Below are 57,671 nucleotides of genomic sequence, written 5' to 3' on the forward strand. Positions count from 1 at the left end.
GCTTCAGAGTCAAGCATTTATTTTCGCTTATCTCTGCTGACCCGGCGGCGTGTGTGCCGTTGTTCCGTGTCAGTGGAGGCGCATTATAGGGAGTTATTCTGAAGTGACAAGAGGAAATTCAAAAAAAGTTTCTGTCCGTGTTTTTTTTCACCAACAGGGGTGAAATCAAGCTACAAATTGTTCTATTTGATGTATCTGCAACCACAATAACACCCGAGGTGGCATAATTATCAGCATGAATCTTTAAGGAATAAACGCGATGCCATTAAGCGCACAACAACTGGCTGCCCAAAAAAACCTGTCGTATGTGCTGGCAGAAAAACTGGCTCAGCTGATTTTAGCGGGTAAATATGCCCCGGGGAGCATCCTGCCGGGTGAAATGGAGTTGGGTGAGCAGTTTGGGGTGAGCCGTACCGCCGTTCGCGAAGCGGTGAAAACCTTAACGGCAAAAGGCATGGTGCTTCCGCGTCCTCGCATTGGTACGCGTGTGATGCCACAGAGCAACTGGAACTTCCTCGATCAGGAACTGCTCTCATGGTGGATGACGGAAGATAACTTTCATCAGGTTGTCGATCACTTCCTGGTGATGCGCAGCAGTCTTGAACCTCAGGCCTGCCTCCTTGCCGCCACGCTCGGGACGGCAGAACAGAAAGCGCAGCTCAATGCCCTGATGGAAGAGATGGTGTTCCTGAAAAAACACTTCAACCGCGAACGCTGGATTGAGGTCGATATGGCCTGGCATGAACACATCTATATGATGAGCGCCAATCCGTTCCTGACATCCTTTGCCTCTTTATTCCATTCGGTATACCACACCTACTTTACCTCTATTACACAAGACGAAGTGGTAAAGCTGGATTTGCACCAGGCGATTGTTGATGCCATTCAGGAGAGCGACGGGCAGCGAGCCCAGGATGCATGCCAGGCATTGCTGGCCGCGCCAACCCACCAGCAGGTACATAAATGAGAGAGAAAAAAGCGCGCAGCATGGCCGGATTGCCGTGGATTGCAGCCATGGCGTTCTTTATGCAGGCACTGGATGCCACCATCCTCAACACAGCGCTACCCGCGATTGCACAAAGCCTTAACCGATCCCCGCTGGCGATGCAGTCCGCCATCATCAGTTATACCCTGACTGTCGCGATGCTCATTCCGGTGAGCGGCTGGCTGGCTGACCGCTTCGGCACCCGCAAAATATTCATGCTGGCCGTGACGCTCTTTACGCTCGGCTCTTTGGCCTGTGCGCTGTCAACGTCTCTTACAGAGCTGGTCATCTTCCGTGTGCTTCAGGGCGTTGGCGGGGCGATGATGATGCCCGTGGCGCGTCTGGCGTTACTGCGCGCCTATCCGCGCAGCGAACTGCTTCCTGTGCTCAACTTCGTCACGATGCCCGGCCTGGTCGGCCCCATACTGGGTCCGGTTCTCGGCGGGGTATTCGTCACCTGGGCAAGCTGGCACTGGATCTTCCTGATTAATATTCCCATTGGCGTCGCGGGGCTGCTTTATGCCCGCAAATATATGCCGAACTTCACCACCCCAAGACGCCGTTTCGATATGCGTGGTTTTTTCCTGTTTGGCCTGAGCCTGGTACTCTTCTCCAGCGGGATGGAGCTGTTTGGTGAGAAGATCGTGGCGACATGGATTGCACTCTCCGTCATCCTCGGCGGTATTTTGCTGTTCCTTCTTTATATACGTCATGCACGCCATCACCCGACGCCGTTAATTTCTCTGTCGCTGTTTAACACCCGAACGTTTTCCGTGGGGATTGCGGGCAACATTGCCTCACGCCTGGGGACGGGCTGCGTGCCGTTCCTGATGCCACTGATGCTGCAGGTGGGTTTCGGCTACCCGGCTCTGATTGCCGGTTGCATGATGGCACCCACGGCGATGGGCTCTATTCTGGCCAAATCAACCGTCACGCAGGTGTTGCGCTGGTTTGGCTATCGTAAGACGCTGGTAGGTGTAACGGTCTTTATCGGGCTGATGATCGCGCAGTTCTCCCTGCAATCCGCCTCTTTACCAGTCTGGATGCTGATTCTGCCCCTGTTTGTGCTGGGAATGGCAATGTCGACACAGTTCACGTCGATGAACACCATCACCCTCGCCGACCTGACCGACGATAACGCCAGTAGCGGCAACAGCGTGCTGGCAGTAACTCAGCAGTTGTCGATCAGTCTGGGGGTAGCCGTCAGTGCGGCGGTGCTGCGGTTTTATGAAGGTTTTGACAGCGCGAACACCGTCGAACAGTTCCACTATACCTTTATTACCATGGGCGCACTCACCGTCGTGTCGGCGCTGGTCTTTATGCTGTTAAAACCCAAAGATGGCCGCAACCTGATCAAAGAGCGCCACAAAGCAAAAGCTAAACCGAACCCCGTTCCATCAGAACAGGAGTAAGCTGCAGACGTTGCTGCTGCAGGCCGGGCTCGGCCATTCGGTGAATAAGCACATCGATGGCCAGCTCGCCCAGTTCATCTTTTGGCTGATGAATCGTGGTAAGCGGCGGCGTCATGTAGCGGGCCAGTTCAATGTCATCGTAACCAATCACCGCCATATCGTGTGGAACACGCAGTCCCGCCTGATATAACGCCTGATACGCGCCAAACGCCATCGCATCGTTGCCGATAAACACAGCCTGCGGACGCTGCGCTTGCGACAGCAGTTTCTGCATAGCTTCAAAGCCGCCGTTAAATTCGAAATCACCGGTAATACGGTAGCCATCCGGAACAGTAAGCCCCGCCCGCGCCATCGCAGAAAGATACCCCTCAAGACGCAAGCGCGCCGGGGTTTTATCCAGGGGGCCAGTAATGCAGGCGATGCGGGTATAGCCTTTATCGATCAGATACTGGGTGGCCATGTCACCTCCCAGCAGCGAGTTATCCTGAATGAGATCGCTGGTACCGTCGAACGGCGCCCAGTCCATCATCACCGTGGGAATAGAAGGGTAGCGCTGAATAATCTCTTTCGAGGGCTGATGTGTTTCGGTACACAGCAGCAGTAACCCGTCGACGCGTTTTTGCATCAGCGTCTCCAGGTTGCGGTTCATTCGCTGCTCATCCCCTTCGGTATTGCACAGCACCAGGCTGTAACCACGCTCGAAGCAGCTGCGTTCGACACCGCGAACAAGTTCAGAATAAAAGGGATTGGTACTGGCGGTGATCAGCATGCCGATGGTGCGCGTCTGGTTGAGCTTGAGGCTGCGCGCCAGCGCGGACGGCGCATAATTGAGATCTTTAACCGCAGCTTCGACTTTCTCCCGAATCGCCTCGCTAACGAAGCGATCGTTATTAATGACGTGGGAGACTGTCGACGTAGAAACGCCCGCCTGGCGGGCGACATCTTTCATTGTGGCCAAGCGTTACCCCTGCTGACTTAAGAATTCATCAATCTCTTTACGCCACGGAACGGAAGGCTGGGCACCTTTGCGCGTTACGGCAATCGCCGCGGCGGCATGGGCAAAGCGAATAGCATCATCCATTCTCTTGCCTTCCAGCAGCGCAGTCATCAATGCACCGTTAAAGGTATCTCCCGCCGCGATGGTATCAATAGCCTTAACCTTAAAGCCCGGCACGCGACGGCCTTCCCCGTTTACGCTGGCCCACACTCCTCGGCTGCCAAGGGTAATGATAACGGTGCCGATGCCTTTATCGTGCAGCACTTTCGCCGCCCGCGCGGCGTCGTCATCATTTTCAACGCGAACGCCTGTCAGTTTCTCCGCTTCAGTTTCGTTCGGGGTAATGATATCCACCAGCGCCAGCAGCTCGTCTGATAATACCCGCGCAGGCGCAGGATTGAGTACGACAGTGGTATGATTTTGATGCGCTATCGCTGCGGCCGCCAGGACGCTTTCAACAGGTGATTCCAGCTGCATCAGAAGCGCTTCGGCATTCGCGATGATCTCGCGCTGCGCGTTCACCCGCTCAGTGGTCAGCGCGGCGTTAGCCCCCGCATGAATACCGATGACATTCTCACCTTCCGCGTTGACGAAAATCAGCGCCACGCCGGTTGATTCCCCTTCGACAACGCTGACAGGCGCAATATCAATGTTATCGCTGGCCAGCTGTTTGCGTACGCGCTCACCGGTATCGTCATCACCCGTGCAGGCAATAAAGGCGATCTTCGCCCCACTGCGTCCTGCGGCGACGGCCTGGTTGGCGCCCTTACCGCCGAACGCTACCTGATACTGATTACCGGTGACGGTTTCGCCCGGTGTCGGGAACGATTCAAGGTTAAGAATGTGATCGGCATTGATACTGCCAAGGACGACAAGATTGCCTGCGATTTTCATGGTTGAGGTGTCCATCTGAGAGCGCCACCGGTGTGACCCGGTGGCGTATGCCACACTTTTCTTTATAGGGTGTCCCTCAGGCAGCCAGCGACTGCCTGATTCGCCTTTTACTGCTTGATGACCAGTTTCAGGTCAACAGGATATTTGGCCTGAACTTTTTCGCCCTTCAGCACTTTATCAGCAGTCTGCACGCCCGTTGCGCCGATCTGCTCAGGCAGCTGAGCGATGGTCGCCGCCAGTTTGCCATCTTTTACTGCTTTTTCACCATCCGGCGTGCCGTCAAATCCGACAACCATCACATCAGATTTACCTGCGGTCTGCAGAGCACGCAGCGCGCCCAGCGCCATTTCATCGTTCTGTGCAAACACAGCCTGCACGTCAGGGTGCGCGGTCAGCAGGTTCTGCATCACGTTCAGACCTTTCGTGCGGTCGAAGTCAGCAGGCTGGCTGGCCAGTACGTTAAATTTGTGCGCTGCAACAGCCTGCTGGAAGCCTTCACCACGCTCACGCGCCGCTGACGTACCGGCAATACCCTGCAATTCGATAACTTTCGCGCCTTCACCCGCTTTCTTCGCGATGTAGTCACCCGCGATTTTGCCACCCAGTACGTTATCAGAAGCGATGTGGCTGACTACGTCGCCTTTCGTCGCCTGACGGTCAAGGGTGATGACCGGGATCTTCGCCTGATTTGCCATCTTCACGGCGTTACCCACAGCGTCAGAATCCGTTGGGTTGATCAGCAGGATTTTGGTGCCACGTACGGTTAAGTCCTGAACGTTTGCCAGCTCTTTCGCCGGGTTGTTCTGAGAGTCCAGCACCACCAGGTTGTAGCCCAGTTTGTCAGCTTCTTTCTGTGCACCGTCCTTCAGAGAGACGAAGAACGGGTTGTTCAGCGTGGAGATAACCAGCGCGATGGTGTCTTTCGCCATTGCGTTAGCACTTACGGTTGCGCTCAGCGCGACAGCAGAAACCAGGGTAGCCAGTTTTTTCATGTTCATATCTAAGATGTCCTGTAGTGTCGTCAGTTACTGTTTTTTGTTGTCTACCAGGACCGCCAGCAAAATCACCACTGCTTTAACGATCATCTGGTAATAGGAGGAAACACCTAATAAATTCAAACCATTATTCAGGAAACCAAGGATCAGTGCGCCGATCAATGTCCCAACAATGCGACCTTTACCGCCCGCAAGACTCGTACCGCCCAGAACGACTGCCGCAATGGCATCCAGCTCATACCCCGTCCCCGCCGTTGGCTGCGCAGAAGAGAGGCGCGCCACTTCGATGATGCCTGCCAGAGAGGCCAGCAGACCACACAGCGAATAGACGATGATTTTGACTTTATTGACGCTGATCCCGGACAGACGCGTTGCCGCTTCGTTACCGCCCAGCGCATAGATATAACGACCCAGACGGGTGTGATGCAGCATGTACCACGCCGCGAGGAAAACGATAGCCATGATCCAGACCGGCGTCGGGATACCCAGCGGACGACCAATACCGAACCAGCCAAACAGATCGGCGTTATCCGTAAAGCCGGTATTTACCGGACTGCCGTTGGTGTAAACCATGGTGACACCGCGCAGCAGGAGCATCATGACCAGCGTCGCAATGAACGCCTGAACGCGACCTTTCGCCACAATCACACCGGTCACGGCACCAATTGCCGCCCCAAGTGCCAGCGCAGCTGCAACGGCCACCAGCGCGTTGACTTCAATCCCTACAATTGAAGCCGCAACCGCACCGGTGAGCGCCAGCAGGGAACCGACGGACAGATCGATACCCGACGTCAAAATCACCAGCGTCATCCCTACCGCCATAATGGCGTTAACCGACGTCTGCTGAAGAATATTGAACAGGTTATTAACGGTAAAAAAGTTTGGACTCATGGTCGAAACAATCGCGATCAACACCAGCAGGGCAATCAGCGATTTTTGTTCCAGCAGCCATGCCTTTGTGAAATAACGGCGACCAGAAACAGCCTGGGTAGTCATCTTCTTACTCCTGATTCACGCGATTAAGCTTGCCCACAGCGGCAGCCATCAGAACTTCCTGGGTGGCCTGCTCGCGAGTGAATTCACCACCGAGATGCCCTTCATGCATGACGATAATGCGATCGCTCATGCCTAATACTTCTGGCATCTCGGAAGAGACCAGAATGATGCTCAGGCCGTCGGCCTTGAACTGGTTAATCAGCTGATAGATCTCTTTCTTGGCCCCAACGTCCACGCCGCGGGTTGGCTCATCAAGGATCAGCACTTTCGGGCGCGTCATCAGACCGCGCGCAATGGCCACTTTTTGCTGATTACCACCGGACAACAGGCCAATCGCCTGCTCCATCGACGGCGTTTTAACGTTGAAGAGACGGATAAAATCGCTGACCGCCTGCTGTTCATCTTTGTGCTTCAGGCTGCCACCGCTGCGGCTGAAATAGCGCAGGGCAGTAAGCGACATGTTCTCTTTTACCGACATCCCCAGCACTAAGCCGTCACGCTTGCGGTCTTCGGAGATATAGACGATGCCGTTTGCCAGGCCATCCTGTGGAGAGCGAGTCACCACCTCATGACCGTCGAGCGTGACATAACCGCTGGTACGCGGCAGTGCGCCATAGAGCACTTTCATCAGCTCGGTACGGCCTGCCCCCATTAACCCCGCCACGCCAAGGATCTCCCCCTGGCGCAGGGTAAAGGTGACATCGTTCACGCCCGGGCCACAGAGGTTATCCACCTTAAGGCGGATCTCACCCGGTGCTTTGTCCAGATGCGGATACTGGTCTTCGAGCTTACGTCCCACCATCATTTCGATAAGGGTATCTTCGGTCAGCGTGGCGACTTCGCGCTCGGCAATGAATTGCCCGTCGCGGAAGACCGTTACGTCGTCGCAGATCTCGAAAATCTCTTTCATACGGTGAGAGATATAGACAATCCCGCGTCCCTGCGATTTCAGCTCGCGGATAACGCGGAATAAAGATTCGGTTTCGGTGTCGGTCAGCGCGTCCGTCGGTTCATCCATAATGATGACCTTCGACTCAAAGCTCAGCACCTTCGCGATTTCAACCATTTGCTGATCGCCAATGGAAAGGTCGCCCACCAGACGGTCGCTCTTGAAGCGCAGGTTTAGCTTCGCCAGCAGTTTGTCCGCTTCGGCATACATCGTTTTCCAGTCGATTTTGCCAAACCGGTTAACGAACTCGCGTCCGAGGAAGATGTTTTCCGCAATGCTGAGCTGCGGGATCAGGTTCAGCTCCTGGTGGATAATACCGATACCCGCATCCTGGGAAGATTTCGGGCCGTTGAACGTGGTCTCTTTACCCAGCCACAGCAGCGAGCCGGCATCGCGTTGATAGATACCGGTCAGCACTTTCATCATGGTGGATTTGCCGGCCCCGTTTTCGCCCACCAGCGCCATTACGCGTCCGGGATAAACGTTCAGTGCCGCGCCAGAGAGGGCTTTTACGCCCGGGAACGCTTTATCGATCCCTTTCAGTTGCAGTAATGCGTCCATGATGGCCTCAGAAGGTGACGCCAGCACAGAGAATGATATTCGCATACGGGGAACACTCCCCGCTGCGAATCACCGCCTGACTGTCTGCGGTTTGTTGTTTGAATTGCTCGTGCGTTGTGTAACGAATTTCTATGGTGTTTCCCTGGTGTTGTTGCAGTTGCTCAATGTGGCTGAGCAACGTTTCGTGGAGTTGCGGATTATGGTGTTTAATTTCCGTCGCGAGAATGGCCGCCTCAACCTGCATCTCCGCCGTCACCACGTCCAGTACCTGCATAAACGAGGGCACGCCCTGCGTTAACGCCATATCAATACGGGTTGTGCTGCGCGGAACCGGTAAGCCTGCATCGCAAACCACCAGCGTATCGGTATGCCCAAGACGGGAAATAACCGATGAGATTTCTGCGTTAAGAACGGTGCCTTTCTTCATTTTCTTGCTCCACTAGCGAAACGTTTCGCTGAAATCAGTTTAGTCTTAACGGTGTTCAGAAAACCACCATGACATAACAGATTTGTGATCGGCGTCGAAACGTTTCGCTACGTGAAATGAGAAGGCGATAAATGCAAAAACGGTAACCCTTTGGTTACCGCTTTTTTAGGGTTGCACCCTCTCCATCCAGGAGAGGGCACCAGGCCACATGAGGATCTAGATTTCGACCTGCGTTCCCAGCTCAATCACACGGTTAGGCGGGATCTCAAACTGGTCAGGCGCGCGAAGGGCGTTACGCTGCAGGATAAGGTACAACTTGCCGCGCAGACGCAAATACCAGGGGCGCTTGCCGATAATCAGCGACTCGTGGGACATAAAGAACGAGGTCTCCATCATGCGACAGCTCAGACCTTCCAGACCGCAGCGATGGAACACCTCTTCGACGTTTGGTGTCTCACGCCAGCCGTAGCTTGCCACTACGCGCCAGAAGGTCGGCGACAGTTGCTCGATTTGCACGCGGCGGACATTGTGGACATACGGGGCATCTTCGGTGCGCAGGGTCAGCAGAATCACGCGCTCGTGCAGCACTTTGTTGTGCTTGAGGTTATGCATCAGCGCAAACGGGATAACGTTCAGCGCACGCGACATATACACCGCGGTGCCCGGCACGCGGACCGGCGGCGATTTCTCCAGCGAGGCAATCATAGCCTCCAGGGAGTTACCGTGCTCATGCATACGGCGCAGAAGGCGGAAACGTTCGCTTTTCCACGTGGTCATGACAATGAACATCACCAGACCGAGCGTCAGCGGCAGCCAGCCACCAGAGACAATCTTGTCGAGGTTGGCGGAGAACAGCGGCACGTCAATGCACAGGAAGCCGACCAGAATCATCATCACGAGGAATTTGTTCCAGTGCCAGTTTCGGTACGCTACCGTGGTGGAGAGCAGCGAGGTCAGTACCATCGTACCGGTTACCGCAATACCGTACGCCGCCGCCAGGTTGCTGGAGTGCTCGAAGCTGACGATGACAATCACCACGGCGAAATAGAGCAGCCAGTTGATGAACGGAATGTAAATCTGGCCCGACTCCATCTCGGAGGTATGGATAATGCGCATAGGCGAGAGATACCCCAGACGCACGGCCTGACGCGTCAGAGAGAACACGCCTGAAATTACCGCCTGCGAGGCAATAACGGTCGCCAGCGTCGCCAGAATCAGCATGGGCACCAGCGCCCAGTCCGGAGCCAGCAGGAAGAATGGGTTCTTAATCGCCTCCGGGTTTTGCAGCAGCAGCGCACCCTGACCGAAATAGTTCAGCACCAGCGACGGCAGGACCACTAAAAACCACGCCACGCGGATAGGCAGTTTCCCGAAGTGCCCCATATCGGCATACAGCGCCTCAACACCGGTGATAGAGAGCACGACGGCACCGAGCGCGACGAAGGAAACCACTTTGTATTCAAGGAAGAAATGCACGGCCCAGTATGGGTTCAGCGCATGCAGCACGTCCGGGTTAGCAATAATGCTGCGTAAACCGAGTGCCGCCAGGACCAGGAACCAGGCCAGCATAATCGGAGCGAACAGCTTGCCCACCAACCCGGTGCCATGCTTCTGGATGATGAACAGCAGCGTCAGGACAAGGATCGCCAGCGGAACAACCCACGAATCAAGCTGTGGCGCGATAATCTCCAGCCCCTCTATCGCCGAGAGAACCGAAATCGCGGGCGTAATGACGACTTCCCCATAGAAGAAGCTGCCGCCAATCAGGCCGATAATGACCAGCACCGACGTCATTCTGGCGGAGGTATTCCGCCCGGCAAGGGACATCAGAGTCAGGATCCCCCCTTCACCGGCGTTATCTGCACGCATAACGAAGGAGAGGTATTTCACTGAAACCACCAGGATCAGCAGCCAGAAGATGAGGGACAGGAAGCCAAAGACGGCATCGCGCTCAACACCAAAACCAAACTGACCGGACAGACATTCACGAAGCGTATAAAGCGGGCTGGTGCCGATATCACCGTAGACAACCCCGATCGCCGCAAGCGTTATTGCGGGTAATGATTGCTTATTATCAGTGCTCATAGACTAGTCTTTTCGTTTAAATAACAAATGTGTGCTTAGTCCCTTGGCCCACAAAAAGCGCACAGTATGCACGATTCAATGCAAAATCGTACCCCTAAATGCAACCGCATTAATGTAGCGCAAAGAAAATAGCGCCGCACTTCAGTCTATTACCAGCCCTGACTGAAACGTCTATACTCGCTTCAATTGGCCGCCACGACGGCGAAAGGATGCAAAACTATTATGGCTCACTCACATTTAATAGCAGAAAGAATTTCCCGCCTCAGCGGCGCGCTGGAAAAAGGCCTTTTCGAGCGTAGCCACGCCATTCGCCTCTGTTTACTGGCGGCGTTGAGCGGTGAAAGCGTCTTTCTGCTTGGTCCTCCGGGCATCGCCAAAAGCCTGATTGCCCGCCGGCTGAAATTTGCCTTTCAGAACGCCCGCGCTTTCGAATACCTGATGACCCGCTTTTCCACCCCAGAAGAAGTTTTCGGCCCGCTTTCCATTCAGGCGCTGAAAGATGAGGGGCGCTATCAGCGCCTGACTGAGGGGTATCTTCCGGAAGCGGAAATTGTTTTTCTTGATGAGATCTGGAAAGCGGGGCCGGCTATTCTGAACACCCTGCTCACGGCGATAAACGAACGCCGATTCCGCAACGGTGCCAGCGAAGAGAAAATCCCGATGCGCCTGCTGGTGGCGGCCTCTAACGAACTCCCGGAAGCCGACAGCAGCCTTGAAGCGCTGTATGACCGCATGCTGATCCGCCTGTGGCTCGACAAAGTGCAGGATAAATCCAACTTCCGCTCGATGCTGATCAGCCAGCAGGATGAGAATGAAAACCCGGTCCCCGCTTCGCTGCAGGTCACGGATGAGGAGTATTACCAGTGGCAGGAGGATATCGGCAAAATCACACTGCCGGATTCGGTGTTTGAGCTGATCTATCTGCTGCGCCAGCAGCTCGATTTACTGCCTTCTGCGCCGTATGTCTCCGATCGTCGCTGGAAAAAAGCGATCCGCCTGCTGCAGGCCAGCGCCCTGTTCAGCGGCCGCGATGCCGTTGCGCCAATCGATCTGATCCTTTTAAAAGATTGTCTCTGGCACGACGCGGAAGGCATGAACCTGATGCAGCAGCAGCTTGACGTATTGATGACCGGACACGCCTGGAGCCAGCAGTCGATGCTCAACCAGCTCGGGGCGATTGCCCAACGGCGCATTCAGCTGCAGCAACAACAAAGCGATAAAACAGCGCTGAAAGTAAACCGCCTTGGCGGTATGTTCGCCCGCAAAGCGCATTATGAGCTGCCGTCCGAACTGACCAGTACAACGCTGACGCTCCTGCTTCAGCAGCCCCTTAAGCTTCATGACATGCAGGTGGTCCATATCACCGTGGAGCGAGAACCACTGGCTCAGTGGCTTGATAAGGGCGGGGAGATCCGCGGCAAACTTAACGGCATCGGTTTTGCCCAGCCGCTGACGCTGGAAGTGGACAGCAGCCAGCATCTGGTGATCCGCGACGTCAGCCTGCAGGGATCGCGTCTTGCGCTTCCGGGAACCGCCTCTGACAGCGTGCCGGAAGAGATTAAACGCCAGCTTGAAGCGCTGGATACGGAATGGCACCAGCAACATACGCGCTTCAGCGAGCAGCAAAAATGCCTCTTTATTCATAGCGACTGGTTAGGTCGCATCGAAGCCAGCCTGCAGGATGTCAGCGCGCAGATCAAACAGGCTCGTCAATGCTAACGCTGGATACGCTTAACGTCATGCTGGCCGTCAGCGAAGAGGGGTTGATCGAAGAGGTGGTCATCACCCTTCTGGCCTCCCCGCAGCTGGCGGCTTTTTTTGAAAAATTCCCGCGGCTCAAAAAGGCGATGACCGACGATCTCCCGCGCTGGCGCGAAAACCTGCGTCAGCGGTTCAAAGAGACCGAAGTCCCCCCTGAATTAACTGACGAGGTGGCCTGCTATCAGCAGTGCCAGCGGCTCTCTACGTCACAGTTTATCGCCCAGCTCCCGCAAACCCTGACGTTACTCGACACGGTACACTCTCCGTTTGCCAGCCAGGCGCGAGCGCTGGTCATGGATAACGCCACGTTTACCCCCGCGCTACACACCCTCTTTTTACAACGCTGGCGCCTCAGCCTGGTGGTGCAGGCCACAACGTTGAACCAGCAGTTGCTGGATGAGGAGCGTGAACAGCTGCTTAGCGAAGTGCAGGAACGCATGACCTTAAGCGGTCAGCTGGAGCAGGTGCTGGTGGAAAATGAAAACGCCGCCGGGCGTCTTTGGGATATGAGCGCTGGTCAGCTGCGGCGCGGAGATTACCAGCTCATCGTCAAGTACGGCGATTTTCTGGCACAGCAGCCAGAGCTGATGAAGCTTGCCGAACAGCTGGGTCGTTCACGGGAGGCCAAATCGGTCCCAAAGAAAGATGCCCCAATGGAGACCTTCCGCACCCTGGTCCGTGAACCGGCCACCGTGCCTGAGCAGGTGGATGGGCTCCAGCAAAGCGACGATATTTTGCGCCTGCTGCCCACGGAGCTGAGTACCCTGGGGATGACTGAGCTTGAGTACGAGTTTTATCGCCGGCTGGTGGAAAAACAGCTTCTGACCTACCGGTTGCATGGCGAAGCCTGGCGTGAAAAGCTCAGCCAGCGCCCGGTCATCCATCAGGATTTTGACGAACAGCCGCGCGGGCCCTTTATTGTGTGCGTGGATACGTCCGGCTCGATGGGAGGGTTTAACGAACAGTGCGCGAAAGCGTTCTGCCTGGCTCTGATGCGCGTGGCGCTCGCCGATCGACGTCGCTGCTTCATCATGCTCTTTTCCAGCGAAGTTGTGGGGTATGAATTGACCCATCAGCAGGGTATTGAGCAGGCGATCCGCTTTTTAAGCCAGCGCTTTCGTGGCGGTACCGATCTGGCCAGCTGTTTTCGAAGCATCGTTGAGCGGATGCAGGGAGGAGACTGGTATGACGCTGACGCCGTGGTCATCTCCGATTTTATTGCCCAGCGGCTACCGGATGACGTGGTGAATAAAGTGAAGGAGCTACAGCGAGTGCATCAGCACCGTTTCCATGCTGTGGCGATGTCTGCCCATGGAAAACCCGGCATCATGCGCATCTTCGATCATATCTGGCGCTTTGATACCGGGTTACGTAGCCGCCTGCTAAGACGCTGGCAGCGCTAATTACAGAAGAGATTCAACGCGATCGCGTACCTGTTGCGGCCAGACACCGCACTGCACCTGACCAATATGTGGCAGCTGCAACAGCAGCATGGTCAGACGGGACTGGCCAATACCGCCGCCAATGGTCTGCGGCATCTCTCCGCGCAGCAACGCCTGGTGCCACTCCAGCGTGAGACGATCTTCATCCCCGGTCAGTGCCAGCTGACGCTTCAGGGCGTCGGCATCCACGCGGATCCCCATTGAAGAGAGCTCGAACGCATCTTCCAGCACCGGGTTCCAGACCAGAATATCACCGTTCAGACCGGCGCGTTCGCCTTCACCCGTCGTGCTCCAGTCATCATAATCCGGCGCACGCACATCATGGCGTTTACCGTCAGACAATTTGCCGCCAATCCCGATCAGGAACACAGCACCCAATTCTTTGGCGATCGCACGCTCGCGGCCTTTGGCATCCAGATCGGGATAACGGCTCAGCAGTTCCTGGCTGTGGACAAAGTGGATCGATTCCGGCAGGAACGGTGCCAGACCAAACTCTTTGCTCACTGCCGCTTCGGTCGCTTTGATCCCGGCGTAGATCGCCTCAACGGTGGATTTCAGCGTACCGACGTGACGCTCGCCATCGCCCATGACGCGCTCCCAGTCCCATTGATCGACGTAGACAGAGTGCATTGGCGTAAGACGGTCTTCATCGGGGCGAAGGGCTTTCATGTGCGTGTAAAGCCCTTCGCCCGCGCTGAAGTCGTGTTGTCCCAGGGTTTGACGTTTCCACTTCGCAAGGGAATGCACCACTTCGAACTGGGCGTCTGGCAGTGTTTTCACTTTCACCTGTACCGCTTTTTCGCATCCAGAAAGGTTGTCCTGCGTCCCGTCACCCACGCGGCTGAGAATGGGCGCCTGGACTTCGATCAGACCAAGCTTGTCTTCCAGCTGACGTGAAAAATGGGATTTAACGAAGCTGATCTGGCGTTGTTTTGCGATGTAAGCGGTTTTCATTATTTATACTCCTGCGTCCTGTTGATAGAGATTAAGCAACAGAAATGGCCTGTTATTCAATAACCCATCAACAAAAAGCCACCTTCACTTTTGATTCATTAAAATAAGGCGCTAGAATAGAGAGATTCATTAATCTTCATAAGAAAAAGCTATGGAAAATTATCAGATCGATAATCTGGACCGGGGCATCCTGGAGGCCTTAATGGCCAATGCACGTACTGCCTACGCGGAACTGGCGAAACAGTTTGGCGTCAGTCCGGGCACAATCCACGTCCGCGTGGAAAAGATGAAACAGGCGGGGATCATTACCGGTGCTCGTATCGACGTCAGCCCTAAGCAGCTGGGTTATGACGTCTGCTGCTTTATTGGCATTATTCTCAAAAGCGCCAAAGACTATCCGTCAGCCCTGGCGAAGCTCAACGCGCTTGAAGAAGTCACAGAGGCGTACTACACCACCGGGCACTACAGTATCTTTATAAAGGTGATGTGCCGCTCCATTGATGCCCTCCAGCAGGTACTTATCAACAAGATCCAAACAATTGATGAAATTCAGTCCACTGAAACATTGATCTCCCTGCAGAACCCGATCATGCGTACCATCCGCCCCTGATCGGGCAAATTCATTCCCACATTTTCCACAGGTAGATCCCAGCTCGTTCACAGCGTACAATGAGCCCCTCTTTATTTGAGCGAGCGATCAATGGCGGACATTACCCTTATCAGTGGCAGCACCCTGGGCGGCGCGGAATACGTTGCGGAACATCTGGCTGAGAAGCTGGAAGACGCGGGCTTTTCCACCGAAACATTGCACGGCCCGTTGCTTGACGATCTCCCGACTGATGGGGTCTGGCTACTGATCACCTCGACGCACGGCGCAGGCGATCTGCCGGATAATCTGCAACCTTTATATGACGAACTGCTGGAACAGCAGCCTGACCTGTCAAACGTCCGTTTTGGCGCGGTGGGTATCGGCAGTCGTGAATATGACACCTTTTGCGGTGCAATAGAGAAAGTCGAAGCCGCTGTGACTGCCTGTGGGGCAAAACAGCTGGGTGAAACACTGAAGATCAACATCCTCGATCATGACATTCCGGAAGATCCAGCGGAGATCTGGCTGGGTGAATGGAAAAATTTACTCAAAAACGATTAAAGATCGCGCGAACAGATGTGGATAACTCTGGTTAAAAGCTCGTATTAAGCGGTAGTTATCCAAGTTATAACTCTGAGGCTGTTTTGGTCCTGTGTATAAAGTCGCGATCTGATCCCAGCTTATACTGGCCAGGATCACCGATCATTCACAGCAAACGATCCTTTCTAACTGCATGATCTTCATCGTGAGATCGGGCTTATCCACAGAGGTACTCGATCCTAATAAGAGATCACAATAGAACAGATCTCTAAATAAAAAGATCTTCTTTTTAATAGCCCAGGATCCCAATGCTTTCTCGAAAGACTAAAGTTGAGTAGAATCCACGGCCCGGGCTTCAATCCATTTTCATACCGCTTTACGCGAGGCAGACCACCATGTTTTATCAGGATCCTTTTGACGTCATCATCATTGGCGGGGGTCATGCAGGCACTGAGGCCGCAATGGCCGCAGCGCGAATGGGTCAGCAGACCCTGCTTTTGACACACAATATCGACACGCTGGGACAAATGTCCTGTAATCCGGCGATTGGCGGCATTGGGAAAGGACACCTGGTAAAAGAAGTGGATGCACTTGGCGGCCTGATGGCGAAAGCGATCGATCATGCCGGCATTCAGTTTAGGATACTAAACGCGAGCAAAGGTCCCGCTGTGCGTGCCACCCGTGCTCAGGCAGACCGCGTGCTTTACCGTCAGGCGGTACGTACTGCCCTGGAGAATCAGCCAAACCTGATGATCTTCCAGCAGGCGGTAGAAGATCTTATCGTTGAAAACGATCGCGTTGTGGGTGCCGTAACCCAGATGGGCCTCAAGTTCCGCGCGAAAGCCGTCGTACTGACTGTCGGGACCTTCCTGGATGGCAAAATCCATATCGGTCTGGATAACTACAGCGGTGGCCGTGCTGGCGATCCGCCGTCCATTCCGCTGTCTCGTCGTCTGCGTGAACTTCCGCTGCGCGTCAGTCGCCTGAAAACAGGCACGCCACCGCGTATTGATGCGCGCACCATTGATTTCAGCGTGCTGGCACAACAGCACGGTGATAACCCCATGCCGGTGTTCTCGTTCATGGGCAATGCGGCTCAACATCCGCAGCAGGTACCGTGCTACATCACGCATACCAACGAAAAAACCCATGACGTGATCCGCAATAACCTTGACCGCAGCCCAATGTACGCTGGCGTGATCGAAGGGATCGGCCCGCGTTACTGTCCGTCGATCGAAGACAAAGTGATGCGCTTTGCCGATCGTAACCAGCACCAGATCTTCCTGGAGCCGGAAGGACTGACGTCAAATGAAATTTACCCGAACGGCATCTCCACCAGCCTGCCGTTCGATGTGCAGATGCAAATTGTTCGCTCAATGCAGGGTATGGAGAACGCGAAAATCGTTCGTCCTGGCTACGCTATTGAGTACGATTTCTTCGATCCGCGTGATCTGAAGCCAACCCTGGAGAGCAAATTCATCCACGGTCTGTTCTTCGCCGGCCAGATTAACGGCACGACCGGTTACGAAGAAGCTGCCGCTCAGGGTCTGCTTGCCGGTCTGAACGCAGCACGCTTCTCTGCGGAGAAAGAGGGCTGGGCACCTGCGCGTTCTCAGGCTTATCTGGGCGTGCTGGTCGACGATCTCTGCACCCTGGGTACCAAAGAACCGTACCGTATGTTTACCTCTCGCGCGGAATATCGCCTGATGCTGCGCGAAGATAACGCCGACCTGCGTCTGACCGAAGTGGGTCGTGAACTGGGTCTGGTGGATGACGAACGTTGGGCGCGCTATAACGAAAAACTGGAACGCATTGAGCAGGAACGTCAGCGCCTGAAAACCACCTGGGTGAATCCCCAGGCGGAAACCGCTGCAGAAGTGAATGCTCACTTAACTGCGCCGCTTTCGCGCGAAGCCAGCGGCGAAGACTTGCTGCGTCGCCCTGAAGTGACCTACGAGAACCTGGTGAAACTGACCGCGTTCGCGCCTGGCCTTGACGACGCTGAAGCGGCTGAACAGGTTGAGATCCAGGTCAAATACGAAGGTTACATCGCGCGTCAGCAGGATGAGATTGAAAAACAGCAGCGCAACGAAAATACGCTGCTGCCGGAAATGCTGGACTACCGTCAGGTGACGGGGCTTTCCAATGAAGTGATCGCCAAGCTGAACGATCACAAGCCTGTGTCGATCGGTCAGGCATCCCGTATCTCCGGTGTCACACCTGCCGCGATTTCGATTCTGCTGGTGTGGCTGAAAAAGCAAGGTATGCTGCGCCGTAGCGCATAATATCCAGTGCTTTTGGCGGGTGGCGCTTCGCTACCCGCCCTGCTAATTCGTAGGCCCGGTAAGCGCCACCGGGCAATTTATGTCTAAACAGGTACCCACTGTGCTCAATAAACTCTCTCGTCTGCTGGAACAGGCAGGTATTTCGCTCACCGATCACCAGAAAACTCAGCTGGTGGCCTATGTCGATATGCTGAACAAATGGAATAAAGCGTACAACCTGACGTCTGTTCGCGACCCCAACGAGATGCTGGTTCGTCATATCCTCGATAGCATCGTGGTTGCGCCGTATCTTAAAGGGGAGCGCTTTATCGATGTGGGCACAGGTCCTGGCCTGCCGGGGATCCCGCTGTCGATTGTCCGCCCTGAGAGCCATTTCACGCTGCTGGACAGCCTTGGCAAACGCGTCCGTTTTTTACGTCAGGTCCAGCATGAGCTGAAGCTGGAGAATATCGCCCCTGTACAGAGCAGGGTAGAGGCGTTCCCCGCGGAGCCACCGTTTGACGGTGTTATCAGCCGCGCGTTTGCGTCGCTCAATGATATGGTGAGCTGGTGTAAGCACTTGCCTGCACAAGATGGCCGCTTTTATGCCCTGAAAGGGCAGTTGCCGGGCGATGAAATTGAACAGCTTCCGGAGGGTTTTGCTGTCGAATCCGTTGAGAAATTAAACATTCCTCAGCTTGAGGGTGAACGCCATCTGGTGATAATTAAGCCAAACAATTTTTAAATATTTAATAAAAATTGTGGAATTCGTGCTGTTCTGACCATGTTAAATAACAGCACAAATTCTCGGGTTTTACCGAAGAGAGTTTAACCTCTGTGTTACTAAGGTTTTTCTAACGGTTAACGTAACAGCCATTGTTCAGCATGAAGATAGTCAACATCGAAAATATCAGTCTGCTAAAAGTGGAATACGGCAACCAGAATCGAATGTTAAATATTTATTAAGAATGTCAATAAAAGGTTTTTATTGTATACCGGGCTGTTTTGAAAATAGTTACGATAATTTGTCTTTAATTTCATTAAGATGAAATAAACCGATTTGCGTCTTTGATAAATACACCCTTATCGCAAATGTGTATTTTGTGATCTCGTGCACGCTTTGTAGCCAACGTTTTCGCGCTGTTTGCAGTTTTGGTCGAAGGTCGTGGCTTTCAGGAAAAGTTAAAAAATAGCGGCGGGGAAAAATATTTAAACATTTATTCACCTTTTCGCTACTTAATGTTTGAAATCACGGGTGCGCACCGTATAATTTGACCGCTTTTTGATGCTTGACTCTGAGCCTTAAAGGACGTTTTATACGACACGCGGCATACCTCGAAGGGAGCAGGAGTAAAAACGTGATGTCTGTGTCGCTCTTGAGTAGAAACGTTGCTCGTAAGCTTCTGTTCATTCAGTTTCTGGCTGTGATAGCAAGTGGACTGCTGTTTAGCCTCAAAGACCCCTTCTGGGGCATCTCCGCCGTGTGCGGGGGTTTGGCGGTTGTTCTGCCAAACGTATTGTTTATGATTTTTGCCTGGCGTCATCAGGCGCATACACCCGCCAAAGGCCGTGTGGCCTGGTCCTTCGCTCTCGGTGAAGTGTGTAAGGTGTTGCTGACCTTTGCTCTACTGGTGATGGCGCTGGCGGTTTTGAAAGTGGTATTCATGCCGCTGATAGCAACGTGGGTTTTGGTGCTGGTGGTACAAGTTCTGGCTCCAGCTGTAATCAACAACAAAGGGTAAAAGGCATCATGGCTTCAGAAAATATGACGCCGCAGGATTACATAGGTCACCATCTGAATAACCTTCAGCTGGACCTGCGTACATTCTCGCTGGTGGATCCGCATAACCCCCCGGCCACCTTCTGGACGATCAACATCGACTCCATGTTCTTCTCGGTCGTTTTGGGTCTTCTGTTCCTGGCCATGTTCCGCGGTGTTGCGAAAAGAGCGACCAGCGGTGTTCCAGGGAAATTCCAGACGTTCATCGAAATGATCATCGGCTTCGTCCATGGCAGCGTCAAAGACATGTACCATGGTAAGAGCAAGCTGATTGCTCCGCTGGCCCTGACCGTGTTCGTTTGGGTATTCCTGATGAACCTGATGGACCTGCTGCCAATCGATTTCCTGCCGTGGATTGGCGAACATGTCCTCGGTCTGCCAGCACTGCGCGTGGTGCCGTCCGCTGACGTGAACATCACCCTGTCGATGGCGCTGGGCGTGTTTATCCTGATTCTTTTCTACAGCATCAAAATGAAAGGCGTAAGCGGCTTCGTGAAAGAGCTTACCTTGCAGCCGTTCAACCACTGGGCGTTTATTCCGGTCAACCTGATCCTGGAAGGCGTTAGCCTGCTGTCCAAACCTGTTTCACTGGGTCTGCGACTGTTCGGCAACATGTATGCGGGTGAGCTGATTTTCATTCTGATCGCGGGTCTTCTGCCGTGGTGGTCACAGTGGATTCTGAATGTGCCTTGGGCCATTTTCCACATCCTGATCATTACGCTGCAAGCCTTTATCTTCATGGTTCTGACGATCGTCTATCTGTCGATGGCGTCTGAAGAGCACTGATTTTTTACCAACACTACTACGTTTTAATTGAAACAAACTGGAGACTGTCATGGAAAACCTGAATATGGATCTGCTGTACATGGCTGCCGCTGTGATGATGGGTCTGGCGGCTATCGGTGCTGCGATCGGTATCGGCATCCTCGGGGGCAAATTCCTGGAAGGCGCAGCGCGTCAACCTGATCTGATTCCTCTGCTGCGTACTCAGTTCTTTATCGTTATGGGTCTGGTGGATGCTATCCCAATGATCGCTGTAGGTCTGGGTCTGTACGTGATGTTTGCTGTCGCGTAGTAGTAGTTTTAAAACCCTAAGCCACAGATATTAAAGAGGTATTGTGCTGTGAACATGAACGCAACAATCCTCGGCCAGGCCATCGCGTTTATTCTCTTTGTCTGGTTCTGCATGAAGTATGTATGGCCGCCTTTAATGGCTGCCATCGAAAAACGTCAGAAAGAAATTGCTGACGGTCTGGCTTCTGCAGAACGCGCTAAGAAAGATTTGGACCTTGCACAGGCCAACGCGACAGACCAGCTGAAAAAAGCGAAAGCGGAAGCTCAGGTTATCATCGAACAGGCTAACAAACGCCGTTCGCAGATCCTGGACGAAGCCAAAGCTGAAGCAGAACAGGAACGTACTAAGATCGTGACACAAGCTCAGGCTGAAATTGAAGCTGAGCGTAAACGTGCTCGCGAAGAACTGCGTAAGCAGGTTGCGATTCTGGCTGTTGCTGGCGCCGAGAAGATCATCGAACGTTCCGTGGATGAAGCTGCTAACAGCGACATCGTGGACAAACTTGTCGCTGAACTGTAAGGAGGGAGGGGCTGATGTCTGAATTTGTTACGGTAGCTCGCCCCTACGCCAAAGCAGCTTTTGACTTTGCTGTCGAACACCAAAATGTCGATCGCTGGCAGGATATGCTGGCGTTTGCCGCTGAGGTGACGAAAAACGAACAAATGGCCGAGTTGCTTTCTGGTGCGTTAGCGCCTGAAACTCTCGCCGCGTCGTTTATCGCCGTGTGCGGAGAGCAACTGGATGCCAATGGTCAGAACCTGATTAAGGTAATGGCAGAAAATGGTCGTCTCCGTGTGCTCCCGGATGTTCTCGAGCAGTTTGAGCACTTACGTGCCCTTAGTGAAGCTACCGCTGAAGTCGAAGTGACTTCTGCGACTGAACTGAGTGATGAACAGCTTGCGAAAATTACCGCCGCGATGGAAAAACGTCTGTCACGCAAAGTTAAGCTGAATTGCAAAATCGATAAGTCTGTAATGGCAGGCGTAATCATCCGTTCGGGTGATATGGTCATTGATGGCAGCGTACGCGGCCGTCTTGAACGCCTTGCAGACGTCTTGCAGTCTTAAGGGGACTGGAGCATGCAACTGAATTCCACCGAAATCAGCGAACTGATCAAGCAGCGCATTGCTCAGTTCAGTGTTGTGAGCGAAGCTCACAACGAAGGTACTATTGTTTCTGTAAGTGACGGTGTTATCCGCATCCACGGCCTGGCCGATTGTATGCAGGGTGAGATGATTTCCCTGCCGGGTAACCGTTACGCTATCGCACTGAACCTGGAGCGCGACTCCGTAGGTGCAGTTGTGATGGGTCCATACGCTGACCTCGCCGAAGGCATGAAGGTTAAGTGTACTGGCCGTATTCTGGAAGTGCCGGTTGGCCGTGGCCTGCTGGGTCGCGTTGTTAACACCCTGGGTGCGCCAATCGACGGTAAAGGTCCGGTTGAGCACGATGGCTTCTCCCCAATCGAAGTTATCGCACCAGGCGTTATCGACCGTCAGTCCGTTGATCAGCCAGTGCAGACTGGTTATAAGTCCGTTGATGCCATGATTCCAATCGGTCGTGGCCAGCGTGAACTGATCATCGGTGACCGTCAGACCGGTAAAACCGCGATGGCTATCGACGCCATCATCAACCAGCGTGACTCCGGCATCAAATGTGTGTACGTGGCTATCGGCCAGAAAGCGTCCACCATTTCTAACGTGGTTCGTAAACTGGAAGAGCACGGCGCGCTGTCTAACACCATCGTTGTTGTGGCGACCGCTTCTGAATCTGCTGCACTGCAATACCTGGCACCATACGCCGGTTGCGCAATGGGCGAATACTTCCGTGACCGCGGTGAAGATGCGCTGATCGTATACGATGACCTGTCTAAACAGGCCGTTGCATATCGTCAGGTTTCCCTGTTGCTCCGTCGTCCACCTGGACGTGAAGCGTTCCCTGGCGACGTATTCTACCTCCACTCTCGTCTGCTGGAGCGTGCTTCCCGCGTTAACGCGGAATACGTCGAGAACTTCACCAAAGGTGAAGTGAAGGGTAAAACCGGCTCTCTGACCGCGCTGCCAATCATTGAAACCCAGGCGGGTGACGTTTCTGCGTTCGTTCCGACCAACGTAATCTCCATTACCGATGGTCAGATCTTCCTGGAAACCAACCTGTTTAACTCCGGTATTCGTCCGGCAGTTAACCCGGGTATCTCCGTATCCCGTGTGGGTGGTGCTGCTCAGACCAAGATCATCAAGAAACTGTCCGGTGGTATTCGTACCGCGCTGGCACAGTATCGTGAACTGGCTGCGTTCTCTCAGTTCGCATCCGATCTGGACGAAGCAACCCGTAAACAGCTTAGCCACGGTCAGAAAGTGACCGAGCTGCTGAAGCAGAAACAGTACGCACCAATGTCTGTTGCTCAGCAGGGCCTGGTTCTGTTCGCGGCTGAACGCGGTTACCTCGAAGATGTGGAACTGGCGAAAATCGGTAGCTTCGAAGCCGCTCTGCTGGCTTACGTCGACCGTGATCACGCTCCGCTGATGCAAGAGATCAACCAGACCGGTGGCTATAACGACGAAATCGAAGGCAAGCTGAAAGCTATCCTCGATTCCTTCAAAGCAACCCAATCCTGGTAATCGTCCGGCGGCTTGTCTCAGGACAAGCCGCCTGGCATTGAGGAGAAGCTCATGGCCGGCGCAAAAGAGATACGTAGTAAGATCGCAAGCGTCCAGAACACGCAAAAGATCACTAAAGCGATGGAGATGGTCGCCGCTTCCAAAATGCGTAAATCGCAGGATCGCATGGCGGCCAGCCGTCCTTATGCAGAAACCATGCGCAAAGTGATTGGTCACCTTGCAAACGGTAATCTGGAATATAAGCACCCTTACCTGGAAGAACGCGACGTTAAGCGCGTGGGCTACCTGGTGGTGTCGACCGACCGTGGTCTGTGTGGCGGCTTGAACATTAACCTGTTCAAAAAACTGCTGGCGGATATGAAAGCATGGTCTGAAAAAGGCGTTCAGTGCGATATCGCAATGATCGGCTCTAAAGGCGTCTCTTTCTTTAACTCCGTTGGTGGCAACATTGTCGCTCAGGTGACGGGTATGGGTGATAACCCTTCCCTGTCCGAGTTGATCGGCCCGGTTAAAGTGATGTTGCAGGCTTATGATGAAGGCCGTCTGGACAGACTGTACGTTGTCAGCAACAAATTTATTAACACCATGTCTCAGGTTCCAACGCTCACTCAGATGCTGCCTTTACCGGCATCAGAAGATGACGAGCTGAAGCAAAAATCCTGGGATTACCTGTATGAACCCGATCCGAAACCGCTGTTGGATACCCTGCTGCGTCGTTACGTTGAATCTCAGGTTTATCAGGGCGTTGTAGAAAACCTGGCCAGCGAGCAGGCCGCACGAATGGTGGCGATGAAAGCCGCGACCGATAATGGCGGCAGCCTGATTAAAGAGCTGCAGTTGGTTTACAACAAAGCTCGTCAGGCCAGCATTACTCAGGAACTCACCGAGATCGTCTCGGGGGCCGCCGCGGTTTAACCAGGTTTACGAATTACGTAGAGGATTCAAGATGGCTACTGGAAAGATTGTCCAGGTAATCGGCGCCGTGGTGGACGTCGAGTTCCCTCAGGACGCCGTACCACGCGTGTACGACGCGCTTGAGGTACAGAATGGTAACGAGAGCCTGGTGCTGGAAGTTCAGCAGCAGCTCGGCGGCGGTATCGTGCGTACCATCGCGATGGGTTCTTCCGACGGTCTGCGTCGTGGTCTGGAAGTTAAAGACCTTGAGCACCCGATCGAAGTCCCGGTAGGTAAAGCAACACTGGGTCGTATCATGAACGTATTGGGTCAACCAATCGACATGAAAGGCGACATCGGTGAAGAAGAGCGTTGGGCTATCCACCGCGCAGCACCTTCCTACGAAGAGCTGTCCAGCTCTCAGGAACTGCTGGAAACCGGCATCAAAGTTATCGACCTGATGTGTCCGTTTGCGAAGGGCGGTAAAGTTGGTCTGTTCGGTGGTGCGGGTGTAGGTAAAACCGTAAACATGATGGAGCTGATCCGTAACATCGCGATCGAGCACTCTGGTTACTCCGTATTTGCGGGCGTAGGTGAACGTACTCGTGAGGGTAACGACTTCTACCACGAAATGACCGACTCCAACGTTCTGGACAAAGTATCCCTGGTTTACGGCCAGATGAACGAGCCACCAGGAAACCGTCTGCGCGTTGCGCTGACTGGCCTGACTATGGCTGAGAAGTTCCGTGACGAAGGCCGTGACGTTCTGCTGTTCGTTGATAACATCTATCGTTACACCTTGGCCGGTACTGAAGTATCTGCACTGCTGGGTCGTATGCCTTCAGCGGTAGGTTATCAGCCGACGCTGGCGGAAGAGATGGGTGTTCTTCAGGAACGTATCACCTCAACCAAAACCGGTTCTATCACCTCCGTTCAGGCGGTATACGTACCTGCGGATGACTTGACTGACCCATCCCCAGCCACCACCTTTGCGCACCTTGACGCAACCGTGGTACTGAGCCGTCAGATCGCGTCTCTGGGTATCTACCCGGCCGTTGACCCGCTGGACTCCACCAGCCGTCAGCTGGATCCACTGGTTGTGGGGCAGGAACACTACGACACCGCGCGTGGCGTACAGTCCCTGCTGCAGCGTTACCAGGAACTGAAAGACATCATCGCCATCCTGGGTATGGATGAGCTGTCTGAAGAAGACAAACTGGTGGTAGCACGTGCGCGTAAGATCCAGCGCTTCCTGTCCCAGCCGTTCTTCGTTGCGGAAGTATTCACCGGTTCTCCGGGTAAATACGTTTCCCTGAAAGACACCATCCGTGGCTTTAAAGGCATCATGGAAGGCGAATACGATCACCTGCCGGAGCAGGCGTTCTACATGGTTGGTTCCATCGACGAAGCCGTGGAAAAAGCCAAAAAACTTTAACGCCTTAATCGGAGGGTGATATGGCAATGACTTACCACCTGGACGTCGTCAGCGCAGAGCAACAAATGTTCTCTGGTCTGGTCGAGAAAATCCAGGTAACGGGTAGTGAAGGTGAACTGGGTATTTTCCCGGGTCACGCACCGCTGCTCACCGCCATTAAGCCTGGTATGATCCGCATCGTTAAACAGTTCGGTCATGAAGAGTTTATCTATCTGTCCGGCGGCATTCTTGAAGTGCAGCCTGGCAGCGTGACCGTTCTGGCCGATACCGCTATTCGTGGCCAGGATCTCGACGAAGCACGAGCCCTGGAATCGAAGCGTAAGGCTGAAGAGCACATTAGCAGCTCTCATGGTGACGTGGATTACGCTCAGGCGTCTGCGGAGCTGGCCAAAGCGATCGCGAAACTGCGCGTTATCGAGTTGACCAAAAAAGCGATGTAACACCGGCTTGAAAAGCACAAAGCCAGTCTGGTTTCCAGGCTGGCTTTTTTTATGGTTTCGTATCACACCGATCTTTATTCATGATCCAAAAGAATAGCTAAGCTATTGTGTGTGCTAGCGACTTATCGCGAGAAGGCTATTTTCCAGAGAAAAAGGGGTTTACTCTGCCCCTAAAAATCGCCTCAAATAGCCATTATTGGCTGATGTTGAACGTTTTACCGCCATTCCATTTTATGACGCAAAATATGTAGAATTTTCAACGTCAACGGGTTTAACTTCTTACTCAAATTACAGTCAGGACGCGTATGTTGAACAATACAATGAGCGTGGTCATCCTTGCCGCCGGTAAAGGTACCCGCATGTATTCCGATCTTCCAAAGGTACTGCACACGCTGGCAGGAAAGCCGATGGTGCAGCATGTCATTGATGCCGCTAATGAACTGGGTGCCCGTCAGGTCCATCTGGTCTATGGTCACGGCGGCGATCTGCTTAAAAAGACGCTGAACGATGACAAACTCAACTGGGTGCTTCAGGCAGAACAGTTGGGGACCGGACACGCCATGCAGCAGGCCGCCCCGTTCTTTGCGGATGACGAAGATATTCTGATGCTTTACGGCGACGTCCCGCTGATCTCTGTCGACACCCTTGCCCGCCTGCGTGAAGCTAAACCGCTGGGTGGCATCGGGTTGTTAACTGTCGTACTTGACGATCCGACCGGCTATGGCCGCATTACCCGCGAAAACGGTAACGTAACGGGTATCGTTGAGCATAAAGATGCCAGCGACGCACAGCGTCAGATTCAGGAGATCAACACCGGTATCCTGATTGCCAATGGCGCGGACCTGAAGCGCTGGCTGTCGAAGCTCACCAACAATAATGCGCAGGGTGAGTACTACATCACCGACATCATCGCGATGGCCTATCAGGAAGGGCGTGAGATTGCGGCGGTTCATCCGGCACGCATTAGCGAAACCGAAGGGGTGAATAACCGCCTTCAGCTTTCCCGCCTGGAACGCGTTTATCAGTCCGAACAGGCTGAAAAACTGCTCCTGGCAGGCGTTATGCTGCGCGACCCGGCGCGTTTCGATCTGCGCGGGACCTTATCTCACGGGCGCGACGTTGAAATCGATACTAACGTTATCCTTGAAGGCAACGTCACGCTTGGCCACCGCGTCAAAATTGGTGCCGGTTGTGTTATCAAAAACAGCGTCATCGGTGATGACTGCGACATTAGCCCGTACAGCGTGGTTGAAGATGCACATCTGGACGCGGCATGCACCATTGGGCCGTTCGCACGTCTGCGCCCTGGCGCTGAATTGCTCGAAGGCGCCCATGTTGGCAACTTCGTTGAGATGAAAAAAGCGCGTCTGGGCAAAGGTTCCAAAGCCGGCCATTTAACCTACCTGGGCGATGCAGAAATTGGCGATAACGTGAACATTGGTGCAGGAACAATCACCTGCAACTATGACGGTGCCAACAAGTTTAAAACCATCATCGGTGATGATGTGTTTGTCGGTTCTGATACACAGCTGGTGGCACCGGTGACGGTCGGGAACGGGGTAACCATTGCCGCCGGGACGACAGTGACGCGCGATGTTGCCGACAATGAGCTGGTGCTGAGCCGCGTGCCGCAGGTTCACAAGCAGGGCTGGAAACGCCCGGTGAAGAAAAAGTAACGACCTGCACCCTGCTCTCTCCCGCGAGGAGAGAGCTCGTTCGGTGCGGTGTTTTTTGCCCTCGCCCCTCTGGGGAAAGGGATGGGGTGAGGGGATAACATAATCCTCCCCTCAAAGGCAGTACTTATAACAATAACCCCACTCTCTACAAGGCTCGGGGTGCCCGGAAAGGGCAAATACAGGTCAGCGACAACGCATGGCATAACGCCATAATCAGGAAATTAAACTATGTGTGGAATTGTTGGCGCAGTTGCGCAGCGTGATATTGCTGAAATCCTTCTCGAAGGTTTACGTCGTCTGGAATACCGTGGTTACGACTCTGCCGGTCTGGCGGTTGTGGATGCAGAAGGGCATATGACCCGTCTGCGTCGTCTCGGTAAAGTGCAGATGCTGGCCCAGGCTGCGGAAGATCATCCGCTGCACGGTGGCACGGGTATTGCGCACACCCGCTGGGCGACCCACGGCGAACCGTCTGAAGGCAATGCGCACCCGCATGTGTCCGAACACATCGTGGTCGTGCATAACGGCATTATCGAAAACCACGAACCGCTGCGCGAAGAACTTAAAGCGCGCGGCTATACCTTCGTCTCTGAAACCGACACCGAAGTTATTGCTCACCTGGTTCACTGGGAGCTGGAGCAGGGCGGTACACTGCGTGAAGCGGTGCTGCGCGCGATCCCTCAGCTGCGCGGTGCATACGGTACGGTAATCATGGATTCACGCGATCCGTCCACGCTGCTGGCCGCACGTTCCGGTAGCCCAATGGTTATCGGTCTGGGCATGGGCGAGAACTTTATCGCCTCTGACCAGCTGGCACTTCTGCCGGTTACCCGTCGCTTTATCTTCCTGGAAGAGGGTGATATCGCGGAAGTGACGCGTCGCAGCGTGACGGTATTCGATACCAAAGGCGAGCAGGTGAAACGCCCGGAGATCGAATCCAATCTGCAGTACGACGCAGGCGACAAAGGCGCTTACCGTCACTACATGCAGAAAGAAATTTACGAGCAGCCGAACGCTATCAAAAACACCCTGACCGGGCGCATCAGCCACGGCGAGGTGGACCTGAGCGAACTGGGTGCCAACGCCAATGAGCTGCTCGGTAAGGTTGAGCATATTCAGATCGTGGCCTGCGGTACCTCCTACAACTCCGGTATGGTCTCACGCTACTGGTTTGAATCCCTGGCCGGTGTTCCGTGTGACGTGGAAATCGCTTCAGAATTCCGCTACCGCAAATCCGCGGTGCGTCGTAATAGCCTGATGATCACCCTTTCCCAGTCTGGCGAAACGGCGGACACCCTGGCGGCGCTGCGTCTCTCTAAAGAGCTGGGTTATCTGGGCTCTCTGGCCATCTGTAACGTGCCGGGTTCTTCGCTGGTTCGTGAATCCGATCTGGCGCTGATGACCAACGCGGGTACGGAAATCGGCGTGGCCTCCACCAAAGCGTTTACCACTCAGCTGACCGTTCTGCTGATGCTGGTGGCGAAACTGGCGCGTCTGAAAGGTCAGGATGCGTCTGTTGAGCATGACATCGTTCATGGCCTGCAGGCGCTGCCAAGCCGTATTGAGCAGATGCTGTCTCAGGACAAACGCATTGAAGCGCTGGCGGAAGATTTCTCTGACAAACATCACGCCCTGTTCCTCGGCCGCGGCGATCAGTATCCAATTGCGCTGGAAGGCGCGTTGAAGCTGAAAGAGATCTCCTACATCCACGCGGAAGCTTACGCAGCAGGCGAGCTGAAACACGGCCCGCTGGCGCTGATTGACGCAGACATGCCGGTCATCGTTGTGGCACCTAACAACGAACTGCTGGAAAAACTGAAGTCCAATATCGAAGAAGTCCGCGCCCGCGGTGGTGTACTGTACGTCTTCGCCGATAAAGACGCCGGCTTTGCGAGCAGCGACAATATGCACATCATCGAGATGCCGCATGTGGAAGAGGTGATTGCCCCTATCTTCTACACCGTTCCGCTGCAGTTGCTGGCCTATCACGTCGCGCTGATCAAAGGCACTGACGTTGACCAGCCACGTAACCTGGCGAAATCGGTCACCGTAGAATAATCCCCTCAGGCTCCACCTTCGGGTGGAGCTTTTTTACCCTTCCTGGTTTGTTTTTAATCAACCCATCCGCATTTTTATTTATGACAATCTGTCATCTTCAGCTACTTTTTTCAGTGTCACATAAAGAAAATATTTCTGAAAACTTGCTGTCATGTAAGTGGTTAACTAGATGATAATTAAATGAATTTTTACTGATATTTAAGCTAAATTTTCATTGTCATAAAACTGTCATAATTCGTACATTTATCTGTCACCTGTTTGTCCTATTTTGCTCATCGTAGCCACTAAACAACGATTTACGAAAATCTTGCAGGAGACATTATGAAAGTTATGCGTACCACTGTCGCAACTGTTGTCGCCGCGACCTTATCTCTGAGCGCGTTCTCTGTATTTGCAGAAGCAAGCCTGACTGGCGCTGGTGCAACCTTCCCTGCGCCGGTGTATGCCAAATGGGCGGATACCTACCAGAAAGAAACCGGTAACAAGGTTAACTATCAGGGTATCGGCTCCTCCGGTGGCGTAAAACAAATTACCGCGAATACCGTTGATTTCGGCGCATCAGACGCTCCACTGTCTGATGACAAACTGGCGCAGGAAGGCCTGTTCCAGTTCCCGACCGTTATCGGTGGTGTTGTGCTGGCCGTTAACATTCCAGGCCTGAAATCAGGCGAGCTGGTCCTGGACGGCAAAACCCTGGGTGACATCTACCTCGGTAAAATCAAAAAATGGGATGACGAAGCCATCACCAAACTGAACCCGGGTGTCAAACTGCCTTCGCAGAACATCGCAGTGGTTCGTCGTGCAGATGGTTCCGGTACCTCTTTCGTTTTCACCAGCTACCTGGCGAAAGTGAACGAAGAGTGGAAATCTAAAGTCGGTTCCGGCTCTACCGTTAACTGGCCAACCGGTCTGGGTGGTAAAGGCAACGACGGTATCGCCGCGTTCGTACAGCGTCTGCCTGGTTCTATCGGCTATGTAGAGTATGCGTACGCTAAGCAGAACAACCTGTCTTACACCAAACTGGTTTCTGCCGATGGCAAGCCAGTCAGCCCGACTGAAGAGAACTTTGCTAACGCTGCAAAAGGCGCTGACTGGAGCAAATCCTTCGCTCAGGATCTGACTAACCAGAAAGGCGATGGTGCGTGGCCAATCACCTCTACCACCTTCATTCTGGTTCACAAAGAGCAGAAGAAACCTGAGCAGGGCGCTGAAGTGTTGAAGTTCTTCGACTGGGCGTACAAAAACGGCGGCAAACAGGCTAACGCGCTGGATTACGCCACCCTGCCGGACAACGTGGTTGAGCAGATTCGCGCTGCATGGAAAACCAACGTGAAAGACAGCAGCGGTAAAGCATTGTATTAATTTAGTATTCTGACGAAAATGGCGGGTGGCGCTCGCGCTACCCGCCGATTTCGTAAACGCGTTTAACAGAAGAGTGATTTATGGCTGCAACAAAGCCTGCATTTAACCCTCCGGGTAAAAAAGGTGACATGATTTTCAGCGCGCTGGTCAAACTGGCTGCGCTGATTGTGCTATTGCTGCTGGGCGGCATTATCGTGTCCCTGATTTTCTCCTCCTGGCCGAGCATCCAGAAATTCGGTTTCTCCTTCCTGTGGACCAAAGAGTGGGATGCGCCGAACGATATCTACGGTGCGCTGGTGCCGATTTACGGCACGCTGGTGACGTCGTTTATCGCCCTGCTGATTGCGGTGCCGGTGAGCTTTGGTATTGCCCTGTTCCTGACGGAACTGGCGCCGGGCTGGTTGCGTCGTCCACTGGGTATCGCCATTGAACTGCTGGCCGCTATTCCAAGTATCGTGTACGGCATGTGGGGCCTGTTTATCTTTGCTCCCCTGTTCGCAACGTACTTCCAGGAACCGGTGGGTAATGTTCTCTCTGCCATTCCGTTTGTCGGCACCCTGTTCTCTGGCCCGGCTTTCGGTATCGGTATTCTGGCTGCGGGGGTGATCCTCGCCATTATGATTATTCCGTACATTGCGGCGGTAATGCGCGATGTCTTCGAACAAACCCCGGTGATGATGAAAGAGTCGGCCTACGGCATCGGCTGCACCACCTGGGAAGTTATCTGGCGCATCGTCCTTCCGTTCACCAAAAATGGGGTGATTGGCGGCGTCATGCTGGGGTTAGGCCGTGCTTTGGGTGAAACCATGGCGGTGACCTTTATTATCGGTAACACCTACCAGCTCGACAGCGCCTCCCTCTACATGCCGGGCAACAGTATTACTTCCGCACTGGCGAATGAATTTGCCGAAGCGGAATCCGGGCTGCACGTCGCGGCGCTGATGGAACTGGGCCTGATCCTATTTGTGATTACCTTCATTGTGCTGGCGATCTCCAAGCTGATGATCCTGCGTCTCGCAAAAAATGAGGGGGCACGCTAATGGCAACTCTCGAAATGCAAAGCACCACTGCACTGGCGGAATCCCGTCGCAAAATGCAGGCGAAGCGTCGTTTCAAAAACCGCGTTGCGTTGACGCTCTCAATGGCAACGATGGCGTTCGGTCTGTTCTGGCTGGTCTGGATCCTGTTCTCGACCGTTGTGCGCGGCATCGACGGGATGTCGCTGTCACTGTTCACCGAGATGACGCCGCCGCCAAATACGGCGGGCGGCGGCCTGGCGAATGCCCTGGCGGGCAGCGGTTTGCTGATCCTCTGGGCGACGGTAGTTGGTACACCGCTTGGCATTATGGCGGGGATTTATCTGGCGGAGTACGGGCGTAAATCCTGGCTGGCAGAGGTGATTCGTTTCATTAACGACATCCTGCTGTCTGCGCCGTCTATCGTGGTCGGTCTGTTTGTTTACACCATTGTGGTGGCGCAGATGGAACACTTCTCCGGCTGGGCCGGCGTGATTGCGCTGGCGCTGCTGCAGGTACCTATCGTCATTCGTACCACCGAGAACATGCTGAAACTGGTGCCGGATAGCCTGCGTGAAGCGGCTTACGCGCTGGGCACGCCGAAGTGGAAAATGATCTCCGCGATTACGCTGAAAGCCTCCGTATCGGGGATCATGACCGGTATCCTGCTGGCCATTGCCCGTATTGCAGGCGAAACGGCGCCGCTGCTGTTTACTGCCCTCTCCAACCAGTTCTGGAGTACGGACATGATGCAGCCGATCGCCAACCTGCCGGTGACGATTTTTAAATTTGCGATGAGCCCATTCGCGGAATGGCAGCAGCTGGCCTGGGCCGGGGTGCTGATCATTACCCTTTGCGTACTGTTGCTGAACATTCTGGCGCGCGTCATTTTCGCGAAGCAGAAACACGGTTAAATTTTTACGGCGCGGCAGATCGCGGCGCCGAATGAGGAAATGAGTCAATGAGTATGGTTGATACTGCCCCGGGTAAGATTCAGGTTCGTGATTTGAACTTCTACTACGGCAAATTCCATGCCCTGAAGAACATCAACCTGGATATCGCCAGGAACCAGGTCACGGCATTTATCGGTCCGTCTGGCTGTGGTAAATCCACGCTGCTGCGTACCTTTAACAAAATGTATTCGCTCTATCCGGAGCAGCGTGCCGAAGGTGAAATCATCCTGGACGGCGATAACATTCTGACCAACAGCCAGGATATCGCCCTGCTGCGTGCAAAAGTCGGGATGGTGTTCCAGAAACCGACGCCGTTCCCGATGTCCATCTACGACAACATTGCCTTTGGCGTACGTCTGTTTGAAAAGCTCTCCCGTACGGATATGGATGAGCGCGTTCAGTGGGCTTTGACCAAGGCCGCATTATGGAACGAAACCAAAGATAAGTTGCACCAGAGCGGTTACTCTCTCTCCGGTGGTCAGCAGCAGCGTCTGTGCATTGCGCGTGGTATCGCCATTCGCCCGGAAGTGTTGTTGCTGGATGAGCCGTGTTCAGCTCTGGACCCGATCTCAACCGGCCGTATTGAAGAGTTGATCACCGAGCTGAAGCAGGATTACACCGTGGTTATCGTGACCCACAACATGCAGCAGGCTGCGCGTTGTTCCGATTACACGGCGTTTATGTACCTGGGCGAGTTGATTGAGTTCAGTAATACGGACGATCTGTTCACCAAGCCCGCTAAAAAGCAAACAGAAGACTATATCACCGGTCGTTACGGTTGATTCAGGAGCGCGCTATGGACAATCTCAATCTTAACAAACACATTTCAGGCCAGTTCAACGCAGAGCTGGAAAGTATTCGCACTCAGGTGATGACCATGGGTGGCATGGTTGAGCAGCAGCTTTCCGATGCCATTACCGCGATGCACAACCAGGACAGCGAGCTGGCAAAGCGCGTTATCGAAGGTGATAAAAACGTCAATATGATGGAAGTCGCCATTGATGAAGCCTGCGTGCGTATTATCGCCAAGCGTCAGCCAACGGCGAGCGACCTGCGTCTGGTTATGGCGATCATCAAAACCATCGCCGAGCTGGAGCGTATTGGTGACGTTGCAGATAAAATCTGCCGCACCGCGCTGGAGAAATTCTCTCAGCAGCACCAGCCACTGCTGGTGAGCCTCGAGTCGCTGGGTCGTCATACCGTGCAGATGCTGCATGACGTACTGGATGCCTTTGCGCGTATGGATCTGGACGAAGCGGTACGTATCTACCGTGAAGACAAAAAGGTCGACCAGGAGTATGAAGGCATCGTGCGTCAGCTGATGACCTACATGATGGAAGACTCCCGTACGATCCCAAGCGTCCTGACCGCGCTGTTCTGCGCGCGCTCAATCGAGCGTATCGGTGACCGTTGCCAGAACATTTGCGAATACATCTTCTACTTCGTGAAAGGACAGGATTTCCGTCACGTTGGCGGCGATGAGCTGGACAAGCTGCTGGCGGGTAAAGATCCGAAAGAGTGATGCGCTAACATGCCCGGTGCTGCTGAGCTTACCGGGCCTGCGAGCCTTATAGGCCGGATAAGCGTCAGCGCTATCCGGCTTTTTTTAGCGAGTAATATTCCACCCGCGAGCCTTCCACAATTCTGGCAGCTGCGCCAGATCGGTGAAGGTCGTCACTTTTGGATGATCGATCGGTTTGTTGTGCGGATCGGCGCAGAAGTAAAACACCTCCATACCCGCATCAATCCCCGACTGCGCTCCCGCAGAAGAGTCATCCACCAGAATGCAGTTCGCCACGTTAACGTTCATCGCTTTTGCTGCATGGAACATCAACGCCGGGTCTGGCTTCCAGCGCTGGATATCGTAGCCGCTGAACAGTTTTTCCGGGAAGTGGTGCAACATTTCAAGCTTACCCAGCGAGTGCTGCATTTTGCTGACCGGACCGTTCGAGACCACGCAGATGGGCACCGTCATCGCATCCAGAAGCGCATTCGCCCCGGCAATGACTTCCAGCTCGGAGTCGAAGAGGCGTGCGACCTCGGCGCGGTAGACCGGCTCCAGATCTGCTTTCGCCAGATCCACACCGTGCTCTTCGTTAATGATGTCGATGATCTCGTAGAGCTTCACGCCCTTAAAGCGTTTAAACACCTCTTCGAGATCCAGCGTAATGCCAAATTCCCTGAACATGGTCACATACGCGCGGGAACAAATGACCTCACTGTCGACCAGCGTACCGTCGCAGTCGAAAAATACCGCTTCAATTCCGGACATGCCTTTCCCTTTTTACAAGTTTAACGTTTACGTACGGCAGTTTAATGAGACGCAATCGTTGCCGTATAAGCAAAATCAATGAAAAAAGTATCTTGTAACCGCCACTATTGTCGCATTTTGGTATAGGATAGCGACGAATTTTCCCTCCTTGTTCGGAAATTGATGATGAGTCAACAACACACTACCCAGACATCTGGTCAGGGTCTGCTTGAGCGCGTGTTTAAACTGCGTGAGCACGGCACAACGGCACGCACCGAAGTGATCGCCGGTTTCACCACCTTCCTGACGATGGTCTATATCGTTTTTGTTAACCCACAAATTCTGGGCGTTGCTGGCATGGACACCAGCGCCGTCTTCGTGACCACCTGTCTGATCGCTGCGCTGGGCAGTATCCTGATGGGTGTGTTCGCTAACCTGCCCGTGGCGCTGGCCCCGGCAATGGGTCTGAACGCTTTCTTCGCGTTCGTGGTCGTCCAGGCGATGGGTCTGCCATGGCAGGTCGGCATGGGCGCTATCTTTTGGGGCGCGGTTGGCCTGCTGTTGCTGACCATTTTCCGTGTACGTTACTGGATGATAGCCAATATTCCGGTGAGCCTGCGCGTGGGCATTACCAGCGGTATTGGTCTGTTTATCGGCATGATGGGTCTGAAAAACGCAGGCGTTATCGTGGCTAACCCGGACACGCTGGTGAGCATCGGTCACCTGACCTCGCACAACGTGCTGCTGGGCGTGCTGGGCTTCTTTATCATCGCTATCCTGGCCTCGCGCAATATTCATGCGGCCGTGCTGGTTTCCATCGTGGTCACCACGCTACTGGGCTGGATGCTGGGCGATGTGCAGTACAAAGGGATTGTCTCCGCGCCACCGAGCGTGTCTACCGTCATTGGGCACGTCGATCTGGCAGGCTCCCTGAACCTGGGTCTGGCGGGCGTGATTTTCTCCTTCATGCTGGTTAACCTGTTTGACTCCTCCGGTACGCTGATTGGCGTGACCGACAAAGCCGGCCTGGCGGATGAGAATGGGAAATTCCCGCGCATGAAGCAGGCGCTGTTCGTTGACAGTGTCTCCTCTGTCACCGGCGCGTTTATCGGTACATCGTCTGTTACCGCTTACATTGAATCCTCTTCAGGTGTCTCTGTGGGTGGCCGTACCGGTCTGACGGCGGTTGTGGTGGGTATCCTGTTCCTGCTGGTGATCTTCCTGTCACCGCTGGCGGGCATGGTGCCTCCGTATGCAGCAGCCGGCGCGCTGATCTACGTGGGGGTGTTAATGACCTCCAGCCTGTCGCGCGTGAAGTGGGATGATTTAACCGAAGCGGTGCCTGCGTTTATTACCGCGGTGATGATGCCGTTCAGCTTCTCGATCACCGAGGGTATCGCGCTGGGCTTTATCTCCTACTGCGTCATGAAGATTGGTACCGGTCGCTTCCGCGACCTCAGCCCGTGCGTCATCATTGTGGCGCTGCTGTTTGTGCTGAAGATTGTTTTTATTGATGCCAAATAAACAGAAAGCCCTTTTCGACGAAAAGGGCTTTTGTGTTTGCGCCCTCTCCCTGTGGGAGAGGGCCAGAGTGAGGGTGTCAGGCTACGTTTAAGCTTTCACTCGCTTAATATAATCACCAAACGCGGTCAGTTGGCCAGAAAGATGGTCACGCGTACTTTGATCCACCACTTCACCCGTCTGCGGGTCGACCTTGTTCTGAATCACGCCCCCCATAAATTCCGGTTTGTTCATTACCATCGCATCCAGGAAGACCAGGATCTGACGCAGATGGTACTGGCAGCGTGCCCCGCCAATCGCGCCCATAGAGCTGGTCTGGATCAGCACCGGTTTACCCGACAGCGGCTGCTCCGGGAGACGGGATAACCAGTCAATGGCGTTCTTCAGGCCACCCGGGACGGAGTAGTTATATTCAGGCGTAACAATGACCACGCCGTCTGCCTGACGGATCTGCTCTGCAAGCGCTTCTACGCTCTGTGGAAACCCTTCTTCCTGCTGCACGTCCGCGTCGTAAAGCGGAATGTCGCCAATCGATGGCAGGGCGCTAATGTCCATACCTGCCGGTGCCAGCTGAGGCAGCGTGCGGGCAACCATCCCGTTAAATGAACCTTTGCGCAGGCTTCCCAGTAACGTAACAACTTTCAACGTATCAGACATGATTACTCCTGTTTCATCATGATGACCCTGAATGGATCAGCTAAGGGTATATGCTTTTTCTGCCGGTAAACTGGTTAATCTCATCAGGCGCGCGGCGGGTTCGTTGGCTCGCTCGGGCACATCCGGAAGGCTACTCCATCCGTGTTGACTGTCAAATTCCCAGATTTTCAATCGTTCGATGGCGGGAGTCACCGCGATGGACCAAATCAGTACGTCTTCAGCATCGCTGAGCGCCTCTACCAGCGTGGCTTTAGCGGAACGCAGGCGTCCGGAGCCTGGAAGCAATTGCAGCAGGCTGGCGTCGTCTGATGCACAGCCACAGAGCTTTCGAATGCTCTGGCGTAAGGTAATGAGCTGAGCTCTGGCCTCGATGGGATCGTTCTGGTTACGCACCCACAGCTTTTCATTGCTGGAAAGCGGGTAGTCATCGTGCGGGTTCGCGCCGTGGAAGCCGCGGGTTGCGTGCTGAAGCTCCATGTCCAGGCCGCAATCCCCTTCAGTGGTGAGCGCGACGCCAATGATATTGCCCGTATAGGCAATGGAGAAACGCGGCAGCTCCGGGTCGGCAAAGACCGGGCGGCCTTCAGGTTGGGTGAGGATATCCGGCAGTTCACTGGTGCCGTACAGCATGAACATCAGCTCAGCGAGAAGCGCGCGGGATGCCAAAAACCGCGTCCGGCGATGCTCCGGCAGTTTACGTGCTTCCTGGTGACACGCGGATGAAATTCTGCCCGATACGAGATGTCCCTCTGTCAGTATCCCTCTTGCAAAGTGCGTTGCCATTTTTCGCTCCTTGATAATGGTCGTATTCGGTTAAACGGTTACATGATTATCGCTTAACTTGCCTTCTGTTTTAATCAGTAAATGGGAGTAAGAGAAGCCTGAGGACCCAACTTTACATTTTCTTAGGCAAAAATAAGCGCTGGAGCGGCATATAGCGCTTTGATTGTCTCACGGAGCCAGAGGATTTTCGGATTATGGCTGTTTCGTTTATGCCAGATCAGCGTGAAAGGAACGGTCAGTTTTTCAGCCTGGGCTTCATCAATGGGAATGGGCAGGGCGATCAGCTTACGCTGGTGGAGTTGATTATAGTGATGGCAGTAGTGTGGCGCCGTGGCGATGTAGTTATGGCCTGGCTGCGCCGCCATAAACATCGACTGTTCGAAACCGGGCAGGCTCATGGCGATATTACGCTCACGTCCCATCTCTCTGAGCACCTCATCAAGCGCCCAGGTGTCGCTGCGCTCCCAGAAGATGCTGATATGCGGATAGCGCAGGAAAGTCTCCAGGTTCCACTCTTCCTGAAGAGCCGGATGATCTTCGCGCAAATAGACGCAGGGGCGGACGCTGAACAGAATTTCGTAGTCGATAAACCACGGCATGAGCTTCAACAGCTCGCGGGAGCGCGGATGCGTTTCACGGCCCGTGAAGCCAAGATCGACTTCTCCGCGCGTAATGGCATCCACCGAGTCGTAATCCCAGTGGCGCATCTTTACCGTGGCCTGTGGATAGCGCTGATTGACCTGCTCGAGCAGGGCATTAAAGCGGATCAGCATCAGAGGCGTTTCCGCGGCCAGCACGAACGTCAGCCCGCCCGGGGAGTCATGATGGAATTTATCGAGGATCTGATTGCCAATCTGCATCCAGTCGGCCAGATCCTGCTCCAGGCTCATCGTCAGCGGTGTCGGCAGCAGGCCTAACGGTGTTTTCACAAACAGCGGATCGTCAAACCAGTCGCGCAGCTTCGCCAGCGATTTACTTACCGCGGACGGGGTCACGTTCATCCGTTTCGCGGCTTTGGTTACGCTGCGCTCCTGCAGCAAAAGCTGCAGGCACAACAACAGGTTAAGATCGAGACTGCTGATTGGCTTCTTCATAATGGGCCGCGGGCTGGATGACCATAAGTAAGGTGATGCAGAGCATGCTACAACCAATCAGAATCCCGATCAGCATATTGAGCGCATTAAGGCCGATGACCGCCGCCAGCCATATCCACAGCGACGAACCGCAGACCTGTGCAATACCCAGCACCGAGCTTGCCACACCCGCGCGCAGCGAGAACGGGCCAAGTGCCTGACTCATCGCCACGCCAAAGCCGACGGAGAAGCCGGCGCAAATCAGCGTAATCCCTACCAGCATCAGCGCATGTGTGCTGGTGGTCGCCAGAATCCCCCCCGCAGCGAGGAACAGCACCTGAGAGGTTAGCATGAGCGTGCGCTGGCGGAAGATATTCAGTGCGAACGGCGTCGAGAACGAGACGGCCATACTGACCATCGCGGTGAGTGCCATCACGGTGGAATACTCACCGCGATCAAACCCCATGGTCTCCATCAGCAACACCGGGGAAACGTTTACATACGTCAGGATCACCGCCACGCTCAGTGTGGTAATGGCCAGGCGACTCAGGAAAAAGCGGTTTAGCAGCGTCTCGGCCGGATGAAGGGTTGCCGTATGGCCTGCGTTTTGCGAGCCTGGATGGGTCTCTTTCAGCACCGTGATCGAGAGGATAAAGACCAGCGCACCCATGGCCGCCATCGTCCAGAACAGGCTCTGCCACGGGAATTTCAGCATGATCAGATAGCCCACCACTGGCGCCATCACCGGAATGATGCAGGTAATACCGTTGAGCATGGAAAGCACTTTGGCACGGCGCTGGGCGCTTAAGGTATCGCGCAGGATGGCGAAGGCCACCACATAACAGCCACCGGCACCTATCCCCTGGATAAAGCGCCCTGTCAGGAACAGGGTACTGTCCTGGGCCAGGGAGCAGAGCATTGACGCCAGCGCGAAGATGATGGCACAGGTAATGGCCACGGGCTGACGACCCGCTTTGTCCGCGATTTTCCCGGCAAATACCATCGATGATGCCATCCCGGCGAGATAGGCCGAAAACGCAATATGCAGCTGCGCCTCGCTGGCACCCAGATCGCGGGCAATGTGCGGCAGCCCCACCAGATACATATCAATACCCGATGGATAAAGCAGAACCAGCGCAAAACTACAAAACAGAAAACGAGCCATAAACCCCCCATAGATGCAGGCAAGCAGAATAGGGGGATAAAAGGGATTAGGCGAGTTGCCATTTGGACAAAGGTGATTTCCTCCCGGGAAATCACCTTTAATCAGCGGTAATTATTTGCCGATACAGAAGCTCGAGAAAATCCGTCCCAGCAGATCGTCCGAGGTAAATTCGCCGGTTATCTCACTCAGATTTTGCTGCGCCAGACGCAGCTCTTCAGCCAGCAGTTCACCCGCCCATGCGCCAAGCAGCTGCGCTTTCCCCTGATCGAGGTGGCGTGCCGCGTCTTCCAGCGCCTGAAGGTGACGACGGCGCGCAAGGAAGCCGCCTTCCATACTGGTATCAAAGCCCATGCTCTGTTTGAGATGGTTGCGCAGGTCGTCAACGCCTTCACCGGTACGGGCCGACAGGCGAATAAGTGAGTGGCCATTCACTTCACTGATACCCAGCGTTTCGCCGGTTACATCCGCTTTGTTACGCACCACGGTGATCGGCAGTTTTGCCGGCAGGCGGGCAATAAAGTCGGGCCAGATGTCCGCCGGATCAACGGCATCGGTCGTGGTACCGTCCACCATAAACAGCACGCGGTCAGCCTGCTCAATCTCTTGCCAGGCACGTTCGATACCGATGCGCTCTACTTCGTCACTGGCGTCGCGAAGACCTGCCGTGTCGATGATGTGCAGCGGCATACCGTCGATATGAATATGCTCACGCAGCACGTCACGGGTGGTACCGGCGATGTCGGTGACGATCGCCGCTTCACGGCCCGCCAGGGCGTTGAGCAGGCTCGATTTACCGGCGTTAGGGCGGCCCGCAATCACGACCTTCATCCCCTCGCGCAGCAGGCTACCCTGACGTGCTTCGGCACGCACCGCGTCGAGATCGGCCATCACGCTATTGAGCTGAGCTTCAATTTTACCGTCAGAGAGGAAGTCGATCTCCTCATCCGGGAAATCGATAGCCGCTTCGACATAGATGCGCAGGTGAGTAAGTGCTTCCACAAGATGATTCACGCGCACCGAGAACGCGCCCTGAAGCGAGTTCAGTGCGGAGCGGGCTGCCTGCTCGGAGCTGGCGTCGATTAGGTCAGCAATTGCTTCTGCCTGTGCGAGGTCGAGCTTGTCGTTCAGGAAGGCACGCTCGGAGAACTCACCTGGCTTTGCAATGCGCAGGCCCGGCAGCGTCAGAATGCGTTTTAACAGCAGGTCGAGGATGACCGGGCCACCGTGGCCCTGCAGCTCCAGCACGTCTTCTCCGGTAAAGGAGTTCGGGCCCGGGAACCACAGCGCAATGCCCTGGTCCAGCGGCGTGCCGTCAGTGTCTTTAAACGGCAGATAATCAGCGTAGCGCGGCTTTGGCAGTTTACCCAGCACCGCTTCGGCGACCTCGCGGGCCTTCAGGCCGGAGATACGCAGAATGCCTACACCACCGCGTCCCGGTGGGGTTGCCTGGGCGACGATAGTGTCGTTATGGCTCATGGTTGGTCTCGTTCAATACAAATAAAAAAGGCGGTCAATCGACCGCCCTTATTTTAGCGTTAACTTACCGAATCAGGACTTTTTCTTTTCGCGGCTATGCAGGCCACGTTTTTCCAGACCACGGTAAATCAGCTGCTGCTGGATAATGGTCACCAGGTTGCTGACGATATAGTACAGCACCAGACCTGACGGGAACCACAGGAAGAACACGGTGAAGATGACCGGCATAAAGGTCATGATCTTCTGCTGCATCGGGTCGGTCACGGTGGTCGGCGACATCTTCTGGATGAAGAACATCGTTACGCCCATCAGGATCGGCAGGATGTAGTACGGGTCCTGTGCAGACAGGTCATGGATCCACAGGGCGAACGGCGCGTGGCGCAGCTCAACGGAACCCATCAGCATGTAGTACAGCGCAAGGAAGATTGGCATCTGAATCAGCAGCGGGAAGCAACCACCCAGTGGGTTCACTTTCTCTGCTTTATACAGGGCCATCATCTCCTGGCTCTGACGCTGTTTGTCATCGCCCAGACGCTCACGCATTGCCTGAATCTTAGGCTGCAGCATACGCATCTTCGCCATGGAGGTGTACTGCGCTTTAGTCAGCGGGTACATGATGCCACGTACGATGAAGGTGATAACGATGATGGAGAAGCCCCAGTTACCCAGGAAGCTGTGGATGAACTTCAGCAGCTTAAACAGCGGCTGAGAGATGAACCACAACCAGCCGTAGTCCACGGTCAGATCCAGGTGCGGCGCAACGGCAGCCATTTTGTCCTGGATTTCCGGACCGACCCACAGGGTGCTTGCCAGCTTACCGGTTTGACCCGGCTGTACCAGAACCGGCTGAGATTTGTAGCCAATGGCTGCAAGACCGTTACCCAGGTTCGCGGTATAGAAGTTGTTAGTACCGTCGTTCGTTGGCACCCACGCAGTGGCGAAATACTGCTGCAGCATTGCCACCCAACCGCCTTTAGCGCTGACGTTCAGGTTCTCGTTATCGGCAATGGTGTCGAATTTGTATTTCTCGTACTTCGCATCAGGCGTGGAGTACGCCGCGCCACGGAAGGTATGCAGTGCAAAGTTGCTGCTTCCGGTGTCACGGTGAGACGGCAGATTGATGGACTGCTTCAGCTGACCAAAGGTCGACAGTTCCAGCGGTTTCGCACCGGTGTTCTGAACGCTGTAGCCCACGTTCACCGCATATTCACCGCGTTTCAGGGTGAAGGTTTTGGTGAAGGTGTTGCCTGCGGCGTCGGTGTAGGTCATCGGGATAGCGATTTCGTTCTGACCATCAGCCAGTACGAAGGTCTCTTTCTCGACGTTGTACAGTGGACGCGCACCGTTAGCCGGGTTATCCGGGCCATCACGACCGGTCAGGCCGCTCTGGGCCTGGTAGATAAACTCAGGCGTGGTTTCCAGTAACTGGAACGGTTCGTTAGACTTCAGCTCTTTTGGGTAGGTCAACAGCAGCGCCTGCTCAACATCACCACCACGGGTGTTGATAGTCAGCTCAAGCACATCGGTCTTAACCGTAATCTGTTTCCCCTGGCCACTGGCCGGTACGCCCTGGTCGGCGGCGCTACCCGCTGCGGTGGTCGTAGTCTGCGTGGTCTGCTGCTGGGGTTGAGGATTTTTATCCTGCTCCCATGCCTGCCAGATCATGAAAGACACGAACAACAAAGCGATGATAAGAAGATTGCGTTGCGAATCCATCGTTAGTGTTCTCTGGTATCAAAGGGTCCTGGCGGGACGGGATCGTCTCCACCTGGGTGTAAAGGGTGGCATTTTAATACGCGTTTCACCGTCAACCAACTGCCTTTTATCACTCCAAACCTGCGCAATGCCTCAATTCCGTAGCTTGAGCATGTTGGCGTGAAACGGCAGTGCGGCCCGAGTAGCGGACTAATCAGGCGTTGATAGACCCGAATGAGGGCTATCAGGACCCGCGAGCCAGGCGACAATGGCGGCGCCATAATTTTTCCAACGCTTCCGAGAGAGCACGGTTATCGAGGTCGGCAACCCCTTTTTTAGCCACCACCACGAAATCCATTGAAGGCAGTTCGTGCTGACGTAAACGGAAGCTTTCACGCGTCAGACGTTTAATCCGATTGCGTTCATGCGCACGCTTAACGTTTTTCTTGGCGACAGTAAGACCGATGCGGGGATGCCCCAGCGAATTCAGGCGGCCGAGGATGGTGATTTGCGGCGTGCCAGCCCGTTGTGGCTGCTGGAAGACGAAAGTGAAATGAGTGGGAGTTAACAAACGTAACTCCCTGGGAAATGCTAGCTTAACCACTCAGGGGTTAGCTTTATTACTTGGAAACGGTCAGACGAGCGCGGCCTTTAGCACGACGACGTGCCAGAACCTGACGACCATTTTTAGTAGCCATACGAGCACGGAAGCCGTGAGAACGGTTGCGCTTCAGTACAGACGGTTGAAAAGTGCGTTTCATGGCGATTTCTACCTAAACTTGAATAAATTCACTGACTTTTGCGTATACCCGAACGAGTTTCGAACGACTAACGCCTCAGCGTGGGTGATTAAAGAGGCCGGATTGTAATAATTGTACACTCCGGAGTCAATTCTCTTTCCTTATTTCCCGCGTATTTCCGCACGTTTTCGCGTGGAAAATGAGCAACGGACGACGCAGGAAGATGAGCACCACGCGCCGGGTCGAGGATTATACGGCCTCCCAAACAAAGCGCAAGGATCGTCCCGGATCTTCGTTAGATCATTTAAGCAAGAAATTGTCTGTGCTCATTAATTTTTCCAATATGCGGGCTAAATCGTAGGGTACTCGCCCCAGGATCGTTTACACTTACCCGGTTTCCGATCTTCCTGTGGATAAATCGGGAAGAATCTGTGAGAAACAGAAGATCTCTGGCTCAGTTTAGGCTATGATCCGCGGTCCCGATCGGGATCCAGCGATCCTGGCCGGGTATAACCGCAGATAGCGGTTCGCACATCACCCTTTTGCACAGGGTCATGTCGATGTGCGCCAACAATCATGAATATTCAATAGTTTTCTTTTATTGTTCGAGTGGAGTCCGCCGTGTCACTTTCGCTTTGGCAGCAGTGTCTTGCCCGATTGCAGGATGAGTTACCAGCCACAGAATTCAGTATGTGGATCCGCCCCTTGCAGGCGGAACTGAGCGATAACACGCTGGCTTTGTATGCGCCAAACCGTTTTGTGCTCGATTGGGTAAGGGATAAATACCTTAATAACATCAATGGACTGCTGAATGATTTCTGCGGATCCGATGCGCCACAGCTACGCTTTGAAGTGGGAACAAAACCGGTCACGCAGACCGTGCGTGAAACGGTAAATGTGGCAATACCTGCTCAGGCAGCCCCCGCTCCGGCACCGCGCGCCCTTCCGGCGACCCGTTCGGGCTGGGACAACGTGCCTGCTCCGGCAGAGCAAACCTACCGTTCTAACGTCAATGTTAAACACACGTTCGATAACTTCGTTGAAGGTAAATCGAACCAGCTGGCGCGCGCGGCGGCACGCCAGGTTGCAGATAACCCCGGTGGTGCTTACAACCCGCTGTTCCTTTATGGCGGCACGGGTTTGGGTAAAACGCACCTTCTGCATGCGGTAGGCAACGGCATTATGGCGCGTAAGCCAAATGCGAAAGTGGTGTATATGCACTCCGAGCGCTTCGTTCAGGACATGGTAAAAGCCCTGCAAAACAATGCGATCGAAGAGTTTAAACGCTACTACCGTTCTGTTGACGCACTGCTTATCGATGACATCCAGTTCTTTGCCAACAAAGAACGATCCCAGGAAGAGTTTTTCCACACCTTTAATGCGCTGCTGGAAGGTAATCAGCAGATCATTTTGACGTCGGATCGTTATCCAAAAGAGATCAACGGCGTTGAAGATCGTCTGAAATCCCGTTTTGGCTGGGGACTGACCGTGGCGATCGAGCCACCGGAACTGGAAACCCGCGTCGCGATCCTGATGAAGAAAGCCGATGAAAACGACATTCGCCTGCCGGGTGAAGTGGCGTTCTTTATTGCCAAGCGTCTGCGCTCCAACGTCCGTGAACTTGAAGGGGCACTGAACCGCGTGATTGCCAATGCCAATTTCACCGGCCGTGCGATCACCATCGATTTTGTGCGTGAAGCGCTGCGCGATTTGCTGGCACTCCAGGAAAAATTGGTCACTATCGACAATATTCAAAAGACGGTGGCCGAGTACTACAAAATCAAAGTGGCAGATTTACTGTCTAAACGTCGTTCCCGCTCGGTGGCGCGTCCGCGTCAGATGGCGATGGCGCTGGCAAAGGAGTTAACCAACCACAGTCTGCCGGAGATCGGCGATGCGTTTGGTGGCCGTGACCATACGACCGTGCTGCACGCTTGTCGTAAGATTGAGCAGTTACGCGAAGAAAGCCACGACATAAAAGAAGATTTTTCCAATTTAATCAGAACATTATCATCGTGACGCTATGAAATTTACCGTTGAACGTGAACATTTATTAAAACCGCTGCAACAGGTGAGTGGCCCATTAGGTGGCCGCCCAACGCTGCCAATTCTCGGAAACCTGCTGCTTCAGGTCGCGGACGGTACGCTGTCGCTGACCGGCACAGATCTGGAAATGGAAATGATCGCGCGCGTTACGCTGTCTCAGCCGCATGAAGCGGGCGCGACCACTGTTCCGGCACGTAAATTCTTTGATATCTGCCGCGGGCTGCCGGAAGGCGCTGAAATTGCCGTGCAGCTGGAAGGCGACCGTATGCTGGTGCGCTCTGGCCGTAGCCGTTTCTCGCTCTCGACGCTGCCTGCCGCGGACTTCCCGAACCTGGACGACTGGCAGAGTGAAGTTGAATTCACCCTGCCGCAGGCAACGATGAAGCGTCTGATTGAAGCCACGCAGTTCTCAATGGCGCATCAGGACGTTCGTTACTACTTAAACGGCATGCTGTTCGAAACCGAAGGTGAAGAGCTGCGTACCGTGGCTACCGACGGTCACCGACTGGCAGTCTGTTCTATGCCCATTGGCGACTCGCTGCCAAACCATTCGGTGATCGTACCGCGTAAAGGGGTGATTGAGCTGATGCGTATGCTCGACGGTGGTGATACGCCACTGCGCGTGCAGATCGGCAGCAATAACATCCGTGCTCACGTGGGTGATTTTGTCTTCACATCGAAGCTGGTTGACGGTCGTTTCCCGGATTATCGCCGCGTATTGCCGAAGAACCCGGACAAAACGCTGGAAGCCGGTTGCGACAGCCTCAAGCAGGCCTTTGCCCGCGCCGCGATTCTCTCTAACGAGAAATTCCGCGGGGTGCGTCTGTATGTGAGCGAAAATCAGATCAAAATCACCGCCAACAACCCGGAGCAGGAAGAGGCAGAAGAGATTCTGGACGTCACCTATGCTGGGACTGAGATGGAAATCGGCTTTAACGTCAGTTATGTGCTGGATGTACTGAACGCGCTTAAATGCGAGAACGTTCGCATTCTGCTGACCGACTCCGTTTCGAGTGTACAGATTGAAGATGCGGCCAGCCAAAGTGCGGCTTATGTTGTCATGCCGATGAGGCTGTAGTGAACGCTATCGGGCCATCTTTCTTGCCTTTTTCAACCCGGGCTGTGCTCGCCCCTGTCTCGTACTTCGTGTACGCACCAGGGTCTGCGTGCAGTCCGCGTTGAAACGGGCTGAGCCGATTACGCCCTGGCCCGAAGAAATCCAGATATGTCACTGACGCGCCTTTTAATTAAAGATTTCCGCAATATCGAAAACGCGGATCTCGCTTTATCCCCTGGCTTTAATTTCCTGGTTGGCGCGAACGGCAGCGGTAAAACCAGCGTGCTCGAGGCCATCTACACGCTCGGCCATGGCCGGGCGTTTCGCAGTCTGCAAATTGGCCGCGTCATTCGCCACGAACAGGAAGCCTTTGTTCTGCACGGGCGTTTGCAGGGCGAGGAGCGTGAAACGGCCATCGGTCTGACCAAAGACAAGCAGGGCGACAGCAAGGTTCGTATCGACGGTACTGATGGCCACAAAGTGGCTGAGCTCGCGCTGCTGATGCCAATGCAGCTGATTACGCCGGAGGGGTTTACTTTACTCAATGGCGGCCCCAAATACAGAAGAGCCTTCCTTGACTGGGGATGCTTTCACAACGAAGCCGGTTTCTTTAACGCCTGGAGCAACCTGAAGCGCCTGCTTAAGCAGCGTAACGCTGCACTGCGCCAGGTGACACGCTACGCCCAGCTGCGCCCGTGGGACAAGGAATTAATTCCCCTTGCGGAACAAATCAGCTGCTGGCGTGCCGAATACAGCGCGGGTATCGCCGACGATATGGCCGACACCTGCAAACAGTTTTTACCTGAATTCTCTCTCACCTTCTCCTTCCAGCGCGGCTGGGAGAAAGAGACAGATTATGCCGAAGTGTTAGAGAGAAATTTCGAGCGCGACCGCATGCTGACCTACACCGCACATGGCCCGCACAAGGCGGATTTCCGCATTCGTGCCGACGGTGCGCCGGTGGAAGACACGCTGTCGCGTGGGCAGCTCAAGCTTTTGATGTGTGCGCTGCGCCTGGCGCAGGGAGAGTTTTTGACCCGCGAGAGCGGGCGACGCTGCCTGTACCTGATAGATGATTTTGCCTCGGAACTTGACGACGCGCGGCGCGGGCTGCTTGCCAGCCGCTTAAAAGCCACGCAGTCACAGGTTTTCGTCAGTGCGATTAGCGCTGAACACGTTATAGACATGTCGGACGAAAATTCGAAGATGTTTACCGTGGAAAAGGGTAAAATAACGGATTAACCCAAGTTGAAATGAGCGAGAAACGTTGATGTCGAATTCTTATGACTCCTCCAGTATCAAAGTCCTGAAAGGGCTGGATGCGGTGCGTAAGCGCCCGGGTATGTATATCGGCGACACGGATGACGGCACCGGTCTGCACCACATGGTATTCGAGGTGGTAGATAACGCTATCGACGAAGCGCTCGCGGGTCACTGTAAAGACATCGTGGTCACGATCCATGCGGACAACTCCGTCTCCGTCACCGATGACGGTCGTGGCATCCCAACCGGTATTCACCCGGAAGAGGGCGTATCGGCTGCGGAAGTTATCATGACCGTTCTGCACGCAGGCGGTAAGTTCGATGATAACTCCTATAAAGTTTCCGGCGGTTTGCACGGTGTAGGTGTGTCCGTGGTTAACGCCCTGTCGCAGAAACTGGAGCTGGTTATCCAGCGCGAAGGCAAAATTCACCGTCAGCTGTATACGCACGGCGTGCCGCAGGCACCGCTGGCTGTTACGGGTGACACCGACAAAACCGGTACCATGGTGCGTTTCTGGCCGAGCCTTGAAACGTTCACCAACGTTACCGAGTTCGAATATGAGATTCTGGCGAAACGCCTGCGTGAACTGTCGTTCCTGAACTCCGGCGTCTCGATTCGTCTGCGTGACAAACGCGACAACAGAGAAGACCACTTCCACTACGAAGGCGGTATCCGGGCATTCGTTGAGTATCTGAACAAGAACAAAACGCCAATTCACCCGAATATCTTCTACTTCTCTACCGAAAAAGACGGTATTGGCGTGGAAGTGGCGCTGCAGTGGAACGATGGTTTCCAGGAAAATATCTACTGCTTTACCAACAACATTCCACAGCGTGACGGTGGTACTCACCTTGCGGGCTTCCGTGCGGCGATGACCCGTACCCTGAATGCCTACATGGACAAAGAAGGCTACAGCAAAAAAGCGAAAGTCAGCGCCACCGGTGACGATGCCCGTGAAGGCCTGATTGCGGTTGTCTCCGTGAAGGTACCGGATCCGAAGTTCTCCTCTCAGACTAAAGACAAGCTGGTCTCTTCTGAGGTGAAATCGGCGGTTGAACAGCAGATGAACGAACTGCTGAGCGAATACCTGCTGGAAAACCCGTCAGACGCGAAAATCGTGGTTGGCAAAATTATTGATGCGGCACGTGCCCGTGAAGCGGCGCGTAAAGCCCGTGAAATGACTCGTCGTAAAGGCGCGCTGGATTTAGCTGGCCTGCCAGGCAAACTGGCTGACTGCCAGGAACGCGACCCGGCGCTGTCCGAACTGTACCTCGTGGAAGGGGACTCCGCGGGCGGTTCTGCGAAGCAGGGCCGTAACCGTAAGAATCAGGCCATCCTGCCGCTGAAGGGTAAAATCCTCAACGTAGAGAAGGCCCGTTTCGACAAGATGCTCTCTTCTCAGGAAGTGGCAACGCTGATCACCGCGCTCGGTTGCGGCATCGGCCGTGACGAGTACAACCCGGACAAACTGCGCTACCACAGCATCATCATCATGACCGATGCGGACGTCGACGGCTCGCACATCCGTACGCTGCTGTTGACCTTCTTCTATCGTCAGATGCCAGAAATTGTTGAACGTGGCCACGTCTACATTGCACAGCCACCGCTGTACAAAGTGAAGAAAGGCAAACAGGAACAGTACATCAAAGACGACGAAGCGATGGATCAGTACCAAATCGCGATCGCGCTTGATGGTGCGACCCTGCATGCGAACTCTCACGCCCCTGCACTGGCCGGTGAGCCGCTGGAGCGTCTGGTGTCCGAGTTTAACGCGGCGCAGAAAATGATTGGTCGTATGGAGCGTCGTTATCCTAAATCGCTGCTGAAGGCGCTGATTTATCAGCCAACCCTGACGGAAGCCGATCTGAGCGATGAACAGGTTGTTACCCGCTGGGTGAACACCCTGGTAACCGAGCTGAACGAGAAAGAGCAGCACGGCAGCCAGTGGAAGTTCGATGTCCAGCAGAACGCTCAGCAGCAGTTCGAACCGATTGTGCGCGTGCGTACTCACGGCGTTGATACCGATTACCCCCTGGAGCACGAGTTTGTGACCGGTCCGGAATATCGCCGTATCTGTACGCTGGGTGAGAAGCTCCGTGGTCTTATCGAAGACGATGCATTTATCGAACGTGGTGAACGTCGTCAGCCGGTAGCAAGCTTCGAGCAGGCGCTGGAATGGCTGGTGAAAGAGTCCCGTCGTGGTCTGTCTATTCAGCGTTATAAAGGTCTGGGTGAAATGAACCCGGATCAGCTGTGGGAAACCACCATGGATCCGGAAAGCCGTCGTATGCTGCGCGTGACCGTTAAAGACGCGATTGCAGCCGATCAGCTGTTCACAACCCTGATGGGCGATGCGGTTGAACCACGTCGTGCCTTTATCGAAGAGAACGCCCTGAAAGCGGCGAATATCGATATCTAAGGGTTGTTACACCGCAAGTCAGAGGCCGCGCATTTAGCGCGGCTTTTTTGTGGGCGCAGAATTATCAGCATCCAGCTCCAGCGACAGGACTGACGGTAACCGGCTGACCAGCATGTCGACCGCAATCCTGACTCGCAGGGGCAGATGCGGCGTCTGCTGCCAGACCGCGTGAACGTCGAAACGCACATCCGGTGCCTGTTTTAAGAGTGGGATGAGCCTTCCATTCTGCAGCTCTTTGCGCACCATCCAGCAGGGTAACCATGCAATACCATGCCCGGCCAGCGCTGCGTCGCAGATAGCCTGCAGATCGTCCATATTGAGGGATGAACGGGGAATTAGGGTGTGCGATGTTCCTTCGTGGTCCGCCAGTTCCCACGGTAACACCCTGCCGGCACGCAGGTAGTTAATGGCCTTATGCTGGCGTAAATCGGCAACGGTTTCAGGCTGGCCGTTATTTCTCAGGTATTCCGGCGCGGCGCACAGCACCATTCGGTGTTCCCCCAGGCGTCTGGCGACCAGCATGGTGCTGTCCGGCAGTGCGCCGTTTCGCACCGCCATATCAAACCCTTCCTCGACGATATCCACTACGCGATCGCTGAATGACATTTCCAGCTCAAGGGCAGGATGCTCCTGCGTCAAGGCTATCAGCAGCGGGGCGATGCACTGGCGACCAAACAGCACCGGCATGGCAACACGCAGGCGGCCACTCACCTGATGTTTCCCTGTTTCCAGCAGCGACTCCGCGCCACGGATTTCCTGGAGTGCTCGCAGGCAGCGTTCATAAAAAAGGGCACCGTTATCGGTCAGGCTTTGGCTACGCGTTGTACGCTGAAACAGGCGTACCCCCAGCCGCGCTTCAAGGCGAGCAATGCTTTTCCCTACCGCCGAGCGCGACAAATGCAAACGCACCGCGGCCTGAGCAAAACTGCCTGCCTCTACGGCGGCGACAAAAACGGGAATATCCTTCAGCGTATCGGTCATGGATTGTCGTTCTTCAGGAATCAATAGTGGGAAAAGGTATCGCCACTGGCGACCATGAGTCAACGTTAGACTGTCAGTACTGAAGTGCATTTGATAACAGGAGAAAAAGATGACAGAGATGATGCAACGCTGGTCAATGGACGCCCTTGGGCGCGAAAACCTCAGACTCACTCAGGCACCTGTTCCCCAGCCGGGCCCGGGTGAAGTGCGCGTGCGGGTGAACGCTGTTGCGCTCAACTATCGCGATAAAATGATCATTGAAGGCAACATGCCGATCGCGCTCACCTTCCCGTTTACTCCGGCATCTGACATGGCAGGCGTGGTGGACAGTACGTGTGAAGGCGTTACCCGCTTTAAACCCGGTGCTCGCGTCATCTCCACCTTCTCTCCGGAGTGGGTCGACGGTAAACCGAAAGGCGACGCCCGCAATTTGCCCTACCAGACGCTGGGCGGTTATTTTCAGGGGATGCTGTCTGAATACGTGATCATGCGTGAAAACTGGCTGGTGGCCGCCCCGGAAACGCTGGATGACGCAGAGGCCAGCACCTTACCCTGCGCGGGGCTTACCGCATGGTTTGCGCTGGTGGAGCGCGGACAGTTACGTGCCGGACAGTCGGTGCTGGTGCAAGGCACTGGCGGTGTCGCAATCTTCGCGCTGCAAATCGCCAAAGCACACGGTGCAGAAGTTTTTGTGACGTCGGGCAGTGATGAAAAACTGGCGCTGGCTAAAACGCTCGGTGCCGATCGGGGCATCAACCGGCTTAAAGGGAACTGGGCTGACGAGATTTACGCGCTGACGCAGGATCGCGGTATCGACCATATTATTGAAACCGTTGGCGGGGAGAACCTGAGACATTCCCTGCGGGCCGTTGCCGTTCACGGGCGCATATCCGTCATTGGCGTGTTGGCCGGGAGTGAAATCTCGCTGCCTGCCAGCGAACTCTTGCTGAAATCACCGGTGATTCAGGGGATTGGCGTCGGGCACCGCCGTGCGCTGGAAGATTTTGTCCGCGCAGTCGATGTCACGGGGCTGAAACCGGTGATTGAACACCGCTACCGTTTTAACCAGCTTGAAGAGGCGCTTGTACACCTCGACCGCGGTGCTTTTGGCAAAATAGTCCTCACCCGCGAGTAAGCCGTTATCCCCGGGACAGGCGTAAAAGGGGGCTTTTGTTGCGCAATGTAGCTCTATTTTTGTGGGCTTAATCGCGTTAGCATGAGGCAGCACTCATTTATCCCGGGGACCCTATGGCTATCAAACTTATTGCTATCGACATGGACGGCACGCTGTTGCTGCCAGACCACACTATTTCTCCAGCCGTTAAAAACGCGATTGCCGCTGCGCGCGCAAAAGGCGTGAATGTGGTACTGACCACTGGTCGTCCGTATGCGGGCGTGCACAGCTACCTGAAAGAACTGCACATGAATCAGCCGGGCGATTACTGCATTACCTATAACGGTGCGCTGGTACAGAAGGCGGCGGATGGCAGCACGGTGGCGCAAACCGCGCTGAACTATGACGATTACCTGTTCCTGGAAAAACTGTCCCGCGAGGTCGGTTCCCATTTCCACGCGCTCGATCGCAATACGCTCTATACCGCTAACCGTGATATCAGCTATTACACCGTACATGAATCCTATGTCGCGACGATCCCACTGGTGTTCTGCGAAGCTGAGAAAATGGATCCGAGCACCCAGTTCCTGAAAGTGATGATGATTGATGAGCCTGACATCCTGGATAAAGCGATTGCGCGCATTCCGGCTGAGGTAAAAGAGAAATACACCGTGCTGAAAAGTGCGCCGTACTTCCTCGAAATCCTGGATAAACGCGTCAATAAAGGCACCGGTGTGAAATCGCTGGCAGATACGCTGGGCATCAAACCGGAAGAGATCATGGCGCTGGGCGATCAGGAAAACGACATTGCGATGATTGAATATGCGGGCATGGGTGTGGCAATGGACAATGCGATCCCGTCCGTGAAAGACGTGGCCAATTTCGTGACCAAATCTAACCTCGAAGACGGCGTTGCCTACGCGATCGAGAAATTTGTTCTGCAGTAACAGCGTTTCACGCTCATCAGCCTCGGTTATCAACCGGGGCTTTTTTTAGCGCTGAATTTATCAAATTGTTCTTTTTGTGATCTGGATTGTAGTACAACATTAATTGATTGTACTACATTACAGCCACGGTAATGACGAAAGGCGTCACGTTTGTACTGCAAAAGTGAGGCGAAATTCAGCGGTCGAGGTAAAGTAGTCCTGAACATACAGAGCATAAGGACTCTCCATGACTCTCAATAAAACCGATCGCATCGTCATCACGCTGGGCACCCAGATCGTGGGTGGAAAGTACGTTCCCGGTTCACCGCTGCCTGCTGAGGCAGAGCTGTGTGAGGAGTTTGAAACCTCGCGCAACATCATTCGGGAAGTGTTTCGCTCGCTCATGGCAAAGCGGCTGATTGAAATGAAGCGCTACCGCGGCGCCTTTGTCGCCCCGCGTAATCAGTGGAACTACCTCGACACCGATGTCCTGCAGTGGGTGCTGGAAAACGACTACGACCCAAGGCTGATTGGCGCAATGAGTGAGGTACGAAACCTGGTAGAGCCGGCCATCGCCCGTTGGGCTGCGGAACGTGCAACGTCAGGAGACCTGGCTCAGATTGAGTCCGCCCTGAACGACATGATTGCCAATAACCAGAACCGGGATGCGTTCAACGAAGCGGACATCCGCTATCACGAAGCGGTGCTGCAGTCGGTCCATAACCCGGTATTACAGCAGCTTAGCGTTGCCATCAGCTCGCTACAGCGCGCGGTATTTGAACGAACCTGGATGGGCGATGAGGCCAACATGCCAAAAACGCTCCAGGAACATAAAGCGCTGTTCGATGCTATCCGGCATCAGGACGGCGATGCGGCAGAGCAGGCGGCACTCACGATGATCGCCAGCTCGACACGAAGGTTGAAGGAAATCACATGACATCTCGCTACATCGCTATTGACTGGGGATCGACCAATCTGCGCGCCTGGCTGTATCAGGGCGAGCAGTGCCTGGAAAGCAGGCAATCAGAAGCAGGCGTGACGCGCCTGAACGGTAAATCCCCCGAGGCGGTGTTAGCAGAGGTGACACACAACTGGCGCGAGGGCGCCACGCCGGTGGTCATGGCGGGCATGGTGGGCAGTAACGTGGGCTGGAAGGTCGCGCCTTATCTGCCCGTACCTGCCGCGTTCGCTGCCATTGGCGAGCAGTTAACGTCCGTTGGTGACAATATCTGGATTATTCCAGGATTGTGCGTTTCTCGGAACGATAACCACAATGTGATGCGCGGCGAAGAGACCCAGCTCCTTGGCGCGCGCACGCTCTCTCCTTCTTCTGTCTACGTCATGCCCGGCACGCACTGTAAATGGGTGCAGGCCGACGCTGAGCACATCCACGATTTTCGCACCGTGATGACCGGTGAGCTGCACCACTTGCTGCTGACGCACTCGCTGGTGGGCGCGGGGTTACCGGAGCAGGACGCTTCGCCCGAGTCCTTTGCCGCCGGGCTGGAGCGGGGTATCGCCAGCCCTGCCGTTTTGCCGCAACTTTTTGAAGTTCGCGCTTCGCATGTACTGGGCACGCTTCCCCGTACGCAGGTCAGCGAATTTTTATCGGGCCTGTTGATTGGCGCGGAAGTCGCCAGCCTGAGCGAGCAGTTCGCCGAGCAACAGACCATCACCCTCGTCGCGGGTTCATCGCTGACCTCTCGCTACCGCCAGGCGTTCAATGCCATCGGGCGGGACGTGGCAGCGGTAGAAGGCGACACGGCATTTCAGGCAGGAATAAGGAGCATCGCTCATGCAGTGGCAAACTAATCTTCCCCTCATCGCTATCCTGCGCGGCGTCACGCCCGACGAGGTATTAGCGCACGTAGGTGCGGCGATCGACGCCGGTTTTGACGCCGTGGAAATACCGCTTAATTCCCCAGAGTGGGAAAAGAGCATCCCGGCGGTCGTGGACGCGTTTGGTGATAAGGCGCTGATTGGCGCTGGCACCGTTCTGCAACCGGAGCAGGTGGACCAGCTTGCGCAGATGGGCTGCAGGCTGATTGTGACGCCGAATATTCACCCTGAGGTGATCCGCCGCGCAGTGGGCTACGGCATGACCGTCTGCCCGGGATGCGCAACGGCAACAGAAGCGTTCGCGGCTCTCGATGCGGGCGCGCAGTCGCTCAAAATTTTCCCGTCATCGGCTTTTGGTCCGGCCTATATCAGCGCGCTGAAAGCGGTATTGCCCGCCAGCGTACCGGTCTTTGCGGTGGGGGGCGTGACGCCAGAAAACCTGGCGCAGTGGATCAACGCAGGTTGTGTCGGGGCGGGTCTGGGCAGCGATCTCTATCGCGCCGGGCAATCCGTCGAACGTACCGCACAGCAGGCGGCCGCATTTGTGAAAGCGTATCGAGAGGCAGTGAAATGAAAATAACCAAACTCACCACGTACCGTTTACCGCCGCGTTGGCTGTTCCTGAAAATCGAAACCGATGAAGGCGTGGTCGGCTGGGGCGAACCGGTCATTGAAGGGCGTGCGCGTACCGTGGAAGCGGCGGTGCATGAGCTGGGCGAGTACCTGACAGGACAAGATCCTGCCCGCATCAACGACCTGTGGCAGGTGATGTACCGCGCGGGTTTCTACCGGGGCGGACCGGTTCTGATGAGCGCCATCGCCGGTATCGACCAGGCGTTATGGGATATCAAAGGCAAAGTGCTGAATGCCCCGGTCTGGCAGCTGATGGGCGGCCTGGTGCGCGACAAAATCAAAGCCTACAGCTGGGTGGGCGGCGACCGTCCCGCGGAAGTGATCGACGGTATCAGGCAGTTGCGCAATATTGGTTTTGACACCTTTAAACTGAACGGCTGCGAAGAGATGGGCGTCATCGACAACGCACGGGCGGTAGACCGCGCGGTAAATACCGTGGCGCAGATCCGTGAAGCGTTCGGCAACGAGATTGAGTTTGGCCTGGACTTCCACGGTCGCGTCAGCGCGCCGATGGCCAAAGTGCTGATTAAAGAGCTGGAGCCGTACCGTCCGCTGTTTATCGAAGAGCCGGTGTTGGCCGAGCAGGCGGAGTACTACCCGAAACTGGCCGCACAGACGCATATCCCGATTGCCGCCGGTGAGCGCATGTTCTCGCGCTTCGAGTTCAAACGCGTGCTGGAAGCTGGCGGCCTGGCGATATTGCAGCCGGATCTGTCGCATGCCGGCGGCATCACGGAATGCTACAAAATCGCCGGGATGGCGGAAGCCTACGACGTGGCGCTGGCACCGCATTGTCCGCTGGGGCCGATCGCACTGGCAGCCTGTCTGCACGTCGACTTTGTCTCGCGCAACGCGGTGTTCCAGGAACAGA

The 57,671-nt window shown here is 54.7% G+C and carries 54 protein-coding genes (1 of these 54 running past the window's edge); 35 read left to right on the forward strand and 19 right to left on the reverse strand.

From position 1 onward, the window contains the following. Nucleotides 1-259: 259 nt before the first annotated feature. Together AC2FAP_RS17200 and mdtD are read left to right on the forward strand one after the other, a co-directional pair. A complete protein-coding gene (locus tag AC2FAP_RS17200) occupies nt 260-967 on the forward strand; it encodes a FadR/GntR family transcriptional regulator (RefSeq protein ID WP_020882776.1) in 708 nt (235 codons plus the stop codon). Beyond that, complete coding sequence (mdtD, locus tag AC2FAP_RS17205; RefSeq protein ID WP_049021939.1) at nt 964-2,397, forward strand: multidrug transporter subunit MdtD; 1,434 nt, start codon at nt 964-966, stop codon at nt 2,395-2,397. Before AC2FAP_RS17200 ends, mdtD begins: the two co-directional genes overlap by 4 nt. Here the strand turns inward: mdtD and rbsR are convergent. The 7 genes from rbsR to kup all read right to left on the reverse strand — a co-directional run bounded on the left by rbsR (nt 2,363) and on the right by kup (nt 10,301). Beyond that, nucleotides 2,363-3,355: a ribose operon transcriptional repressor RbsR gene (gene rbsR / locus AC2FAP_RS17210; RefSeq protein WP_072255737.1), complete on the reverse strand. Its 993-nt coding sequence runs from the start codon at nt 3,353-3,355 to the stop codon at nt 2,363-2,365. The two genes, mdtD and rbsR, sit on opposite strands and share 35 nt — an antisense overlap. Before the next feature lie 3 nt (nt 3,356-3,358). Then, nucleotides 3,359-4,288, reverse strand: coding sequence for a ribokinase (gene rbsK, locus AC2FAP_RS17215; RefSeq protein WP_449541949.1), 930 nt, complete (start codon nt 4,286-4,288; stop codon nt 3,359-3,361). Between the two features lie 107 nt (nt 4,289-4,395). After that, complete coding sequence (gene rbsB / locus AC2FAP_RS17220) at nt 4,396-5,286, reverse strand: ribose ABC transporter substrate-binding protein RbsB (protein WP_014172267.1); 891 nt, start codon at nt 5,284-5,286, stop codon at nt 4,396-4,398. A gap of 27 nt (nt 5,287-5,313) precedes the next feature. After that, entirely contained in the window at nt 5,314-6,279 is a 966-nt protein-coding gene (gene rbsC, locus AC2FAP_RS17225; RefSeq protein WP_020882772.1) for a ribose ABC transporter permease, read from the reverse strand. A gap of 4 nt (nt 6,280-6,283) precedes the next feature. Further along, on the reverse strand, nt 6,284-7,789 hold the full coding sequence (gene rbsA / locus AC2FAP_RS17230; protein WP_020882771.1) for a ribose ABC transporter ATP-binding protein RbsA: 1,506 nt from the start codon (nt 7,787-7,789) through the stop codon (nt 6,284-6,286). Between the two features lie 7 nt (nt 7,790-7,796). Further along, nucleotides 7,797-8,216 carry a D-ribose pyranase gene (rbsD, locus tag AC2FAP_RS17235; protein ID WP_020882770.1) on the reverse strand — a complete coding sequence of 140 codons (420 nt, stop codon included), beginning with the start codon at nt 8,214-8,216 and terminating at the stop codon, nt 7,797-7,799. A gap of 216 nt (nt 8,217-8,432) precedes the next feature. Then, nucleotides 8,433-10,301, reverse strand: a complete 1,869-nt coding sequence (gene kup, locus AC2FAP_RS17240; RefSeq protein WP_014172271.1) for a low affinity potassium transporter Kup — start codon at nt 10,299-10,301, stop codon at nt 8,433-8,435. A gap of 222 nt (nt 10,302-10,523) precedes the next feature. Between kup and ravA the strand changes: the two genes are divergently transcribed. Together ravA and viaA are read left to right on the forward strand one after the other, a co-directional pair. Then, nucleotides 10,524-12,020 carry an ATPase RavA gene (gene ravA, locus AC2FAP_RS17245; RefSeq protein ID WP_449541947.1) on the forward strand — a complete coding sequence of 499 codons (1,497 nt, stop codon included), beginning with the start codon at nt 10,524-10,526 and terminating at the stop codon, nt 12,018-12,020. Continuing rightward, a complete protein-coding gene (gene viaA / locus AC2FAP_RS17250; RefSeq protein WP_449541946.1) occupies nt 12,014-13,465 on the forward strand; it encodes an ATPase RavA stimulator ViaA in 1,452 nt (483 codons plus the stop codon). Before ravA ends, viaA begins: the two co-directional genes overlap by 7 nt. On the opposite strand, the gene asnA is transcribed toward viaA, so the two are convergent. Beyond that, complete coding sequence (gene asnA / locus AC2FAP_RS17255) at nt 13,466-14,458, reverse strand: aspartate--ammonia ligase (RefSeq protein WP_020882768.1); 993 nt, start codon at nt 14,456-14,458, stop codon at nt 13,466-13,468. Between the two features lie 151 nt (nt 14,459-14,609). On the opposite strand from asnA, the gene asnC reads away from it, so the two are divergent. From asnC to phoU, 20 genes are all read left to right on the forward strand, one after another. Beyond that, nucleotides 14,610-15,068, forward strand: coding sequence for a transcriptional regulator AsnC (asnC, locus tag AC2FAP_RS17260; protein WP_014172275.1), 459 nt, complete (start codon nt 14,610-14,612; stop codon nt 15,066-15,068). Nucleotides 15,069-15,158: 90 nt separating this feature from the next. Then, nucleotides 15,159-15,608, forward strand: a complete 450-nt coding sequence (gene mioC, locus AC2FAP_RS17265) for an FMN-binding protein MioC (RefSeq protein WP_020882767.1) — start codon at nt 15,159-15,161, stop codon at nt 15,606-15,608. A gap of 374 nt (nt 15,609-15,982) precedes the next feature. Continuing rightward, nucleotides 15,983-17,872: a tRNA uridine-5-carboxymethylaminomethyl(34) synthesis enzyme MnmG gene (gene mnmG / locus AC2FAP_RS17270; RefSeq protein ID WP_049021945.1), complete on the forward strand. Its 1,890-nt coding sequence runs from the start codon at nt 15,983-15,985 to the stop codon at nt 17,870-17,872. Nucleotides 17,873-17,972: 100 nt separating this feature from the next. After that, entirely contained in the window at nt 17,973-18,596 is a 624-nt protein-coding gene (gene rsmG, locus AC2FAP_RS17275) for a 16S rRNA (guanine(527)-N(7))-methyltransferase RsmG (RefSeq protein WP_032679279.1), read from the forward strand. Nucleotides 18,597-19,212: 616 nt separating this feature from the next. Beyond that, nucleotides 19,213-19,593 (forward strand): F0F1 ATP synthase subunit I, encoded by a 381-nt coding sequence (gene atpI, locus AC2FAP_RS17280; RefSeq protein WP_008500194.1) that lies wholly within the window; start codon nt 19,213-19,215, stop codon nt 19,591-19,593. 8 nt (nt 19,594-19,601) lie between these two features. Then, nucleotides 19,602-20,417 carry a F0F1 ATP synthase subunit A gene (gene atpB / locus AC2FAP_RS17285; protein WP_014172280.1) on the forward strand — a complete coding sequence of 272 codons (816 nt, stop codon included), beginning with the start codon at nt 19,602-19,604 and terminating at the stop codon, nt 20,415-20,417. Nucleotides 20,418-20,466: 49 nt separating this feature from the next. Next, on the forward strand, nt 20,467-20,706 hold the full coding sequence (gene atpE / locus AC2FAP_RS17290; RefSeq protein ID WP_000429386.1) for a F0F1 ATP synthase subunit C: 240 nt from the start codon (nt 20,467-20,469) through the stop codon (nt 20,704-20,706). A gap of 48 nt (nt 20,707-20,754) precedes the next feature. Next, nucleotides 20,755-21,225 carry a F0F1 ATP synthase subunit B gene (atpF, locus tag AC2FAP_RS17295; RefSeq protein ID WP_003862370.1) on the forward strand — a complete coding sequence of 157 codons (471 nt, stop codon included), beginning with the start codon at nt 20,755-20,757 and terminating at the stop codon, nt 21,223-21,225. Nucleotides 21,226-21,239: 14 nt separating this feature from the next. After that, nucleotides 21,240-21,773, forward strand: a complete 534-nt coding sequence (atpH, locus tag AC2FAP_RS17300) for a F0F1 ATP synthase subunit delta (RefSeq protein WP_014172281.1) — start codon at nt 21,240-21,242, stop codon at nt 21,771-21,773. Between the two features lie 12 nt (nt 21,774-21,785). Further along, nucleotides 21,786-23,327: a F0F1 ATP synthase subunit alpha gene (gene atpA, locus AC2FAP_RS17305; RefSeq protein WP_006808751.1), complete on the forward strand. Its 1,542-nt coding sequence runs from the start codon at nt 21,786-21,788 to the stop codon at nt 23,325-23,327. Between the two features lie 51 nt (nt 23,328-23,378). Continuing rightward, nucleotides 23,379-24,242: a F0F1 ATP synthase subunit gamma gene (atpG, locus tag AC2FAP_RS17310; protein WP_020882764.1), complete on the forward strand. Its 864-nt coding sequence runs from the start codon at nt 23,379-23,381 to the stop codon at nt 24,240-24,242. 31 nt (nt 24,243-24,273) lie between these two features. Next, the gene (gene atpD, locus AC2FAP_RS17315; protein ID WP_006177559.1) at nt 24,274-25,656 is read left to right on the forward strand and encodes a F0F1 ATP synthase subunit beta; all 1,383 of its coding nucleotides are present in this window, start codon (nt 24,274-24,276) and stop codon (nt 25,654-25,656) included. Nucleotides 25,657-25,676: 20 nt separating this feature from the next. Then, nucleotides 25,677-26,096, forward strand: a complete 420-nt coding sequence (locus tag AC2FAP_RS17320) for a F0F1 ATP synthase subunit epsilon (RefSeq protein ID WP_006177560.1) — start codon at nt 25,677-25,679, stop codon at nt 26,094-26,096. Nucleotides 26,097-26,401: 305 nt separating this feature from the next. Continuing rightward, nucleotides 26,402-27,772, forward strand: coding sequence for a bifunctional UDP-N-acetylglucosamine diphosphorylase/glucosamine-1-phosphate N-acetyltransferase GlmU (gene glmU / locus AC2FAP_RS17325; RefSeq protein WP_449541945.1), 1,371 nt, complete (start codon nt 26,402-26,404; stop codon nt 27,770-27,772). 228 nt (nt 27,773-28,000) lie between these two features. Beyond that, nucleotides 28,001-29,830 (forward strand): glutamine--fructose-6-phosphate transaminase (isomerizing), encoded by a 1,830-nt coding sequence (gene glmS / locus AC2FAP_RS17330; protein WP_047954840.1) that lies wholly within the window; start codon nt 28,001-28,003, stop codon nt 29,828-29,830. Between the two features lie 321 nt (nt 29,831-30,151). After that, on the forward strand, nt 30,152-31,192 hold the full coding sequence (gene pstS / locus AC2FAP_RS17335; protein ID WP_014172287.1) for a phosphate ABC transporter substrate-binding protein PstS: 1,041 nt from the start codon (nt 30,152-30,154) through the stop codon (nt 31,190-31,192). A gap of 80 nt (nt 31,193-31,272) precedes the next feature. Then, entirely contained in the window at nt 31,273-32,232 is a 960-nt protein-coding gene (pstC, locus tag AC2FAP_RS17340) for a phosphate ABC transporter permease PstC (protein ID WP_014172288.1), read from the forward strand. After that, a complete protein-coding gene (gene pstA, locus AC2FAP_RS17345; protein ID WP_014172289.1) occupies nt 32,232-33,122 on the forward strand; it encodes a phosphate ABC transporter permease PstA in 891 nt (296 codons plus the stop codon). Before pstC ends, pstA begins: the two co-directional genes overlap by 1 nt. A 47-nt stretch (nt 33,123-33,169) precedes the next feature. Continuing rightward, entirely contained in the window at nt 33,170-33,943 is a 774-nt protein-coding gene (pstB, locus tag AC2FAP_RS17350) for a phosphate ABC transporter ATP-binding protein PstB (protein WP_014172291.1), read from the forward strand. Between the two features lie 14 nt (nt 33,944-33,957). Then, entirely contained in the window at nt 33,958-34,683 is a 726-nt protein-coding gene (gene phoU, locus AC2FAP_RS17355) for a phosphate signaling complex protein PhoU (RefSeq protein ID WP_008500182.1), read from the forward strand. Nucleotides 34,684-34,767: 84 nt separating this feature from the next. On the opposite strand, the gene yieH is transcribed toward phoU, so the two are convergent. Then, the gene (gene yieH / locus AC2FAP_RS17360) at nt 34,768-35,433 is read right to left on the reverse strand and encodes a 6-phosphogluconate phosphatase (RefSeq protein ID WP_014172293.1); all 666 of its coding nucleotides are present in this window, start codon (nt 35,431-35,433) and stop codon (nt 34,768-34,770) included. A 165-nt stretch (nt 35,434-35,598) separates the two neighbouring features. Between yieH and AC2FAP_RS17365 the strand changes: the two genes are divergently transcribed. Then, the gene (locus tag AC2FAP_RS17365; protein WP_138614807.1) at nt 35,599-36,936 is read left to right on the forward strand and encodes an NCS2 family permease; all 1,338 of its coding nucleotides are present in this window, start codon (nt 35,599-35,601) and stop codon (nt 36,934-36,936) included. Nucleotides 36,937-37,023: 87 nt separating this feature from the next. On the opposite strand, the gene AC2FAP_RS17370 is transcribed toward AC2FAP_RS17365, so the two are convergent. From AC2FAP_RS17370 to rpmH, 9 genes are all read right to left on the reverse strand, one after another. After that, the gene (locus tag AC2FAP_RS17370) at nt 37,024-37,590 is read right to left on the reverse strand and encodes an NADPH-dependent FMN reductase (protein ID WP_020882759.1); all 567 of its coding nucleotides are present in this window, start codon (nt 37,588-37,590) and stop codon (nt 37,024-37,026) included. Nucleotides 37,591-37,626: 36 nt separating this feature from the next. Continuing rightward, nucleotides 37,627-38,373, reverse strand: coding sequence for a 4'-phosphopantetheinyl transferase family protein (locus AC2FAP_RS17375; RefSeq protein ID WP_485452999.1), 747 nt, complete (start codon nt 38,371-38,373; stop codon nt 37,627-37,629). 122 nt (nt 38,374-38,495) lie between these two features. Continuing rightward, nucleotides 38,496-39,467, reverse strand: coding sequence for an HTH-type transcriptional regulator YidZ (gene yidZ / locus AC2FAP_RS17380; protein WP_449541944.1), 972 nt, complete (start codon nt 39,465-39,467; stop codon nt 38,496-38,498). Next, the gene (locus AC2FAP_RS17385) at nt 39,436-40,611 is read right to left on the reverse strand and encodes an MFS transporter (protein ID WP_020882757.1); all 1,176 of its coding nucleotides are present in this window, start codon (nt 40,609-40,611) and stop codon (nt 39,436-39,438) included. The genes yidZ and AC2FAP_RS17385 overlap by 32 nt, the downstream gene beginning before the upstream one ends. A gap of 111 nt (nt 40,612-40,722) precedes the next feature. Next, nucleotides 40,723-42,087 carry a tRNA uridine-5-carboxymethylaminomethyl(34) synthesis GTPase MnmE gene (mnmE, locus tag AC2FAP_RS17390; RefSeq protein WP_182268058.1) on the reverse strand — a complete coding sequence of 455 codons (1,365 nt, stop codon included), beginning with the start codon at nt 42,085-42,087 and terminating at the stop codon, nt 40,723-40,725. A gap of 72 nt (nt 42,088-42,159) precedes the next feature. Next, entirely contained in the window at nt 42,160-43,803 is a 1,644-nt protein-coding gene (gene yidC / locus AC2FAP_RS17395) for a membrane protein insertase YidC (protein ID WP_014172300.1), read from the reverse strand. A 2-nt stretch (nt 43,804-43,805) separates the two neighbouring features. After that, the gene (gene yidD / locus AC2FAP_RS17400; RefSeq protein WP_001307474.1) at nt 43,806-44,063 is read right to left on the reverse strand and encodes a membrane protein insertion efficiency factor YidD; all 258 of its coding nucleotides are present in this window, start codon (nt 44,061-44,063) and stop codon (nt 43,806-43,808) included. Next, entirely contained in the window at nt 44,027-44,386 is a 360-nt protein-coding gene (rnpA, locus tag AC2FAP_RS17405; protein ID WP_014172301.1) for a ribonuclease P protein component, read from the reverse strand. Before rnpA ends, yidD begins: the two co-directional genes overlap by 37 nt. A 16-nt stretch (nt 44,387-44,402) precedes the next feature. Continuing rightward, a complete protein-coding gene (rpmH, locus tag AC2FAP_RS17410; RefSeq protein WP_000831330.1) occupies nt 44,403-44,543 on the reverse strand; it encodes a 50S ribosomal protein L34 in 141 nt (46 codons plus the stop codon). Between the two features lie 600 nt (nt 44,544-45,143). Here rpmH and dnaA point away from each other — a divergent pair. From dnaA to gyrB, 4 genes are all read left to right on the forward strand, one after another. After that, nucleotides 45,144-46,541 (forward strand): chromosomal replication initiator protein DnaA, encoded by a 1,398-nt coding sequence (dnaA, locus tag AC2FAP_RS17415; protein WP_020882755.1) that lies wholly within the window; start codon nt 45,144-45,146, stop codon nt 46,539-46,541. Nucleotides 46,542-46,545: 4 nt separating this feature from the next. Beyond that, nucleotides 46,546-47,646 (forward strand): DNA polymerase III subunit beta, encoded by a 1,101-nt coding sequence (gene dnaN, locus AC2FAP_RS17420; protein ID WP_014167956.1) that lies wholly within the window; start codon nt 46,546-46,548, stop codon nt 47,644-47,646. Between the two features lie 147 nt (nt 47,647-47,793). Further along, a complete protein-coding gene (recF, locus tag AC2FAP_RS17425) occupies nt 47,794-48,867 on the forward strand; it encodes a DNA replication/repair protein RecF (RefSeq protein WP_025202644.1) in 1,074 nt (357 codons plus the stop codon). 28 nt (nt 48,868-48,895) lie between these two features. Further along, complete coding sequence (gene gyrB / locus AC2FAP_RS17430; protein ID WP_020882753.1) at nt 48,896-51,307, forward strand: DNA topoisomerase (ATP-hydrolyzing) subunit B; 2,412 nt, start codon at nt 48,896-48,898, stop codon at nt 51,305-51,307. Nucleotides 51,308-51,340: 33 nt separating this feature from the next. Here the strand turns inward: gyrB and AC2FAP_RS17435 are convergent, their stop codons facing one another. Then, a complete protein-coding gene (locus tag AC2FAP_RS17435) occupies nt 51,341-52,288 on the reverse strand; it encodes a LysR family transcriptional regulator (RefSeq protein ID WP_025202645.1) in 948 nt (315 codons plus the stop codon). Nucleotides 52,289-52,397: 109 nt separating this feature from the next. Here AC2FAP_RS17435 and AC2FAP_RS17440 point away from each other — a divergent pair, with 109 nt between their 5' ends. From AC2FAP_RS17440 to dgoD, 6 genes are all read left to right on the forward strand, one after another. Beyond that, nucleotides 52,398-53,423, forward strand: coding sequence for a zinc-dependent alcohol dehydrogenase family protein (locus tag AC2FAP_RS17440; protein ID WP_449541943.1), 1,026 nt, complete (start codon nt 52,398-52,400; stop codon nt 53,421-53,423). A 113-nt stretch (nt 53,424-53,536) separates the two neighbouring features. After that, complete coding sequence (gene yidA / locus AC2FAP_RS17445; protein ID WP_025202646.1) at nt 53,537-54,349, forward strand: sugar-phosphatase; 813 nt, start codon at nt 53,537-53,539, stop codon at nt 54,347-54,349. A gap of 226 nt (nt 54,350-54,575) precedes the next feature. Beyond that, complete coding sequence (dgoR, locus tag AC2FAP_RS17450; protein ID WP_006177594.1) at nt 54,576-55,265, forward strand: D-galactonate utilization transcriptional regulator DgoR; 690 nt, start codon at nt 54,576-54,578, stop codon at nt 55,263-55,265. Continuing rightward, the gene (locus tag AC2FAP_RS17455) at nt 55,262-56,140 is read left to right on the forward strand and encodes a 2-dehydro-3-deoxygalactonokinase (RefSeq protein WP_449541942.1); all 879 of its coding nucleotides are present in this window, start codon (nt 55,262-55,264) and stop codon (nt 56,138-56,140) included. Before dgoR ends, AC2FAP_RS17455 begins: the two co-directional genes overlap by 4 nt. Beyond that, nucleotides 56,124-56,741: a 2-dehydro-3-deoxy-6-phosphogalactonate aldolase gene (locus AC2FAP_RS17460; protein ID WP_014167963.1), complete on the forward strand. Its 618-nt coding sequence runs from the start codon at nt 56,124-56,126 to the stop codon at nt 56,739-56,741. The genes AC2FAP_RS17455 and AC2FAP_RS17460 overlap by 17 nt, the downstream gene beginning before the upstream one ends. Next, nucleotides 56,738-57,671, forward strand: the 5' portion of a protein-coding gene (gene dgoD / locus AC2FAP_RS17465) for a galactonate dehydratase (protein WP_014167964.1). The gene runs 215 nt beyond the window's last position; the window shows 934 of its 1,149 coding nt (coding positions 1-934); it begins with the start codon at nt 56,738-56,740; the stop codon falls past the right edge of the window. The genes AC2FAP_RS17460 and dgoD overlap by 4 nt, the downstream gene beginning before the upstream one ends.

This window comes from Enterobacter cloacae complex sp. 394I7 (genome assembly GCF_057320345.1).

Bases quoted from the DNA above. Each gene is read 5' to 3' on its own strand.
- AC2FAP_RS17200 (WP_020882776.1), top strand. From the start codon at position 260: ATGCCATTAAGCGCACAACAACTGGCTGCCCAAAAAAACCTGTCGTAT.
- mdtD (WP_049021939.1), top strand. From the start codon at position 964: ATGAGAGAGAAAAAAGCGCGCAGCATGGCCGGATTGCCGTGGATTGCA.
- rbsK (WP_449541949.1), bottom strand. From the start codon at position 4,288: ATGAAAATCGCAGGCAATCTTGTCGTCCTTGGCAGTATCAATGCCGAT.
- rbsB (WP_014172267.1), bottom strand. From the start codon at position 5,286: ATGAACATGAAAAAACTGGCTACCCTGGTTTCTGCTGTCGCGCTGAGC.
- rbsC (WP_020882772.1), bottom strand. From the start codon at position 6,279: ATGACTACCCAGGCTGTTTCTGGTCGCCGTTATTTCACAAAGGCATGG.
- rbsA (WP_020882771.1), bottom strand. From the start codon at position 7,789: ATGGACGCATTACTGCAACTGAAAGGGATCGATAAAGCGTTCCCGGGC.
- rbsD (WP_020882770.1), bottom strand. From the start codon at position 8,216: ATGAAGAAAGGCACCGTTCTTAACGCAGAAATCTCATCGGTTATTTCC.
- kup (WP_014172271.1), bottom strand. From the start codon at position 10,301: ATGAGCACTGATAATAAGCAATCATTACCCGCAATAACGCTTGCGGCG.
- ravA (WP_449541947.1), top strand. From the start codon at position 10,524: ATGGCTCACTCACATTTAATAGCAGAAAGAATTTCCCGCCTCAGCGGC.
- viaA (WP_449541946.1), top strand. From the start codon at position 12,014: ATGCTAACGCTGGATACGCTTAACGTCATGCTGGCCGTCAGCGAAGAG.
- asnA (WP_020882768.1), bottom strand. From the start codon at position 14,458: ATGAAAACCGCTTACATCGCAAAACAACGCCAGATCAGCTTCGTTAAA.
- asnC (WP_014172275.1), top strand. From the start codon at position 14,610: ATGGAAAATTATCAGATCGATAATCTGGACCGGGGCATCCTGGAGGCC.
- mioC (WP_020882767.1), top strand. From the start codon at position 15,159: ATGGCGGACATTACCCTTATCAGTGGCAGCACCCTGGGCGGCGCGGAA.
- mnmG (WP_049021945.1), top strand. From the start codon at position 15,983: ATGTTTTATCAGGATCCTTTTGACGTCATCATCATTGGCGGGGGTCAT.
- atpI (WP_008500194.1), top strand. From the start codon at position 19,213: ATGTCTGTGTCGCTCTTGAGTAGAAACGTTGCTCGTAAGCTTCTGTTC.
- atpB (WP_014172280.1), top strand. From the start codon at position 19,602: ATGGCTTCAGAAAATATGACGCCGCAGGATTACATAGGTCACCATCTG.
- atpE (WP_000429386.1), top strand. From the start codon at position 20,467: ATGGAAAACCTGAATATGGATCTGCTGTACATGGCTGCCGCTGTGATG.
- atpH (WP_014172281.1), top strand. From the start codon at position 21,240: ATGTCTGAATTTGTTACGGTAGCTCGCCCCTACGCCAAAGCAGCTTTT.
- atpA (WP_006808751.1), top strand. From the start codon at position 21,786: ATGCAACTGAATTCCACCGAAATCAGCGAACTGATCAAGCAGCGCATT.
- atpG (WP_020882764.1), top strand. From the start codon at position 23,379: ATGGCCGGCGCAAAAGAGATACGTAGTAAGATCGCAAGCGTCCAGAAC.
- atpD (WP_006177559.1), top strand. From the start codon at position 24,274: ATGGCTACTGGAAAGATTGTCCAGGTAATCGGCGCCGTGGTGGACGTC.
- AC2FAP_RS17320 (WP_006177560.1), top strand. From the start codon at position 25,677: ATGGCAATGACTTACCACCTGGACGTCGTCAGCGCAGAGCAACAAATG.
- glmU (WP_449541945.1), top strand. From the start codon at position 26,402: ATGTTGAACAATACAATGAGCGTGGTCATCCTTGCCGCCGGTAAAGGT.
- glmS (WP_047954840.1), top strand. From the start codon at position 28,001: ATGTGTGGAATTGTTGGCGCAGTTGCGCAGCGTGATATTGCTGAAATC.
- pstS (WP_014172287.1), top strand. From the start codon at position 30,152: ATGAAAGTTATGCGTACCACTGTCGCAACTGTTGTCGCCGCGACCTTA.
- pstC (WP_014172288.1), top strand. From the start codon at position 31,273: ATGGCTGCAACAAAGCCTGCATTTAACCCTCCGGGTAAAAAAGGTGAC.
- pstA (WP_014172289.1), top strand. From the start codon at position 32,232: ATGGCAACTCTCGAAATGCAAAGCACCACTGCACTGGCGGAATCCCGT.
- pstB (WP_014172291.1), top strand. From the start codon at position 33,170: ATGAGTATGGTTGATACTGCCCCGGGTAAGATTCAGGTTCGTGATTTG.
- phoU (WP_008500182.1), top strand. From the start codon at position 33,958: ATGGACAATCTCAATCTTAACAAACACATTTCAGGCCAGTTCAACGCA.
- yieH (WP_014172293.1), bottom strand. From the start codon at position 35,433: ATGTCCGGAATTGAAGCGGTATTTTTCGACTGCGACGGTACGCTGGTC.
- AC2FAP_RS17365 (WP_138614807.1), top strand. From the start codon at position 35,599: ATGAGTCAACAACACACTACCCAGACATCTGGTCAGGGTCTGCTTGAG.
- AC2FAP_RS17370 (WP_020882759.1), bottom strand. From the start codon at position 37,590: ATGTCTGATACGTTGAAAGTTGTTACGTTACTGGGAAGCCTGCGCAAA.
- AC2FAP_RS17375 (WP_485452999.1), bottom strand. From the start codon at position 38,373: ATGGCAACGCACTTTGCAAGAGGGATACTGACAGAGGGACATCTCGTA.
- yidZ (WP_449541944.1), bottom strand. From the start codon at position 39,467: ATGAAGAAGCCAATCAGCAGTCTCGATCTTAACCTGTTGTTGTGCCTG.
- AC2FAP_RS17385 (WP_020882757.1), bottom strand. From the start codon at position 40,611: ATGGCTCGTTTTCTGTTTTGTAGTTTTGCGCTGGTTCTGCTTTATCCA.
- mnmE (WP_182268058.1), bottom strand. From the start codon at position 42,087: ATGAGCCATAACGACACTATCGTCGCCCAGGCAACCCCACCGGGACGC.
- yidC (WP_014172300.1), bottom strand. From the start codon at position 43,803: ATGGATTCGCAACGCAATCTTCTTATCATCGCTTTGTTGTTCGTGTCT.
- yidD (WP_001307474.1), bottom strand. From the start codon at position 44,063: ATGGCGCCGCCATTGTCGCCTGGCTCGCGGGTCCTGATAGCCCTCATT.
- rpmH (WP_000831330.1), bottom strand. From the start codon at position 44,543: ATGAAACGCACTTTTCAACCGTCTGTACTGAAGCGCAACCGTTCTCAC.
- dnaN (WP_014167956.1), top strand. From the start codon at position 46,546: ATGAAATTTACCGTTGAACGTGAACATTTATTAAAACCGCTGCAACAG.
- recF (WP_025202644.1), top strand. From the start codon at position 47,794: ATGTCACTGACGCGCCTTTTAATTAAAGATTTCCGCAATATCGAAAAC.
- gyrB (WP_020882753.1), top strand. From the start codon at position 48,896: ATGTCGAATTCTTATGACTCCTCCAGTATCAAAGTCCTGAAAGGGCTG.
- AC2FAP_RS17435 (WP_025202645.1), bottom strand. From the start codon at position 52,288: ATGACCGATACGCTGAAGGATATTCCCGTTTTTGTCGCCGCCGTAGAG.
- AC2FAP_RS17440 (WP_449541943.1), top strand. From the start codon at position 52,398: ATGACAGAGATGATGCAACGCTGGTCAATGGACGCCCTTGGGCGCGAA.
- yidA (WP_025202646.1), top strand. From the start codon at position 53,537: ATGGCTATCAAACTTATTGCTATCGACATGGACGGCACGCTGTTGCTG.
- dgoR (WP_006177594.1), top strand. From the start codon at position 54,576: ATGACTCTCAATAAAACCGATCGCATCGTCATCACGCTGGGCACCCAG.
- AC2FAP_RS17455 (WP_449541942.1), top strand. From the start codon at position 55,262: ATGACATCTCGCTACATCGCTATTGACTGGGGATCGACCAATCTGCGC.
- AC2FAP_RS17460 (WP_014167963.1), top strand. From the start codon at position 56,124: ATGCAGTGGCAAACTAATCTTCCCCTCATCGCTATCCTGCGCGGCGTC.